Source organism: Priestia sp. YIM B13491 (assembly GCF_042787605.1).
Taxonomy (GTDB): domain Bacteria; phylum Bacillota; class Bacilli; order Bacillales; family Bacillaceae_H; genus Priestia; species Priestia megaterium_E.
This window is the reverse complement of record NZ_JBHZOR010000015.1, coordinates 1-54,601: the sequence shown is the minus strand read 5'-3', so window position 1 is coordinate 54,601 and position 54,601 is coordinate 1. Positions and strand designations below refer to the sequence as shown.

General features: G+C 34.7%; 60 protein-coding genes and 3 pseudogenes. 27 read left to right on the top strand and 36 right to left on the bottom strand.

Annotation, left to right across the window (positions count from 1 at the left end; all coding sequences use genetic code 11):
* Positions 1–932: 932 nt before the first annotated feature.
* Positions 933–1,130: pseudogene (locus ACFX4E_RS26100) on the top strand (MerR family transcriptional regulator); the annotation flags it as partial.
* Positions 1,131–1,760: 630 nt separating this feature from the next.
* On the opposite strand, the gene ACFX4E_RS26095 reads toward ACFX4E_RS26100, so the two are convergent.
* Positions 1,761–2,189: an ArsI/CadI family heavy metal resistance metalloenzyme gene (locus tag ACFX4E_RS26095; protein ID WP_028410073.1), complete on the bottom strand. Its 429-nt coding sequence runs from the start codon at positions 2,187–2,189 to the stop codon at positions 1,761–1,763.
* Between the two features lie 50 nt (positions 2,190–2,239).
* The gene (locus ACFX4E_RS26090; RefSeq protein ID WP_060745064.1) at positions 2,240–2,569 is read right to left on the bottom strand and encodes an ArsR/SmtB family transcription factor; all 330 of its coding nucleotides are present in this window, start codon (positions 2,567–2,569) and stop codon (positions 2,240–2,242) included.
* 406 nt (positions 2,570–2,975) lie between these two features.
* Between ACFX4E_RS26090 and ACFX4E_RS26085 the strand changes: the two genes are divergently transcribed.
* The 5 genes from ACFX4E_RS26085 to recA all read left to right on the top strand — a co-directional run bounded on the left by ACFX4E_RS26085 (position 2,976) and on the right by recA (position 6,573).
* Positions 2,976–3,323 (top strand): ArsR/SmtB family transcription factor, encoded by a 348-nt coding sequence (locus ACFX4E_RS26085; protein ID WP_028410070.1) that lies wholly within the window; start codon positions 2,976–2,978, stop codon positions 3,321–3,323.
* An 18-nt stretch (positions 3,324–3,341) separates the two neighbouring features.
* A complete protein-coding gene (locus tag ACFX4E_RS26080; RefSeq protein WP_028410069.1) occupies positions 3,342–4,640 on the top strand; it encodes an arsenical efflux pump membrane protein ArsB in 1,299 nt (432 codons plus the stop codon).
* A gap of 23 nt (positions 4,641–4,663) precedes the next feature.
* Complete coding sequence (gene arsC, locus ACFX4E_RS26075; RefSeq protein ID WP_028410068.1) at positions 4,664–5,086, top strand: arsenate reductase (thioredoxin); 423 nt, start codon at positions 4,664–4,666, stop codon at positions 5,084–5,086.
* 297 nt (positions 5,087–5,383) lie between these two features.
* Positions 5,384–5,533, top strand: a complete 150-nt coding sequence (locus ACFX4E_RS26070; RefSeq protein WP_195694785.1) for a hypothetical protein — start codon at positions 5,384–5,386, stop codon at positions 5,531–5,533.
* Entirely contained in the window at positions 5,530–6,573 is a 1,044-nt protein-coding gene (recA, locus tag ACFX4E_RS26065) for a recombinase RecA (RefSeq protein ID WP_060745061.1), read from the top strand. Before ACFX4E_RS26070 ends, recA begins: the two co-directional genes overlap by 4 nt.
* Before the next feature lie 302 nt (positions 6,574–6,875).
* Here recA and ACFX4E_RS26060 read toward each other — a convergent pair whose 3' ends face one another.
* Positions 6,876–8,198 carry a DUF1565 domain-containing protein gene (locus ACFX4E_RS26060; RefSeq protein ID WP_377259322.1) on the bottom strand — a complete coding sequence of 441 codons (1,323 nt, stop codon included), beginning with the start codon at positions 8,196–8,198 and terminating at the stop codon, positions 6,876–6,878.
* Between the two features lie 175 nt (positions 8,199–8,373).
* Between ACFX4E_RS26060 and speG the strand changes: the two genes are divergently transcribed.
* Positions 8,374–8,898 (top strand): spermidine N1-acetyltransferase, encoded by a 525-nt coding sequence (gene speG, locus ACFX4E_RS26055; RefSeq protein WP_013056444.1) that lies wholly within the window; start codon positions 8,374–8,376, stop codon positions 8,896–8,898.
* A 280-nt stretch (positions 8,899–9,178) separates the two neighbouring features.
* Here speG and ACFX4E_RS26050 read toward each other — a convergent pair whose 3' ends face one another.
* The 3 genes from ACFX4E_RS26050 to ACFX4E_RS26040 all read right to left on the bottom strand — a co-directional run bounded on the left by ACFX4E_RS26050 (position 9,179) and on the right by ACFX4E_RS26040 (position 11,664).
* Positions 9,179–9,772 (bottom strand): hypothetical protein, encoded by a 594-nt coding sequence (locus tag ACFX4E_RS26050; protein ID WP_098525875.1) that lies wholly within the window; start codon positions 9,770–9,772, stop codon positions 9,179–9,181.
* Between the two features lie 414 nt (positions 9,773–10,186).
* Positions 10,187–10,993, bottom strand: coding sequence for a carbon-nitrogen family hydrolase (locus ACFX4E_RS26045; protein WP_377259325.1), 807 nt, complete (start codon positions 10,991–10,993; stop codon positions 10,187–10,189).
* A gap of 11 nt (positions 10,994–11,004) precedes the next feature.
* Positions 11,005–11,664, bottom strand: a complete 660-nt coding sequence (locus ACFX4E_RS26040) for an MBL fold metallo-hydrolase (protein ID WP_097823753.1) — start codon at positions 11,662–11,664, stop codon at positions 11,005–11,007.
* 102 nt (positions 11,665–11,766) lie between these two features.
* Here ACFX4E_RS26040 and ACFX4E_RS26035 point away from each other — a divergent pair, with 102 nt between their 5' ends.
* Positions 11,767–12,141: a winged helix-turn-helix transcriptional regulator gene (locus tag ACFX4E_RS26035; RefSeq protein WP_098333441.1), complete on the top strand. Its 375-nt coding sequence runs from the start codon at positions 11,767–11,769 to the stop codon at positions 12,139–12,141.
* A 203-nt stretch (positions 12,142–12,344) separates the two neighbouring features.
* Here ACFX4E_RS26035 and ACFX4E_RS26030 read toward each other — a convergent pair whose 3' ends face one another.
* From ACFX4E_RS26030 to ACFX4E_RS26015, 4 genes and pseudogenes are all read right to left on the bottom strand, one after another.
* Positions 12,345–12,818 (bottom strand): hypothetical protein, encoded by a 474-nt coding sequence (locus tag ACFX4E_RS26030; RefSeq protein ID WP_060745054.1) that lies wholly within the window; start codon positions 12,816–12,818, stop codon positions 12,345–12,347.
* 138 nt (positions 12,819–12,956) lie between these two features.
* A pseudogene (locus tag ACFX4E_RS26025) lies at positions 12,957–13,079 on the bottom strand (TetR-like C-terminal domain-containing protein); the annotation flags it as partial.
* A 201-nt stretch (positions 13,080–13,280) separates the two neighbouring features.
* Positions 13,281–13,676: a cupin domain-containing protein gene (locus ACFX4E_RS26020; RefSeq protein ID WP_098525873.1), complete on the bottom strand. Its 396-nt coding sequence runs from the start codon at positions 13,674–13,676 to the stop codon at positions 13,281–13,283.
* Positions 13,677–13,693: 17 nt separating this feature from the next.
* Positions 13,694–14,014 (bottom strand): carboxymuconolactone decarboxylase family protein, encoded by a 321-nt coding sequence (locus tag ACFX4E_RS26015; RefSeq protein ID WP_098333442.1) that lies wholly within the window; start codon positions 14,012–14,014, stop codon positions 13,694–13,696.
* 244 nt (positions 14,015–14,258) lie between these two features.
* Here ACFX4E_RS26015 and ACFX4E_RS26010 point away from each other — a divergent pair, with 244 nt between their 5' ends.
* A complete protein-coding gene (locus ACFX4E_RS26010; protein ID WP_060745052.1) occupies positions 14,259–14,663 on the top strand; it encodes a MerR family transcriptional regulator in 405 nt (134 codons plus the stop codon).
* Between the two features lie 173 nt (positions 14,664–14,836).
* Here the strand turns inward: ACFX4E_RS26010 and ACFX4E_RS26005 are convergent, their stop codons facing one another.
* The 4 genes from ACFX4E_RS26005 to ACFX4E_RS25990 form a co-directional block, all read right to left on the bottom strand.
* A complete protein-coding gene (locus ACFX4E_RS26005; RefSeq protein WP_098333444.1) occupies positions 14,837–15,598 on the bottom strand; it encodes a class I SAM-dependent methyltransferase in 762 nt (253 codons plus the stop codon).
* A 226-nt stretch (positions 15,599–15,824) separates the two neighbouring features.
* Complete coding sequence (locus ACFX4E_RS26000; RefSeq protein WP_231504547.1) at positions 15,825–16,652, bottom strand: mechanosensitive ion channel family protein; 828 nt, start codon at positions 16,650–16,652, stop codon at positions 15,825–15,827.
* Positions 16,653–16,872: 220 nt separating this feature from the next.
* Positions 16,873–17,901 carry a serine hydrolase domain-containing protein gene (locus ACFX4E_RS25995; RefSeq protein ID WP_098333445.1) on the bottom strand — a complete coding sequence of 343 codons (1,029 nt, stop codon included), beginning with the start codon at positions 17,899–17,901 and terminating at the stop codon, positions 16,873–16,875.
* A gap of 87 nt (positions 17,902–17,988) precedes the next feature.
* On the bottom strand, positions 17,989–18,558 hold the full coding sequence (locus tag ACFX4E_RS25990; RefSeq protein ID WP_098333446.1) for a MarR family winged helix-turn-helix transcriptional regulator: 570 nt from the start codon (positions 18,556–18,558) through the stop codon (positions 17,989–17,991).
* A gap of 260 nt (positions 18,559–18,818) precedes the next feature.
* On the opposite strand from ACFX4E_RS25990, the gene lgt reads away from it, so the two are divergent.
* From lgt to ACFX4E_RS25975, 3 genes are all read left to right on the top strand, one after another.
* Positions 18,819–19,634, top strand: coding sequence for a prolipoprotein diacylglyceryl transferase (gene lgt / locus ACFX4E_RS25985; protein WP_377259330.1), 816 nt, complete (start codon positions 18,819–18,821; stop codon positions 19,632–19,634).
* A 280-nt stretch (positions 19,635–19,914) separates the two neighbouring features.
* Positions 19,915–20,961, top strand: coding sequence for a YeiH family protein (locus ACFX4E_RS25980; protein WP_060745046.1), 1,047 nt, complete (start codon positions 19,915–19,917; stop codon positions 20,959–20,961).
* A 476-nt stretch (positions 20,962–21,437) separates the two neighbouring features.
* A complete protein-coding gene (locus tag ACFX4E_RS25975; protein WP_098333449.1) occupies positions 21,438–22,397 on the top strand; it encodes an aldolase catalytic domain-containing protein in 960 nt (319 codons plus the stop codon).
* A gap of 147 nt (positions 22,398–22,544) precedes the next feature.
* On the opposite strand, the gene ACFX4E_RS25970 is transcribed toward ACFX4E_RS25975, so the two are convergent.
* From ACFX4E_RS25970 to ACFX4E_RS25945, 6 genes are all read right to left on the bottom strand, one after another.
* Positions 22,545–22,880 (bottom strand): L,D-transpeptidase, encoded by a 336-nt coding sequence (locus tag ACFX4E_RS25970; protein ID WP_013056432.1) that lies wholly within the window; start codon positions 22,878–22,880, stop codon positions 22,545–22,547.
* Between the two features lie 119 nt (positions 22,881–22,999).
* Complete coding sequence (locus ACFX4E_RS25965; RefSeq protein ID WP_323600000.1) at positions 23,000–24,262, bottom strand: glycoside hydrolase family 18 protein; 1,263 nt, start codon at positions 24,260–24,262, stop codon at positions 23,000–23,002.
* 548 nt (positions 24,263–24,810) lie between these two features.
* Complete coding sequence (locus tag ACFX4E_RS25960) at positions 24,811–25,239, bottom strand: anti-sigma regulatory factor (protein WP_028410056.1); 429 nt, start codon at positions 25,237–25,239, stop codon at positions 24,811–24,813.
* Between the two features lie 117 nt (positions 25,240–25,356).
* Positions 25,357–26,046, bottom strand: coding sequence for a Na-translocating system protein MpsC family protein (locus ACFX4E_RS25955; protein WP_028410055.1), 690 nt, complete (start codon positions 26,044–26,046; stop codon positions 25,357–25,359).
* Positions 26,047–26,185: 139 nt separating this feature from the next.
* Positions 26,186–26,401, bottom strand: a complete 216-nt coding sequence (locus ACFX4E_RS25950) for a hypothetical protein (RefSeq protein WP_060745041.1) — start codon at positions 26,399–26,401, stop codon at positions 26,186–26,188.
* A 177-nt stretch (positions 26,402–26,578) separates the two neighbouring features.
* Complete coding sequence (locus tag ACFX4E_RS25945) at positions 26,579–27,274, bottom strand: Na-translocating system protein MpsC family protein (protein WP_014460656.1); 696 nt, start codon at positions 27,272–27,274, stop codon at positions 26,579–26,581.
* Between the two features lie 369 nt (positions 27,275–27,643).
* Between ACFX4E_RS25945 and ACFX4E_RS25940 the strand changes: the two genes are divergently transcribed.
* A complete protein-coding gene (locus tag ACFX4E_RS25940) occupies positions 27,644–28,945 on the top strand; it encodes an MFS transporter (RefSeq protein ID WP_323599999.1) in 1,302 nt (433 codons plus the stop codon).
* A 145-nt stretch (positions 28,946–29,090) separates the two neighbouring features.
* Here the strand turns inward: ACFX4E_RS25940 and ACFX4E_RS25935 are convergent, their stop codons facing one another.
* The gene (locus ACFX4E_RS25935) at positions 29,091–29,465 is read right to left on the bottom strand and encodes a cupredoxin domain-containing protein (protein WP_098333454.1); all 375 of its coding nucleotides are present in this window, start codon (positions 29,463–29,465) and stop codon (positions 29,091–29,093) included.
* 316 nt (positions 29,466–29,781) lie between these two features.
* On the opposite strand from ACFX4E_RS25935, the gene ACFX4E_RS25930 reads away from it, so the two are divergent.
* Together ACFX4E_RS25930 and ACFX4E_RS25925 are read left to right on the top strand one after the other, a co-directional pair.
* Positions 29,782–31,212, top strand: coding sequence for a PQQ-dependent sugar dehydrogenase (locus tag ACFX4E_RS25930; RefSeq protein ID WP_377580014.1), 1,431 nt, complete (start codon positions 29,782–29,784; stop codon positions 31,210–31,212).
* Positions 31,213–31,546: 334 nt separating this feature from the next.
* A complete protein-coding gene (locus ACFX4E_RS25925; RefSeq protein WP_323599998.1) occupies positions 31,547–32,107 on the top strand; it encodes a hypothetical protein in 561 nt (186 codons plus the stop codon).
* A gap of 60 nt (positions 32,108–32,167) precedes the next feature.
* Here ACFX4E_RS25925 and ACFX4E_RS25920 read toward each other — a convergent pair whose 3' ends face one another.
* Positions 32,168–33,763: an acetolactate synthase large subunit gene (locus tag ACFX4E_RS25920; protein WP_377259333.1), complete on the bottom strand. Its 1,596-nt coding sequence runs from the start codon at positions 33,761–33,763 to the stop codon at positions 32,168–32,170.
* A 457-nt stretch (positions 33,764–34,220) separates the two neighbouring features.
* On the opposite strand from ACFX4E_RS25920, the gene ACFX4E_RS25915 reads away from it, so the two are divergent.
* Together ACFX4E_RS25915 and ACFX4E_RS25910 are read left to right on the top strand one after the other, a co-directional pair.
* The gene (locus ACFX4E_RS25915; protein WP_377259336.1) at positions 34,221–34,865 is read left to right on the top strand and encodes a glycosyltransferase; all 645 of its coding nucleotides are present in this window, start codon (positions 34,221–34,223) and stop codon (positions 34,863–34,865) included.
* A gap of 714 nt (positions 34,866–35,579) precedes the next feature.
* Positions 35,580–35,780, top strand: a complete 201-nt coding sequence (locus ACFX4E_RS25910) for a cold-shock protein (protein WP_016766383.1) — start codon at positions 35,580–35,582, stop codon at positions 35,778–35,780.
* Between the two features lie 295 nt (positions 35,781–36,075).
* On the opposite strand, the gene cshA is transcribed toward ACFX4E_RS25910, so the two are convergent.
* Positions 36,076–37,476 carry a degradosome RNA helicase CshA gene (gene cshA / locus ACFX4E_RS25905; RefSeq protein WP_330533382.1) on the bottom strand — a complete coding sequence of 467 codons (1,401 nt, stop codon included), beginning with the start codon at positions 37,474–37,476 and terminating at the stop codon, positions 36,076–36,078.
* 284 nt (positions 37,477–37,760) lie between these two features.
* Between cshA and ACFX4E_RS25900 the strand changes: the two genes are divergently transcribed.
* A complete protein-coding gene (locus ACFX4E_RS25900; protein WP_043981801.1) occupies positions 37,761–37,964 on the top strand; it encodes a cold-shock protein in 204 nt (67 codons plus the stop codon).
* Between the two features lie 282 nt (positions 37,965–38,246).
* Here ACFX4E_RS25900 and ACFX4E_RS25895 read toward each other — a convergent pair whose 3' ends face one another.
* The gene (locus tag ACFX4E_RS25895; RefSeq protein WP_013056405.1) at positions 38,247–38,450 is read right to left on the bottom strand and encodes a cold-shock protein; all 204 of its coding nucleotides are present in this window, start codon (positions 38,448–38,450) and stop codon (positions 38,247–38,249) included.
* 400 nt (positions 38,451–38,850) lie between these two features.
* Here ACFX4E_RS25895 and ACFX4E_RS25890 point away from each other — a divergent pair, with 400 nt between their 5' ends.
* Positions 38,851–39,042 carry a hypothetical protein gene (locus tag ACFX4E_RS25890; RefSeq protein WP_028410030.1) on the top strand — a complete coding sequence of 64 codons (192 nt, stop codon included), beginning with the start codon at positions 38,851–38,853 and terminating at the stop codon, positions 39,040–39,042.
* 354 nt (positions 39,043–39,396) lie between these two features.
* Complete coding sequence (locus ACFX4E_RS25885) at positions 39,397–39,543, top strand: BH0509 family protein (protein WP_013056404.1); 147 nt, start codon at positions 39,397–39,399, stop codon at positions 39,541–39,543.
* A gap of 298 nt (positions 39,544–39,841) precedes the next feature.
* On the opposite strand, the gene ACFX4E_RS25880 is transcribed toward ACFX4E_RS25885, so the two are convergent.
* Positions 39,842–40,735 carry a LysR family transcriptional regulator gene (locus tag ACFX4E_RS25880; protein ID WP_098333460.1) on the bottom strand — a complete coding sequence of 298 codons (894 nt, stop codon included), beginning with the start codon at positions 40,733–40,735 and terminating at the stop codon, positions 39,842–39,844.
* A gap of 184 nt (positions 40,736–40,919) precedes the next feature.
* On the opposite strand from ACFX4E_RS25880, the gene ACFX4E_RS25875 reads away from it, so the two are divergent.
* Positions 40,920–41,258, top strand: coding sequence for a DMT family transporter (locus ACFX4E_RS25875; RefSeq protein ID WP_377259339.1), 339 nt, complete (start codon positions 40,920–40,922; stop codon positions 41,256–41,258).
* Positions 41,258–41,569, top strand: coding sequence for a DMT family transporter (locus ACFX4E_RS25870; RefSeq protein WP_028410020.1), 312 nt, complete (start codon positions 41,258–41,260; stop codon positions 41,567–41,569). Before ACFX4E_RS25875 ends, ACFX4E_RS25870 begins: the two co-directional genes overlap by 1 nt.
* A gap of 237 nt (positions 41,570–41,806) precedes the next feature.
* On the opposite strand, the gene ACFX4E_RS25865 is transcribed toward ACFX4E_RS25870, so the two are convergent.
* Together ACFX4E_RS25865 and ACFX4E_RS25860 are read right to left on the bottom strand one after the other, a co-directional pair.
* On the bottom strand, positions 41,807–42,319 hold the full coding sequence (locus tag ACFX4E_RS25865; RefSeq protein WP_016766374.1) for a DIP1984 family protein: 513 nt from the start codon (positions 42,317–42,319) through the stop codon (positions 41,807–41,809).
* 41 nt (positions 42,320–42,360) lie between these two features.
* Positions 42,361–43,155 carry a hypothetical protein gene (locus ACFX4E_RS25860; RefSeq protein WP_377259342.1) on the bottom strand — a complete coding sequence of 265 codons (795 nt, stop codon included), beginning with the start codon at positions 43,153–43,155 and terminating at the stop codon, positions 42,361–42,363.
* 214 nt (positions 43,156–43,369) lie between these two features.
* Here ACFX4E_RS25860 and ACFX4E_RS25855 point away from each other — a divergent pair, with 214 nt between their 5' ends.
* Positions 43,370–43,867: a DinB family protein gene (locus ACFX4E_RS25855; protein ID WP_098333462.1), complete on the top strand. Its 498-nt coding sequence runs from the start codon at positions 43,370–43,372 to the stop codon at positions 43,865–43,867.
* A 175-nt stretch (positions 43,868–44,042) separates the two neighbouring features.
* Here the strand turns inward: ACFX4E_RS25855 and ACFX4E_RS25850 are convergent.
* Together ACFX4E_RS25850 and ACFX4E_RS25845 are read right to left on the bottom strand one after the other, a co-directional pair.
* A pseudogene (locus ACFX4E_RS25850) lies at positions 44,043–44,246 on the bottom strand (cysteine hydrolase); the annotation flags it as partial.
* Between the two features lie 9 nt (positions 44,247–44,255).
* Positions 44,256–44,462: a DUF1272 domain-containing protein gene (locus tag ACFX4E_RS25845; protein ID WP_081085204.1), complete on the bottom strand. Its 207-nt coding sequence runs from the start codon at positions 44,460–44,462 to the stop codon at positions 44,256–44,258.
* A gap of 144 nt (positions 44,463–44,606) precedes the next feature.
* Here ACFX4E_RS25845 and ACFX4E_RS25840 point away from each other — a divergent pair, with 144 nt between their 5' ends.
* Together ACFX4E_RS25840 and ACFX4E_RS25835 are read left to right on the top strand one after the other, a co-directional pair.
* On the top strand, positions 44,607–45,029 hold the full coding sequence (locus ACFX4E_RS25840) for an Lrp/AsnC family transcriptional regulator (RefSeq protein ID WP_377259345.1): 423 nt from the start codon (positions 44,607–44,609) through the stop codon (positions 45,027–45,029).
* 265 nt (positions 45,030–45,294) lie between these two features.
* On the top strand, positions 45,295–45,507 hold the full coding sequence (locus tag ACFX4E_RS25835) for a hypothetical protein (RefSeq protein ID WP_016766369.1): 213 nt from the start codon (positions 45,295–45,297) through the stop codon (positions 45,505–45,507).
* A 310-nt stretch (positions 45,508–45,817) separates the two neighbouring features.
* On the opposite strand, the gene ACFX4E_RS25830 is transcribed toward ACFX4E_RS25835, so the two are convergent.
* The 6 genes from ACFX4E_RS25830 to ACFX4E_RS25805 form a co-directional block, all read right to left on the bottom strand.
* A complete protein-coding gene (locus ACFX4E_RS25830) occupies positions 45,818–46,579 on the bottom strand; it encodes a PAS domain S-box protein (RefSeq protein WP_098248853.1) in 762 nt (253 codons plus the stop codon).
* A 727-nt stretch (positions 46,580–47,306) separates the two neighbouring features.
* On the bottom strand, positions 47,307–47,633 hold the full coding sequence (locus ACFX4E_RS25825; RefSeq protein WP_028410015.1) for a YflT domain-containing protein: 327 nt from the start codon (positions 47,631–47,633) through the stop codon (positions 47,307–47,309).
* Between the two features lie 259 nt (positions 47,634–47,892).
* A complete protein-coding gene (locus ACFX4E_RS25820; protein ID WP_013056394.1) occupies positions 47,893–48,183 on the bottom strand; it encodes a spore coat protein in 291 nt (96 codons plus the stop codon).
* Positions 48,184–48,200: 17 nt separating this feature from the next.
* Positions 48,201–48,398: a hypothetical protein gene (locus ACFX4E_RS25815; RefSeq protein WP_016766364.1), complete on the bottom strand. Its 198-nt coding sequence runs from the start codon at positions 48,396–48,398 to the stop codon at positions 48,201–48,203.
* Between the two features lie 701 nt (positions 48,399–49,099).
* On the bottom strand, positions 49,100–49,873 hold the full coding sequence (locus ACFX4E_RS25810; RefSeq protein ID WP_016766363.1) for a TerC family protein: 774 nt from the start codon (positions 49,871–49,873) through the stop codon (positions 49,100–49,102).
* A 329-nt stretch (positions 49,874–50,202) separates the two neighbouring features.
* A complete protein-coding gene (locus ACFX4E_RS25805) occupies positions 50,203–50,823 on the bottom strand; it encodes a TetR/AcrR family transcriptional regulator (protein WP_028410014.1) in 621 nt (206 codons plus the stop codon).
* A 135-nt stretch (positions 50,824–50,958) separates the two neighbouring features.
* Here ACFX4E_RS25805 and ACFX4E_RS25800 point away from each other — a divergent pair, with 135 nt between their 5' ends.
* Complete coding sequence (locus ACFX4E_RS25800; protein ID WP_377259348.1) at positions 50,959–53,181, top strand: MMPL family transporter; 2,223 nt, start codon at positions 50,959–50,961, stop codon at positions 53,179–53,181.
* Positions 53,182–53,657: 476 nt separating this feature from the next.
* Here the strand turns inward: ACFX4E_RS25800 and ACFX4E_RS25795 are convergent, their stop codons facing one another.
* Positions 53,658–54,038 carry an immunity 22 family protein gene (locus tag ACFX4E_RS25795; RefSeq protein ID WP_098332615.1) on the bottom strand — a complete coding sequence of 127 codons (381 nt, stop codon included), beginning with the start codon at positions 54,036–54,038 and terminating at the stop codon, positions 53,658–53,660.
* Positions 54,039–54,244: 206 nt separating this feature from the next.
* Between ACFX4E_RS25795 and ACFX4E_RS25790 the strand changes: the two genes are divergently transcribed.
* Positions 54,245–54,466 (top strand): hypothetical protein, encoded by a 222-nt coding sequence (locus ACFX4E_RS25790; protein WP_028410011.1) that lies wholly within the window; start codon positions 54,245–54,247, stop codon positions 54,464–54,466.
* The last annotated feature ends 135 nt before the right edge of the window (positions 54,467–54,601 follow it).

Sequence of the window (54,601 nt, the reverse complement as noted above, 5' to 3'; positions counted from 1 at the left end):
ATGAAACCGAAACCTTTGTCTGCATTAAACCATTTTACTGTACCTTGTGTCATAATGTTGCCTCCTGCTGTGGAATATTCCACAAATGTATTACCTCTCTTGCCCAATCATACTATTTCAAGATAAAAACTTCTGTTTAAGGTTTTTTCTTCTCTCAATCTTATACCGAACAAAAACAAGTTAAACATAGTGTAACACATAGAGATATTGATAGCAAATAATTGCTTTTTTCCATTCTTCACTAAAAAGCTATCCCATTCGAAAAAGTATACTTTTAAGGACTCCTAATTTTTAACTTTATTCAACCACTAAAGGAATAAAGTTAAAAAATTTATTGGAATTAATAAAATTGCTTTAACGAAACTTAAATAAAAGGTTAATTAATACTTTTAATGAATTAATTTACTTTTAATTTATTTTTAACCACATTTTAATGATTCCCTATAATCATTGAATTATAATGGAATCACCAAAGTGATTATCCTTCTTTAAACTTGCTTTCTATCTAAAGCAAGTCTTTTTATTTATAGGAATGAAAATGACTAGAATGATATAGGTTGCACCGTATCCATATATTTTATTAGTAATCAGATTAAAATATATTTCAAATATACAGAGAAACGCTCTCTGAGGGAATGAACTTTGGTTTTACATATAATAAAATAAATAGTTCGACGTAAATTTGAGCAATTTAGAAGCTCTTATTTTCTTCTTATTATTGATTTTGAAACACTTGTTTTGAACTTAGTTAACCTAATGTCACTCTCAATAACTACAAACGCCTTTCATCAAGAAGTGTTTATAACGTGCTATTTTTAATAAACTTCATTTCTATATACAAACCAAAAGTTAATAACATATATACTGATAAAGAATGGAAATAGGAGAGGATAATCTTGACTAAAAATCATCCATATTTAGATGAGAAAGTTATGACTATAAAAATCGTTACTGAAATGACAGGTTTATCAGAAAGACAAGTTCGTTATTATGAAGAGCGAGAGCTTATTTTTCCAAAACGAAACTCTTCAGGTACCCGAATGTATTCCTTTTCCGACATTGAAAGGTTAATGGACATTGCAGAAAAAATTGAAGATGGTGTTAGAACACGGGAAATGCGTAAGGATTTATTTTAAAGTAGGTAAATTTGATTTGTTCTTTTAGTCTTTGTTCATGCTTACTCAATCTCTATATTCAATATTTACTGGGTTATTTTTATTCGGATTTTTTATAAATGTATATAAGATAAGACTTTTATGCACTCCATTATTATTTAGCCTAGAGAGAAACATTGATACATAAGGGACGTATAAAGATGTCTATATTTTATAAAAATGACTCTGTTAGAACCCTTATTCCCATAAAGGTTCTCTTTTTTATATGTTCCTGAAAGAGTGATTATGGTAACTAGCATATTAAGTAAACCCCTTTGTGTTAAACTGTACACAGAAACATGTATGGGTCTGAAGGAAATATAATGAAATGTGCAATAGGGATAGTTCTTATTGCTCAAGCTTTATCAACGTACTTAACTATTAAGACAGCATATACTCCTTATACTGTTAGAATATTAGATAGAAATACTGGAGTTATGAAAGTTTCCTATAGTTTCCCTTTAACGTACTGGTTAATGTTTATAGGCTTGGACATCATGTTTTTAGTGGGAACATATTTAGTTTTTGCTAAAGAAAAGAAGCAGATCTTTAATTAAAGGTCTGCTTTTTATTTTTACCGATAAATGGTTTTATGTTAACTAATGATTAACAACAAGCATTAGTTACAGGTAGCTTTTCATTTGGCCCATCGCTGTTCTTGTGAACTTCACTATCAGATTTCGTATAAAAGAATTCCCATTCGTTTCCGTCCGGATCTGTTACCCAAAACTTATCTTGCACAGCATAGCAGCAAGTCGTATCCATCTCTTCACGAGCAAAGAAGCCCTCTTTTTCTAATCGTGATTTATGGGAATGGATTTCTTCAGGCGTCTCTATTTGGAATCCGAAATGATTTACTTGATTACCCTTTACTTCGTCTCGTACGTTTAAAGTGAAATTTAATCCTGGCTCATCTAATAAGAATTTAGCGTAATCTACTTTCGTTTTTACAGGTTGAACGCCAAATACCTTTTGATAAAATTCAATGGACGCCTCTAGATTTGTTACATTAATTCCTACATGAACATATTTCATTTATACTTCCTCCTCCACATGATAAACAATATTATTTTGAATGTAGTAAATTACGAGCATGAGCCGCTTTTACTTGTATCTTTTCTAAACAAGCAGCAAAGCTCCTCAGATAACAGGTGATTTACCTCTTTATCATTTAAATCATAATAGCTCCATGTCCCTTTCGTTTCTTTTGTGATAAGGTTTGCTTCTAATAAAATCTTTAAATGATAGGAAAGTTTAGATTGAGACATTCCAAAGCATTCAGTTAGATCACATACGCATGTCTGTCCTCGCTGGCAGAGCTCATACATAATTTCTAATCTCTTTTGATCAGCAAGTGCTTTAAATTTTTGTTCGTACTGTTTAAATGGGTGCTTTCCTTCCTTAACTGTTTCCATTGTCATTCTCCTTTATCAACTTTTTTTGATTTAATGATCGAAGCTTTCGGCAGCTTTTTTAAAGTTACTATATGTAGTTTCCCCTCTTAGCATAGGATCTTGATGAAAAAAACGCTGAAAGATTAGGTTTTGTGCTTCCTTCTGGTCCATCCCTTGGGTGTTAATAACTAAATGAAAATAGGCTCGAAAGTACGTAACAGATAAGTTTCCAGAGTTGTTGACTCTCACTGCTTTCATCCTCACTTTCATAAATCAATTTTTTTGATGTATTCATCATATCTGGAAAATTTAGATAAATCAAGGCATTAATCAACTTTTTTTGATTAATTTTTAAAATGTATATTTCTGTTGAATATATAATAAAATACTTATATAATTATATTTGAAAATAAGGAGGCGAGTCATAATGGATGTAAAAGCGCAGGTAGAAGTGGAAAAAGCAGTACAGATACTGAAGCTGCTTGGAGATAAGACAAGATTGTCAATGATGAAGCTGCTCCAAAATAACGAGTGCTGTGTTTGTGAGCTAGTTGAAATTTATAAAGCAAGTCAACCGGCTATTAGCCAACACTTGCGGAAGTTAAGAGCTATCGAACTCGTAAGTGAAAGACGAAAAGGACATTGGATCTTCTATTCCTTAAATAAAGAAAACAGCTATTATCAGTTTGTCCTTGATATACTCGATTCTTTACCAAGCGAAGATGAACGATTAAAAGAACTAGAAAAGCAAGGTTTACGTATTAATTGTTGCTAATAATAGGAGGTCTGTAAAGTGATATCAGTTATAGTAGCCTCCCTCATCTTCTTAGTGACATTGATTTTTGTCATTTGGCAGCCAAAGAACTTGTCTATTGGTTGGTCAGCATGCGGAGGCGCAGTATTAGCTCTTTTAGCAGGTGTGGTTGATTTCCATGACGTGCTGGATGTAACTCAAATTGTATGGAATGCAACATTAACGTTTATTGCAGTTATTATTATTTCCTTAATTTTAGATGAAATTGGATTTTTCGAGTGGGCAGCTTTACATATGGCGCGTACTGCAGGAGGCAATGGCGTTCGCATGTTCGTTTATGTATCCCTCCTTGGAGCTGTAGTAGCAGCATTATTCGCAAACGATGGAGCAGCCTTAATTCTAACACCTATTGTACTTGCCATGGTACGAGCACTTAAATTTGAAGATAAAATGGTCTTCCCTTTTATTATCGCCAGTGGATTCATTGCAGATACAACATCGTTACCTCTTGTAGTAAGTAACTTGGTCAACATTGTATCAGCTGATTTCTTTGGTATTCGCTTTTCTGAATTTGCATCACGTATGATTGTGCCAGATCTGTTCTCACTTTTGGCAAGTATTGTTGTCTTATATTTGTACTTTCGTAAAAGCATCCCTAAGAAATACAATCTAGATGATTTACAGAAACCGGTTGAAGCCATTAAAGATAAGAAAATGTTCCGTTTATCAGGAATCGTTTTATTCATTTTAGTTCTTGGTTACTTTATTGGTGAGTTTTTCGATATTCCTGTTTCTATTATCGCAGGTATTATTGCGGTTTTATTCCTAGGAATAGCAAGAAAGAGTCCCGCTGTTCACACTAAAAAAGTGTTAGCAGGAGCTCCGTGGGCGATTGTTTTCTTTTCGATTGGTATGTATGTTGTTGTCTATGGATTACGTAATGTAGGGCTAACTAAAGTATTAGCAAGCCTCATCCAAGCAACCGCTGACCATGGATTGTTTGCCGCAACCATTGGCATGGGATTCATTGCAGCCATACTTTCATCGATTATGAACAACATGCCAACCGTGATGATTGATGCTTTGGCCATTGATGCAACTTCTGCAACAGGTACAATTAAAGAAGCCTTGATTTATGCAAATGTCATTGGTTCAGACTTAGGACCAAAAATTACACCTATTGGCTCTCTAGCCACTCTCTTATGGCTCCACGTTCTTTCGGCAAAAGGAGTTAAGATTTCTTGGGGAACCTATTTTAAAACAGGTATTATCTTAACCATCCCAACATTGTTTATTACGCTTGTTGGTTTATATATTTGGTTATCAATTATTTCATAACACATTTAAAGGAGATTTTACACATGTCTAAAAAAACACTTTATTTCTTATGTACAGGTAACTCTTGCCGTAGCCAAATGGCTGAAGGATGGGCAAAAAAATATCTAAGTAATGATGAATGGGATGTACGCAGTGCAGGGTTAGAAGCTCATGGATTAAATCCTAACGCCGTAAAAGCAATGAAAGAAGCTGGCGTCGATATCTCAAACCAAACATCTGATGTCATTGACCCTGAAATTTTAAATAATGCGGATTTAGTCGTTACATTATGTGGCCATGCAGCAGATCACTGCCCAGTAACGCCTCCCCATGTGAAACGTGAACACTGGGGATTTGATGATCCAGCAAAGGCTGAAGGAACAGAAGAAGAAAAATGGGCGTTTTTCCAGCGTGTACGTGATGAAATTGCTGAACGTATTCAACGTTTTGCTGAAACAGGTAAATAATTAATCAAGAAGCAGTCTATTTGTATAGACTGCTTTATTTCTTCCTAAAATCTGTTTTATAGTAACTAGGAATATGAGGAATACGTCATTAGTCTAATCAGATTGGTAGATTCATGTACATAAAAATTTAAAAATAATTCTTATTTAATTTAACTTATATGAAAGTATAAACTTGCTTTTTATAAATATAAGATATTCTTTTAGCTAGTTTGCAGAAAAACTTTCGCCTTTACAATTAGATGCATTTATTGTATGATTACACAACAGGAACATTTGTTCGATACTAAGGGTTTAGAGATGAATAAAGGAACACCAGAACAAACTAAGACAGTTAAACACAAAATTTTCTCGCACGGAGCAAAAACATTTGAGCCAACTCTTATTCTTTATCGAAATACCTTGGCGTTTATTGTAAACGTAATAACAATCGGAGGTTTCAAATTATGAATGATAAAAAAGCAGCACTAGATATGGCTCTAAAACAAATTGAAAAACAATTCGGTACAGGATCAATTATTAAAATGGGAGAAGGCACACATACAAAAGTTGAGGCATCTAGCTCAGGCTCATTAGCTTTAGATATAGCTCTTGGAATTAATGGTTATCCCAAAGGAAGAATTATGGAAGTTTACGGGCCGGAAAGTTCAGGTAAAACAACCGTTTCCTTACACGCAATTGCAGAAGTACAAAAAAATGGAGGCCGAGCTGCCTTTATTGATGCTGAACACGCACTGGATCCAGTTTATGCAAGAAAACTAGGTGTAGATATTGATGAGTTACTGTTATCTCAACCAGATACTGGTGAACAGGCACTTGAAATTGCTGAAGCATTAGTTAGAAGTGGCGCTGTAGATATTATTGTTGTTGACTCAGTAGCTGCATTAGTTCCCCAAAAAGAAATTGAAGGAGAAATGGGAGATTCTCACGTAGGTCTACAAGCTCGTTTGATGTCTCAAGCTCTTCGTAAACTATCTGGAGCAATCAATAAGTCCAAAACCATTGCCATCTTCATCAACCAAATCAGGGAGAAAGTAGGCGTTATGTTTGGAAATCCGGAAACAACGCCAGGTGGAAGAGCACTAAAATTCTATTCTTCCGTTCGTCTTGAGGTTCGCCGTGCTGAACAACTTAAACTAGGAAATGACATAGTTGGTAACAAAACAAGAATTAAAGTAGTCAAAAATAAAATGGCGCCTCCTTTCCGCATTGCTGAAGTAGATATTATGTATGGAGAAGGTATCTCAAGAGAAGGAGAAATCTTAGATATCGGTTCTGAAGTAGATATTGTTCAAAAGTCTGGATCTTGGTTTTCATATAATGAGGAGCGTTTAGGACAGGGACGAGAAAACGCTAAGATTTTCTTAAAAGAAAACCCTGAAATTAGAGAAGAAATTAGAAAAAGAATTATTGATTTCAAATATGGTGATAATATTAATAACGATAATGTTATAGATAATGATAGCGAAAACGAAAACGAAAATCAATAAAGGCATAAAACACCTTTCCCACGGCTTGAACTGCACCCCATTATTAGATAAAAAAACTCTAATGATGGGGGTGTTTTTATGTCAAGGCTATTGATTTGCACCTAAATAAACACTACTCATATAGAGAAACAGCATGAATCTTCTTGCAATCCATTTGTATATTTACAATGAACGCACCTTTCTCTTTGTTTCAATGAAATAAAAAGTATAACCAGCAGATAGTGAAGTGAATAATTTTTCGGCCTTAAATAGAATCCCAGCGAGCAACTAAATAAATAATATCTTCCAAAAAGAAATTTTCATTAAAAAAGCCTAGGTGATACGATAGTAGAACTTTCTATTTCTTTCCCCTTCCATATCCATCGATTCGCTTTATCTCTACTTTTATTTAGGTACACATTATGATTAAGTTGATTATATTTATTTGAGTAATGAAGATTGGCCAGAAGCAAATTAGATTTTACTGAAACCATAACATTATTGTTAATAGCGTTATGAGTTGCATGATATTGCATCAGTAATTGGCCACCATCCATGTTCATCGTATCATTTCCATATAAAATATTATGTTCAATAAGAGTATTTATCGTCCCTCCACGTTTTTTATCATAGCCTCCAATTGAAATTCCTGTAAAACGATTCTTATAAATCATATTCCTTATAACTTGAACATTGCTAGTTTGTTTACCATAGTGTTCACTTGCGATTTCTATTCCTAGATCGTTATGACTGGAAACGTTATGCTCAATAATAACATCTTTTCCTCCGTCTACGTAGATTCCCCCAGCGGAGTATTCATGTTTGTAAGCAGGATTTGAATAACTGCTGACGTTGTAAATATGGTTTTCACTAATGAGTCCTTTACGAGCTCGGTCATATTTCTCAATAGGAGCTACTTTTTCAAAGCCAATTACGTCAATCCCAATATTATCAACGTTTCGAATTGTATTGGCATTGACGATAAAATCTTTAACATTTCCATTTAGAGTTAGTGCTTCACTAAAACCTAAGGTCAGGTTTTCAAGTAGGTTTCGCGATATTTCAATGTTTTCTAACGAACGCGGCGCTTTGGATCCATAAAAAGCTATTCCATGAGCGTTTCCATTTTTATGTGCAGTCTTAATATCGAAAATATGATTATTAATAATTCGAAGGTTCTTTCCACTTCCTTCTACTAAAATACCACATGGTGTATTTTGTTCCTTAGAAGTAGACGAATGACCTATATTCAAACCTTGAATTGTTATGTAGCTCTTATTTTTTATGCTAACTAGCCCTCCATCTGTAGAACGACTTTTTATTTTTTCTCCACTAATAAGAGGCTTTTCACTTTTATAGTTCCTGAAGATAATAGGCTTTTGTTGAGTACCTGAACGGCTAATAATTAATTGTTCATAGTAGATACCGCCTCTGATGTAAACGGTAGTTCCGGGCTGAGCTACTTCACTTGCCTTTCTTAATGTTCTAAAAGGTTTGCTTTTAGTACCCAGGTTTTTGTCATCCCCTGTAGGAGAAACATAAATTTCATGATGTATTGTAGGAGCTGCTGAAGGTTGATTAGCTGCCTCAACCCTTTGGTTTATACAGCATAGTAAAATAAGAAGAATACCAACTGCTTTTTTCATAAGATCCTCCTTAAAGTTAATGAATTTCACTTGCGAGATTTTTAAATTATACTATGGTTCTTTTCATAAGGATGTAAATAATCGCACTATATCTTATTATTTTTTAAAACTACAGCAATTTTTACATTTAAAAAGGAAAGTGCTAAAGTAATGCTAGAATGTGGAGGTTTGAGAAATGAATAAGGAACTTAAGTTACGTCCTTTGGAAAGAGAAGACTTAAAATTTGTCCATGAACTCAATAATGATGCAAATATTATGTCTTATTGGTTTGAAGAGCCTTATGAAGCTTTTGTAGAGCTACAGGATTTATATGATAAACATATTCACGATCAAGGTGAGCGTCGTTTCATACTTGAAAAGGACGGGGATATGCTTGGATTAGTGGAATTAGTCGAAATTGATTATATTCATCGTAGAGCAGAGTTTCAAATTATCATTGACCCTACGTATCAAGGTCATGGTTACGCCATGGTTGCCACAAACCTAGCAATGAATTATGCCTTTTCGGTATTGAATATGCATAAACTTTACTTAATTGTAGACAAGGAAAATGAAAAAGCAATTCATATCTATAAGAAGGTTGGTTTCTCTATTGAAGGTGAGTTAAAAGATGAATTTTTTGTTGATGGAAGCTATCATAATGCTATAAGAATGTGTATGTTTCAAAAAGAATATTTACAAACCAAAAATAAAAACTAAGGTTGAACTAGTATAAGAGTCCTGGTCACCTAAAAAAGAAGAAAGAATGAAATTGGGCTTCTAGTATAGGAGTAAAAAATCCTGAAGGAGAAACGTGCAAACCATTTAAATATGATAACATTGTAAATTATAGAAACCATAAGGATGGTATTATGAGTACATTTAATCCAACAGGATTGCTATTATTGGTTTAATAGGATTCCTAGCTTTTAAAGTTGTTAAAAGGTTAAAAAAGAAATAAGTAACAAGAAGGACCTGCTATCAAAACAGCAGGTTCTTTTTAATAAGAAGATACATAATACCAGTTTTTATGTACTTTTTTAATTTGTTTAAAATCCCCGTTAAAATCGCTTTTTGAAGGTTTGTTATCGTTTGGGTTATATACAAATCCCGAAAAATTGTCTAGCATCCCACGATATGTAAAGAAAAGAATTGATTTAGCCTTTCCTTTTGTTTCTACTGCGATGTCGCCCCCACCTTTAGACAATTGAGTATACTTTTTAGGTAATTGAATAAGTGATGGACTATCAGATACATTAGGTTTAATAACACCATTTTCTATTTTAGTTGCAACCTCTTCTCTCTTATCTTGATGGATTTTAAAGTTGAGATCTAAGTTGACTTGATTGAATGGAAATGAAAACCATAATGAGATAGTAATGAGCTGAATAAGAAACGGCTGCCACTTTCTCTTTTTAAAAAGATGAATTAATGTCCATATAGTCATTATGATAAAGAAAGCATATACAAATAACCAAATAGGTAACATTAAAAATTCCGTTATAATATCAACCAGATCCCACTGGAACAAGGACACTAAAATAACGAACAAACTACTAATTAGCGATAAAAGCAACAATCGACTGCGTTTCACACATTTTCCTCTTCCTAAAATAATTCTTTTTTACCTTAATTATATATTAAAACCCTTATAAAAGCGTATGTATAATTCATACATAATTTGTTAACACAATCACTCTTCCAGAAAACATTATAAAAAAGGACCCTTGACGAAGGATAGTTCTTCCAAGGATCCTTTTTCCGGAGTATGCAGCTTTTTATACATTGTTGACTGATCAACGTTTTCTCAGTAGGTGGATGAGAAACTAATGTATAAGAAGTGCACCTTTTATACATATGTTAATTTTAAAAAATATAGTATTTTCAGGTGAAACTGCCTCTTTTTTTTAGTAAAACTTCATAAGATATTCTGATAACATTCAAAGATATTCTGATAACATTCAAAGATATTCTGATAACATCCAAATTTAAGATGATATACAAATTTCTATTCTGCATGCTTATAAATATCCGGTCTCAGGCTTTCAAATATTGGAATGTATGTTTGTTGTTCTGTAACTTTCTGTATATGAATTTCCGCTGTTATAATCTCTTCTTGATCTCCCCCCTCTTCTACGATGTTTCCATTTGGATCAATGACCATTGAATGCCCTGCATATGTGTTGCCGACATGATTTTCATTACTCACTTTTCCCACGCTGTTACATGCAATGACATAAACACAATTTTCTATAGCTCTTGCCCTCAATAGTGTTCTCCAATGGTCTATATTTCTGGTAGTCCATTGTGCAACGTAGAATATGACTTTTGCACCTTGAGACGTTGGGTAGCGTGTGATTTCTGGAAAACGTAAATCATAGCATATAATTTGACTGGCTTTGATATTGTTAATCTCAAAGACATCTGGGACTTCATCTCCCCCTGTTAAATAATGATGTTCATCCAACATCGGCACGAGATGTATCTTATCTTTTTGATAGAGCAGCTTACCCGTTTTTGATACAGCAAAGGCTGTATTATAAATATTTTCATTTCTTTTATTTGAAACTGAACCTGCAATGATATTCACTTGATGGTTGATTGCTAAACGTTGAATAAAGGGAAAAGCTCTCTTTAAATCAATATCTGCTTTTTCTGCTACATTTTTTAAATCATAACCTGTATTCCACATTTCAGGTATCACAACAATCTCAGTATCTATATGTAGCTTTTCTTCAAATAAGGACTCAATGCGGTTTTCATTTTGCTTAACTTCACCTTCTATAATCTCTGTTTGAAATAATTGTATTTTCATTTTTCTCCCTCTTATTCATATATAAATTTATAAATAGGATATAAATCACAGTTGTATTTGACATCTTCGCCATGTGATGAAGAAATAATAGAAGGTTTAATTTCATCTATAATTCGCCCGCTATTAATATTTTCACCCATATCAACTGTAAACTTTCGAATCGGCGGATGTAAGGATTCAGCATTAGAAAAGAATAAGTCTCCAGTTAGCAGCACATTGTCATCTTTATGGTGGTATATCACATGTCCTGGTGTATGACCGGGTGTTAAATACACATCTAAAGGTAACTTTTTAATGATGTTGTTACTTAGACTTTCAACTTGATGTTCCACGCCTGTTGTTTCCTTTTCTGCCTTATTTGGATATGGTTTTTCGCCATTGATAAAAGGCGCTTCAACTTCGTGGGCGTAAATAGGAATATTTAAATTATCTCTTAAATACTTGGCGCCATTAATGTGATCTAAATGGCCATGTGTGAGTAAAATACTTTTGGGGATACCTAAAGATTTTGCTATATTTAACTGAGTATGTGCATAGTCTTTCATTCCTGTATCAATGATATGAACACTCTCACCATCTAGCACGTACCATGTATTAATTTTGACAGGAATTCCTACAACAGTTTTGTAAGTAAGTTTGTAAATATGTCTAGAAATTTGGACAAATTCCAATTGATGCACCTTCTTTTGTTTTATTTGATAATATAAGTTTAGTAAGAAAAAATAGACGTAACAAGAAGGCACAATTTTGTTACTAGCCATTGAGGTGAAAAAATGTCAGACTTTAAAAGTGATCAATACGGTCCTTGTACGTTAACTGTAAAGCGCGCTTGTCCAATTGAGTTAACGATGCATATGATGGGTGGTAAATGGAAAGGGATTATTTTATCTTTGTTATCAAAATCACCCATGTATTATAATGCAATGCGCCGTGAAATACCGGGTATTACCCAGCGTATCCTTACACTGCAGCTTAGGGATATGGAAAAAAACGGATTGATTGAAAGAGAAGAAACAAACGATAACCCTAAAAGGGTTTTATATTATTTAACAGATCTTGGAGAAAGTTTTGTTCCAATACTAAAATCTTTAGAGAAGTGGGGCAATGTTTATATAAGTCAGCAGGAAGAGGAATTAAAAAAATTGTAATGTTTTAAATAAACTCCTTAAATATATTTTACTTCTTTTTAATGACGCCTTGTTTTTTTATAATGTAAGTACTTAATTAAGTAGTATCCGCGAAACTATATTAACTTGAAAATGCAAACTCATTCAATGAGAAAAGCCTTTACCATGGCGGTAAAGGCTCTTCCCTAATGGGAATCTCTTGTTATCTTTATCTCTATTTTTAATTAAGGTCTATGAAAATTAACTGTTTTCTCGTCATCTCCTGTTCGTTCAAACCACCCTCTGAAAGCCCAGTTATCATAACCTCCATCGCCTTCATTAATAAATGTTCCTTCTTCAAATACCCAGACACCATAGGTAATACCATCATAATCTACGGTGTCAAAATATTGAACACCTTGTAATTGATCTGAATTATACCCTTGGCTCAAATTCATAACCACTACATTGTATTGTTGACCTGATTCAAAGAATGCTTTTTCCATTGCTCCCTTGACGAAACCACTTCGATTGTCGGCTGATTTAGCCGCATCTGCAATCGCTTGTCCTATAGCTACGGGATCAACTGTTACGTCTCCTCCAACTTCTGCAGCCTCTGCAGAGCCTGCAGAACCTCCTAAATTCGGTAGAGCTAATGGCGTCGCTAACACAGCTAAACCTACGGCAGAAGCTACAACAGCTTGTTTCGCTTTTCTCATTTGATCTCCTCCTATTTTTAGGTGATTCTTAGAACATTTACCCTTTGTTACCAAATTAAAACAAAAAAGGTATTATAATTAAGAATAGGAGATGGATAATTTTCTTCTTTTAAAGCTTTTGTCCAACCAAACCTAAGTTTATAAGTTTCTTTCTAAAAGCTCTCCTGCTTTTTCTGCCATTTCTCTCGGTGAATATGGCATTTCATTTTTGAGCCACCACTCAACTACGCTGACGTACGCATTAGCAACAAATTCAGCAAGTAATAATTCATTTAGTTTTACATACAGCTTTTCTCTTTATAAATCTTTTTTGATCTTTACTCACGGGTGTTACCAATCGATTTGTTTCTTATCTCTGAAAAGCTTTTCATTGGGTTCTTCAGAGCCAATTGCTGCTAGCCATAAAATGAAAAGCGAGTAATCATGTGATCAGTTTCTTAAAACGGCATATATACGTTATGCTTATAACTTATTAAACCATTCATCATCAACAGGTTCTAGCCATTCTGTTTCTCCTGGTGTCATTGCTAAGTGCACAAACCAGCTATCCTTTGTGGCGCCATGCCAATGTTTCACATTTGGTGGGATGTTCACGACATCACCTTTTTTTATTAACTGTGCTGCTTTACCTTCTTCTTGATACCAGCCTTCTCCAGCTGTTACTAATAATACTTGTCCAGCTTTATGAGAGTGCCAGTTATTACGAGATCCTGGAGCAAAAGTTACATTTCCAATAGATGTGTTAAGCGGCTTTTCGTCTGTAAATACCATTTTTAAATAGGCGTCTCCACTAAAGTTGGCTTCCACTTTTTGTCCTAATGGAAAGATTGTGCTATTACTTAATTTTTCATGCTTCATATTTATTCTCTCTCCTTTTAACCGATATAAATTTTTTCAGCAATATTAAAAGCAGACCATGCTTTGGGCCACCCTGCATAAAACGAAAGATGAGTAATCACTTCTACAATTTCGTCTTTGGTTACTCCGTTTTTCTTTGCTTTTTGAAGATGCGGCGTTAATTGCTCAAAGTTTCCACCCGCAATTAAGGCAGAAACTGTAATCATACTTCGATCACGCGGAGATAACTCTTTCTCGCGCGCCCATACTTCGCCAAACAAAACATCATCATTAAGCTCAGCAAACTTTGGAGCAAATTCCCCTAACAGTTCTCGTCCTGCGGTTTGTTTTTCCGGCATCTCTCTCTCATCCTTTCTTTCTATTTTGATCGTTACAACAGATGTAGTATAAGACTTAAACTTAGGTTTAAGTCAACAAGAGAATGTCGATGTTTTAAGAAGAAATTCATTATTGACTTAAAGTCGACTTTAAATGATAAGTTCAATAGATATAAGGAGACAATACTAAAGAAAAAACAATTATATATAACTGACTTTAAGCATTCAGTATTAGTCCAAATAAATGATAGAAAAGGTGAATACGATGGCTTATTCAATTGGAGAATTTGCAAAAATCCTTGGCGTAACAGCAAGTTCACTCAGATATTATGAAAGACAAGGTTTGCTTACACCTAATAGGGATGAGAATAATTTACGAAGATATACGGATGATGATATTGAATGGGCGAAGTTTCTCCTCCATTTAAAAAATTCAGGTATGTTAATAACAGAGTTAAAACAATACACTAAATGGCGTGCAATAGGTGATAAAACAATCCAAGAGAGATTACATCTACTTGAAAACCGCAAACACCTTGTACAACAGGAGATACAAACTTTACAACAGAGTCTAGACATTTTAAATCGTAAAATTGAATTTTATAACGATCGGTTAAGAGGCGAATTATATGATTTTGTTCTTTATCCAAATGAAGAATCAAACTCATAACATAAGACAATAGAAAAAGTTTTCTATTGTCTTATTTTTAGGTGGAAATCTCTTTTCTAAAATGTATTTTTTTAATCTATTCGGCTAGTATAGGAATGAACAAAATTGCTTGTCCCCCTTTGATCGTCTGTTAGAAAAAGTTGAGGTAACTCATTCAACATGATAACCAACTATTATTTAATGGATTTAGTTGCCAGATAACAAGGCATATATTCAGTGATTTTTCCTTTGTGGTGATGATCTTCATAAAGAGCTTGTAGAGTGAATCCAGCTTTTAGCTGTCCTCCAATTTGAGTTTCTAAAGAATGACTAAACTGTACACCGCCGTTCTTTATAAGTTCTTCATCATTTTCTATCGTACTTTTAGTTCCGTCATAAGGTAATTTATGAACCACTTGTAATTCTTTCTCATCTTCGCCAAATAAATAGAGAGCAGGGTTTGCAAAGCCAGATAGCAGAACGCCACCTTTTTTAAGAACTCTAAAACATTCTTGCCAAACGTGTTCAACATCTTGAATATAGCAGTTTGATACGGGATTAAAAATCATATCGAACGTCTCATCTTCAAAGGGAAATGTCTTACTCATATCGCCTTTAACTAAATCAATAGAATAGCCTTCTCTAGCGGACACCATTTTTTCTAATTCTAATTGTTTATCAGAGTAGTCAAACACTGTAACTTCTGCATGCTGCGCTGCAAAGACCGGGCACTGCTGTCCTCCTCCGCTAGCAAGTCCCAATATTTTTGCTTTTTCAAATGGAATAAACCAGTGATGTGGAACAGGCTTACAAGGTGTTAAGTAAATATCAAAATTACCTTGAGTTGCATCTACAAAATCTTGATGGTTAATAGCTAATGACCATTCTCCTCCAGATGAAGCCCATTCATCCCACATTTTTGAGTTGATTTTTGTATAATTAGATTTTTGCGACATAGTTAATCCCCCTTTACCTTTTGAGTGTTTTGTTTAATTTTACCATGTTGTTAGAAGAATAATTTAGATGTACTAAATAATTTTTTCGGTTTCGGATAATTAATCTGTATTGGAGAAGTACTTAATAGATATTTTTTAAAATAAAAAACACCCTTTTAAAAAATTAAAAGGGTGTTTTTTTCTTAAATATAAAATCTTGTATATAAATAGGGGACGAGTTTTATTTTTAATGGCTTGTCTCGAAGCTTTCAGCCATCATAAGGTCATTTTTGTAGGCAGCCATTGCGAGTTCATATCTCACCTTTTGGCCCGCTTCTACAAAATCAGCTTCTTTTACAAGGCCTGATAATGAATATTGGTGACCTTTAAAATCTACGTTCAGTTCAGTAATTTGATTGAATTGAAAGCTCTCTATAGGAATTCCATTCACATCTTTCAACAAATATTGACCATATTTCTCGTTACATGTTTGTGCTACTTGCTCCATTACTTTGAAGGCATCGTCAGGGTTTTGTCTATAGTTGAGAATAAGACTTTCATTTACCCGGCGCCTTCCTCGGGTTCCGTTCTGAAGTTCCGTAATGTTGCTATATGAGACGGTATAGAGGTAGCCGTCATACTGACGAATCTTTAAGTAGCGCATCGTAATTTCCTCTATTTTCCCTTGGCGGTTTCCGTTGAGAATAACATAATCTCCGTGATGGATCTGACGTTCAAACAAGTAAGTCAGTCCCATTATATAATCACGAATGATATGCTGGAGGATTATTGCCAGGGCACTGGCCAACACTACTGAACTAGTGAGAATCTTTCCGAAGTCAAAGAAATGGCTAAGCACATAAATAAAGAAAAAAGCCAGGCCTACTACTCTTGTCACCTGATTAGAAAAATGCATCAAGGTCTCTTCTCGTTTTTCATCTAAAAAGCTCGTTTTGTCAAAGAAAAGCTTAATAAATTTACGAATAAAATAAACGATAAGTATAATCAGCAGCGCTACCGTTAAAACCTTTACGGGAAACTGCTGGAAAAATTCAGTAAAAACCAACTTACCCACTCCTTATTTCTAACACTATACCAAAAGAATGTATGCAAAGACAAAAATCTTCTGTTCTTCACAAACCTTAATGATAATAGCACGGTTTTATCAAAAAAAGAAGCGGTATCTACGCTTCTTGAGGGTCGGTATATCGATGATAATCTCTCAATTAATTGAAATTAAAGGGGTAAGGTGAACTGTAATAGACTAATTTTCTTCGTTTTTTTGCAGACTATTCTTATATATCTTTTGACTTCCGTAGACTTTCCAATAAAGCTATTCCTATATTCTCGTCATCATTTCTGCCTAGTCTATAATTAGCTAAAACGACGGACGCAACTTTCTTTTCTTTATCAATCCCTAAAAAGGAGCTGAAGCATCCTGTTCCACCGCCGTGCAACACTACATTATTGTTTTTCTTTAAAAGCAGCCATCCAAGACCCATATCAAACTTCTTTGTTCCATTGCCGTGTTTTTTATGACATAAAGACAGATATGGTTTATCTTCGTACATATTTATTTTTGCGTATTTAAGTAAATCGTCAGCGGTTGAGGATACCGCCCCTGAAGGTGATATAAAATTTCCCTTGTCCCAATGCCAGTTACCGCAATCATTATTTTTGCGGTCATAACCCTGTAAATTATTATTTGAGCTGCCTAAACAAGTATCCTTTAGTCCAAGCTCATCATGGAGAAAGTCATTCATAGTGTCCCAATATCCCTTTCCCGATACCATTCCCAACGCATACCCAATAAGTGAGATGCCGAAATTGGAATATTTCCATGAATAATCTACTTCTTTCAATTTAGTTCTTTCGATTAGCATCTTCATTTTGTTAAAATCCATATGCAACGGATTATTTTTGCTCAAATCACTTCCGCCAAAAATCAAACCTAAAATTATTTTAAAATATTCCCTTTTATTTAAAGGTAAGCTTCCTGAATATCCAGAAGAGTGAGTAGCGAGGCGGAGCAATGTAGGATAATACATGTCTTCTTTAAGTTCTTTTATGTATTTTTGTATAGAGTCGTTTAACGACACCTTGTTTTCAAATATGTATTTTGATAACAGCGATACCGTAAAAGTTTTCGTAATAGAACCAATTTCATAATGATATTTTTTTGACGAGTCAATTTCACCGCTTTCATTATAGACTTTTATAATAGACTGATTGTCCGTTAAGTAGCCAACGGTTAGTTTCAAGTGCTTTTTTTCTTTACAGGTTTTATTAATTAATCGTAATGTTTCATCGCTGATTTCAAACATAATGATTGCTCTCCCTTATCCTTTATTTTTAAAATTTTAAAAGGATTAATCGATATGCTTTAAGTTAGATTAGCCTCTCGAGTTTTTTTATATATTCTTTCTCATATTATCAATTGCTTGAACTCTTCGACTTTCAAACTCTCTTATTACTCTCAACTGTAATTCAGTGTGATCTTCATCCATTTTGATGTTGCCTTCTTCTTCAAATCCATCGTGTTCTTCACCATCAAAGCTATAAAGTTTCTTTAAAAGTTTCCACATTATTTCTAACTCTTCAGTTGAGAACTTGTTAAAAAGTTCTTCTAAAAAGAAGATTCCTTTTTCAGAAACAACAAGCAGTGCCTCTTTTCCCGCTTTTGTAATTTTTACGTTAACTGCACGCTTGTCTTTACTGCTAGGAATTACGTCCACATAACCTTTCTTTTCCATAATGGTAATTAACTGTTTGACGCTTTGTTTTGTAGTTCCTAATTTTCTAGCAATATTATTCAATGTTGTTTCATCTTTAGGTAAATGAGCAATTGCCACCATCGCCATATGCTGTCTTGATGTTAAAAGTTCAAGAGATTTATCACCCTTTACTTGGATTTTATTTGCCAGAGAAAATAAAGTAGCGTAAGTTTGCTGCATTAGAAAAAGCTCTTTATAAATATCCATATCCACCCTCCATTTTAGACAGTATATTGTCCAAAATAAGAATAGTATATTTTGGTAATTAAGTCAATGTACTGTCTATTTTAATTTTGACTATTCTAAGGAGACTATTCTGTTACACTAAAGTAGACAAAGAAATATTGATCGTTCGTAAGCAAAAATTGTCCTTTTTTTATCTAATTAGATATACTAAAAAGGCACTCTAATTTAATACTACTCTCAAAAAATGTAAGACAACCGATATGAAGTAAAGGAGAAAAATCATGAACCAGCACACACAACCTTTAAAACCTATCGCTTTCCACCTTGGTCCACTTGAAGTCCATTGGTATGGAATCATTATAGGGTTAGGAGCTTTCTTAGGCTTCTTGTTAGCCTCGAAAGAAGGAAAGAAACGTGGGATCTCTTCAGAAACCATCTCTGATTTACTTCTGCTAGCACTACCGATTGCTATCATTACAGCTCGAATTTATTACGTGCTTTTTGAATGGAGTTATTATAAAGAACATCCGAGTGAAATTATCGCAATTTGGCATGGAGGCATAGCCATTCACGGTGGAATTATTGGATCTGTATTAACAGCTATATGGTTTTGCAGAAAAAAGAATCTTTCTTTTTGGAAAATGGCTGATGTTTTAGCTCCCAGCTTATTATTAGGACAAGCTATTGGCCGGTGGGGAAACTTTATGAATCAAGAAGCACATGGCGGACCTGTTACACGTCAGTTTTTAGAAACTTTACATTTACCTGATTTTATTATTAACCAAATGTATATCGATGGAACCTACTATCATCCTACGTTTCTCTATGAATCACTTTGGAACATAATAGGTGTTCTTGTCCTAATCGTACTAAGAAAATCCTTGTTAAAAAGAGGCGAAGTCTTTCTTACTTACCTGCTATGGTATTCGATAGGAAGATTTTTTATAGAGGGATTGCGTACAGATAGCTTAATGCTAACTTCTCATATCAGAATAGCTCAATTAGTGTCTTTCCTTTGCGTATTAGGCAGTTTGATATTGCTATGGTATAGACGTAAAAAAGGCTTAGCAACTAGCAAGGCTGTCTTTCTCTCATAAGAACCTATATTTTTATGCAGTTTTGTAAAATTAGTAGTTTATGGACTATATTTCAGATATCAAAACGTGTAATTAGGGATAAAAACCAATAAAAGCAGCAAGTTGATCTTCAGAGTCACTGAAAATCAATTTGCTGTTTTTTTGCATCATTCATTAATATTTTTAATTATAATTATGATTTATCTATATTTTACTAATAATAAACTGTCTTTTATAGTTAAAGTACATATTTCTTATGTGAAGCTTTACTTGATAAGAATCTATATTGGAGATGAAATGCATGATAAATATAAATAAAGCTCAAAAGCAAAATCTATTCTCACGAATAAATATCCGGACGTCACCTACTGTTTCTGTATCGGCTGGAGGAGTCGCTTTTACTTTTCTTTTTGCTTTACTTGCTTATGGCTTAGCAAAAGTCCCGGGGTTTAATCATATCGGTCCACTAGCCTGTTCAATTATAATGGCAGTCATTTATCGTCAAATTTTGGGGTACCCTGAAAAAATAAGATCTGGAATTGAATTTTCTTCTAAAAAGCTGTTACGCTATGCCATCATTTTATATGGCCTAAAGCTTAATATTGATGTTGTTATTCATCAAGGGTTAGGATTGTTGCTTCGGGATGTGGGAACGGCTGTATTTGCGATTGTTTTAACGGTTTTTCTAGCCAAATGGATGAAGGCTGATAGCGGTTTATCCCTTCTTTTAGGGATAGGAACAGGAATATGCGGTGCTGCAGCTATTGCAGCTGTTTCTCCGATTGTAAAAGCAAAAGAAGAAGACACAGCTATCGGAGCTGGTGTTATTGCTTTAGTGGGAACCCTATTTGCGATTGGATATACCATTTTAAGGCCTTACATCCATTTAACGAATATTCAATATGGAATTTGGTCAGGCGTAGGCCTCCATGAAATTGCCCATGTAGCTCTAGCTGCAGCACCGTCTGGACGCGATGCTCTAGCTATTGGACTGTTGGCTAAGTTAGGCAGAGTGCTCTTACTTGTGCCATTAAGCTTTATCTTAATGTACTGGATGAAGCGAACAGGAAAAATTGAAAAGGATACCAAGATTGAATTCCCTTGGTTTTTAATAGGTTTTATAATCATGAGTATTTTTGGGAGTTATGTCGTTGGTAAGCACCTTATAATACCTAAAACGATCATGGATGATATTTCAACTCTAACTACCTTTCTTTTAACAATGGCTATGGTCGGGCTAGGGTTAAATGTAAGTTTGAAGGCTCTTCGAACAAAAGCATTAAAGCCGGTGATTGCGATGTTTATTACCTCTATACTCTTATCATTTCTTACGTTTTGGACGATGTAAAGACAAGTAAATTAAAATGATTAAGTAACAGCTACTACTTCCTATATAACTGTTAATGCGAAAAAAGTTTCTTATTTCTCAGGTTTTAAATCTCTTCCCAAATTTATGGATTAATTATAGAGCAATCTAAACCTATAACCTAGATACTAATGGCAGTTCCCTCCTTAATAAACGTTTTCACTTAAAAAACAATCTTTATTGCAGTAAGTAGTGATGTAATAAAGGTTGTATTTGTATATACTAGGGGTTGTAGTGCTGAACTTGGTGTTGTTTTAAGAGCATCAAGCGGATAAAAAGCCGAAGCATCTCCTACCATGAAATGCAGTAAAGCAGTGAAACATTTAGAAAATACATTGACGCCCCTGAATCAGTCATGGTATAAACACAATAGGAGAGTTTAGCACTTAAAAGCATAAAAGCGATAAAGTTTAAAACAATATTTATATAAATAGAATACATAGGAGGAAACAACTACCATGGGACATAATAGCAAAATTATAGACTGTACCATTCGTGACGGAGGTTTAATTAATAATTGGGATTTTAGCGTTGGATTTGTGCAAGACTTATATAATGGCCTAAGCGCAGCCGGCGTTGAATACATGGAGATCGGTTATAAAAATTCACCTAAGCTTCTTCAAGCAACTGAGCCCAATCCATGGAGATTTCTTGACGATAACTTTCTCAAAGAAATTATCCCTGAGAAAAAGTTCACGAAGCTATCTGCCTTAGTAGATATTGGGCGCGTAGATCCAAATGACATCCTGCCGCGTGAACAAAGTATGTTAGATATGATTCGAGTGGCATGCTATATTCGCGAAGTAGATAAAGGCTTAGAGCTTATAAAAATGTTTCACGATTTAGGCTATGAGACTTCACTTAACATTATGGCACTATCTAGCGTACCGGAAAATCAGCTTATTGAAGCATTTGAAATGGTAAAGAAAAGCCCCGTAGATGTTGTATATATCGTTGACTCCTTTGGAAGCCTAGACCCTGCGGATATTGAGCATCAAGTGAAAAAGTTCCAAGCCATGATTCCTAGCAAACAGCTTGGAATCCATACCCATAACAACATGCAGCTAGCTTTTGCTAATACATTAACTGCGATGCGCAGTGGCGTTACATTCCTTGATTCATCTGTTTATGGTATGGGCCGTGCAGCTGGTAACTGCAACACAGAGCTGCTTGTTAGCTACATACCAAAACCAAGCTATGAGATGAAGCCAATTCTTGGCGTAATTGAAAAGCATATGCTTGAAATGCGTCAAAAGTGGGAATGGGGCTATATCATTCCTTACATGATTTCTGGTGTGCTGAATGAACATCCACGTGTTGCTATGGCTTACCGTGATAGCGAGGATCGTGACAAATTCGTAGATTTTTATGACAAAGTAACGTCTCCAGAAGTTACTACGTCTCCAGCGTCAAAATAAGTTAAAATGCTAAAAGTACCTCTGTTAATCGGGGTACTTTTTTGTTTTCGTACAAAAAGCCCATGATTGTATAGCATATACTTAAACTTTGATACCCTCGATCTCGACAATTAACTAAATGTAAACAGTCATGCTCTTCTTAACCTATTATTTATGTATATAAACCGGCGTTCCAATGGGGACTGCAGAGGAAAGTTCTAGAATATCTTCATTGTCCATTCTGACACACCCATGTGACATATCTCTGCCAATAGAAGCTGGATCATTAGTCCCGTGTATTCCATATGTAGGTTTTGACAGTCCCATCCATAAGGGGCCAAATACAGCTGGAGGGGTAGTATCTTTATTAATAATTTTAAATTTTCCAGTTGGAGTTGGAGTGATCATTTTCCCTACAGCAATAGGATATGTCTTTACTAATTTAGCTCCATCATATAGTTTTAATTGATGCTGCTTTATTGAGACATCTATCCTTTTTGCCATAGCAGTACCTCCAATCTCTTATAAGTTACTATAAATAAAATTTTTATATTGTTAACCACGTATATCGAATAACTGTTAACTGAAAAATATCGAAATTGATCCATAAAAACTAATGCTATTTATACCGTTCTAATAGTGAAAAATTTCTTTAAAAGCCAAGGCCCTGGCGTAAATCCAAGTGTTAATTGCCAAGCTCCTATTGCTTGCAAACCAAATTTACGAACTAACACCATTTTTTCACTCATGCTTCTTACATCTTCAAACCATACTTCATGCATTTGCCCCGCTTGATCTCTATACTGAAAAAATGGGGATTTATACTCGTTAGAATATTGGATGGGCGACTGATATCTCATCGCTGTTTTAATCGCATTTTGATTGGATATAGCAGATGCTACTGTGTCAGGCTTGTAAGGAATTGACCAGTTATATCCATACAAAGGGACTCCAATGATAAGTTTTCTTCGCGGAACACTTTTTATCGCAAATTCTATTGTTCTTTTTACTTCAGTAATAGGTGCAACAGGCCCTGGTTCGCTGCCTGCATGATGCCAATCATATGCCATAATGAACATATAGTTAACAACGGCACCTATTCCCCCGTAATCATACCCTTTTAACCAAGGAATATCTTCGCTTGTCTTCGCTGGAACCGCTATGGTCAACACGTACCCTGCAGGTTTTAAACGTTCACCAAGCTGACGTAAAAATCCTGTAAAAAGATCTCTATCCTCGGCCTTTACACGTTCAAAATCAATATTCACCCCCCCGTAGCCTTTTCTAGATACTAAATAAAAAATATTATTAACAAGATTGTTTCTTGCCTGAGGATTATTTAAAACTTGATGGGCAAGATCAGAACTAAATCCTTCAGAAGTTAAATTAGTAATCGTAACTAACGGTGTAACTCGGTTTTTCCAAGTCGTTTCAATCGCTACTAAATCGTTTAAATCATTCATAATATCTCCATTGCTGCCAAAATGATATTCAAAGATAGAAATGGACGAGGAATAAGTTGCAAAATCAGTAATTAAATCGCGATCTAATTCTGGATTTCGAACGGCATAATACTCCAGTGTACCTGCAATATAGTCGGATATATTAGGAATTTTCATTTTCATTCCCACCTGCAAATAATCATAATGGACTGAAGGATTGGCCCTTTTTAATTGTTCTAAAGACACATAAGCCTTTTTAGCAATTCTCCTCATCGTATCACCAGGTTGAACTGTGTATACATAAGAAGCTATAAGTAAGGCTTGACCTGGAACAATAGTTGTTTCTTCTAACCCATTTACCTTCCTAAGCTGCGCAATGGGATAATCATATCTACTGCTTATTGAAGACAGGGTATCACCAGGTTGAACTATATGAACAAACATGTTTTCTCCTCCTATGTACTCTTTATCGAATTATGTTTTATTTCGTGACAAGTTTAAAAAAGCCATTCAATAAATGTATATGAGTATTGTTTGTTTATATAACTGAGTTAAGTGATGGTAAGTATCAGTACATACTCCATCTCCTCTATTGCTCTCCTAAAGCTTTTGATGAACTACGAATAGAGAACTGTTTCAGAAATTATGGTGATGAGAATGCCTATAAATAATTAGTTTTTACTGAATTATTACATTCAACTGTCTGTAATCAGCGACTGTAATACATACCTTATATAAAAACCAAGGGAGTTTGTAGGATAAAGCGTAAAACTGAGAATAAAGTTACTAGTTTAATCTCAGTTTTTTAGAACATAGGCCAAAGTAAACCAAGGGGATTATATTCTTCAGGAGATACCTGTTATTTAGTGGAGGGTTCTTTCGTGAAGAGGGAATGCAGTCTTCCTTCGGCTTCTTTATCTAGATATTTCTTCTTTTAGCTGCTAATAAGTCCATACATCTTCCTACATAATCTAGATAAACGTGTGTTTTATTTATTTCTTTTTTTTCCATTTTATAACCTGGATGTTAACGCCATGGTCTTCTTGAGATGATATGGTGAATTCGTCCATTAATTTTTTCACCCCTGATAAACCAACGCCTAATCCTCCTGACGTTGTATAGCCACTTTCCAGCGCTTTTTGAATATTTTTAATGCCTGGCCCTTTATCTATAGCTATTATTTTGAGTCCTATTTCAGGTTGTTTCTCTATTATTTCCATTGTAATTTTTCCGGTAGTGGCATATTTATATATATTTCTGGATAATTCTGAAATAGTCGTAATAATTCGGGCTTGATCAAGTGTGCTGAAGCCTAAGCAGTTAGAAAACATTCGCCCTTTCTGACGTGCTTCTACTATATCCACTTCAGTGTGTATCTCAACAGTTAAAGGTTCCTTTCCTTCATCCGATTGAAATAACATAAGTATCACCACTTTCTTTATTTTAATAGTAGTAAAATAACAATAGGCCAAAAAGAAAGGTTAGATAACCTTTCTTTTTGGCCTACATCTAGTTCAGTGCCTAGCTTATCAGTGCCGTTATGAAGTTGGGTTTAAGATCAGAAGAATTGTACTTTTATCTTTATGAAAGTCCCATGCGACTAGTATATCTGTTACCTTTGAATCTAAAATTACTTCTAATGATTGACTATGTTCATGAAGTAGTCTTTTTTCGAGATTTCTTTTAGCCAATGTAAGGTTTTCTTCAAATCCTAATTGAACTAATTCTTTCTCTATACTTACCATAATACCTTCCCTGATTATAAGAAGTGTTCGCTGATCTAATAAATAAGAAGAAACATCGTGAGGGAATTTTTCTGCTTTTTGAGTTACTTCCTCAACTTCTTTATGCAGCAATTTCTGATTTTTATAGGAATGATTAGCTATGTTTTCTTTATCAGAATGGATCATAATAAACGTACCAGACTGCAGCTCTAAATTCCAATCATAATAAAACTCTTCAATATCTAAATGTATATTTAATTGTATATATCCTTTTATCTCTTCAATTAAAGTCTCCATTAACAAATCACGTGTTTTTTGAACATAAATAACTTGTCCCTTGTCTAACAAAGCCTTTTCTAAAGGTAATAAAAAGGCTTTAAAATAAACGGTTATAAAAGGAGGAGAAATGACGGTGAATACACCTCCAGGACCTCTTCCAAAGTTTTCACGAAGTAACCTTCCCATATAGCTACTTAATTCTTTTTCCAGTTTCGTTTTATCCATAGATGGTGCACCTAGTTTCTAGTTTCATAAGGTATACTATTCGTGATGTTTTATGAAAAATCCTTCTTCATCATAAGATCATTTTTGGTAATAAGAATTAACTTTTCACAAAGTGTAAACGAGGCATACTAGTATATCTTTAATAGATTGGTTTCTGTTTACCTTTGTATTTTCTGTGTTTCAAGATTCTTCTTTTATTTGAAATTCCAATTTTACTTCCATAGATAATGGTACTTAAAAGGATTATATCCTTGCTAATTTCTTCTTTGTATAATTCATTGTCATACTTTTGATAATCCTGCAACAATCGACGAAGCTCTTTTATAAACAATACAATCTCATGATTATCAGCCATCCCGACCAAATCCTTTCTGTTGGCACATCCTATTTTTAGGTGCTGTTTTAGGGAATTATTCCGTTACAAAAGGACTTACTCTTTTTAGACAACAAAAATAAGCCGAAAAAGAAAAGGTATGTCCTTTGCTTCCTCGGCTTATGTTTGGCACAGTGTGTCCAATTCATTACTGCCTCATTAATTTTTTGGTTTTAGGATAAGCGTAATAATACTATTATCCTTTTCAAAATCCCAATCTACAAAAATATCAAGAATGTCTGCATTTAATATCTCATCATAGTCATCGTTTTGCCGTAAGATTCCTTTTTCCAAAGGACGTTTAGAGATGCGTAAGGTGTCATCAAAACCCAACGAAATTAGCTGCTTTTCAATAGCCACCAGTATTCCCTCCCGTACGATGACCAATGTACGATCGCTTAATTTATATGAAGAAATTTTTTCAGGTCCTTTTTGTGCAATCTCACTCATCTTTATAATTCGATCATGAATTGCTTGTTTTCCTGGGTAAGGGTCGCCCTCAGTCAAATCGGCTTTCAAATCGTCCAGACACACTCCCACAAAAATTCCGGAGTGATGATCTAAATTCCAATCATAATATAAGTGCTGAATGTCAAGGTCTGTAATCCCTTTAATTTGCCCAGTGATTTGAGGTTCAAGAGTCTTTACCAAAAGCTCTCTTGTAGTCATCACTTGAAGTTCTTCATTTTGGTTTAACAGTACTTGTTCCATAGGTGATACGAAGCCACTGACATAAATAACAACATAAGGTTCATATATCGTAACATGAACAGCCTCGGGACCTTTTCCAAAGTTATCTCGTAACAATTTGCCCAAATTATTCGCCAGCTTTGTTTGCTGAGCCTTAATATCCATATTTCTTCATCCTTTATTAAGAAAGAAGCATCATATCCTCTTTCCATCATTTTATTGTACCATTACGAACGAATAATTTAAATATGCAGAATAAATAAAAAATAATTGTTACAATATGTTTAACCTAATTATAAACGTTCAAAACCTCTTCCTTGTGAAAAAGACACTCACGTATTTGGCTGCTTTTTTTATTTATCATAGTAATACCTATTGAGTTCATTACAAACGCTCCAATAATAAAAGCTAGGAGAATTCTTTACCTTATATAAAATTTAAAGGAGGGGATTTTATCCAGGGTTCCACAGAATAATTGAATATATATAAATAGAACCAATTTATTAACAATTAAAATGTAAGTAGGTGTTTAACATGACAAGGTATACGAATGATTTAATTCAAAGTTATATTGACTCTCCTGAAAAGAAGAACAGGTTATACAAACGTACATTATTTATCGTTGGCCTTTCACAAATCTTTGGAGGGGCCGGTCTTGCTGCTGGAATAACTGTAGGAGCAATTCTTGCTCAGCAAATGCTTGGTACAGATGCAGTTTCAGGATTACCAACTGCTATGTTTACTTTAGGTTCAGCAGGAGCTGCTTTAGCAGTTGGAAGGCTTTCGCAACGATATGGACGTCGCTTTGGTCTAACAACAGGTTTTATAGTAGGGGGAATTGGCGCAATTGGAGTTATCTTTTCAGCCATTATAAATAGTATTTTTCTCTTATTTGCTTCTCTGCTTATTTATGGAGCAGGAACAGCAACTAATTTGCAAGCTCGTTACGCAGGTACAGACTTAGCAAGTGTAAAACAACGGGCAACTGCAGTTAGCATGGCCATGGTTTTCACCACATTTGGAGCTGTTGCAGGACCAAATTTAGTTAATGTCATGGGACATTTTGCACTTTCAATTGGGGTTCCGGCACTTGCAGGACCTTTCATATTAGCAGCAGCTGCATATATATTAGCTGGTCTTGTCTTTTTTATTATGCTTCGTCCAGATCCATTACTAATAGCAAGAGCAATAGAAATGAATAAACAAGAACGTGACACTCAACAGAGTTTAACAAATGCTGAGCAGTCAACAAACAAAAAAGGAGTGGCTGTTGGTGCAACGGTTATGGTACTTACTCAAATTGTAATGGTTTCTATTATGACTATGACACCTGTACATATGGGCCATCATGGTCATGGTTTACGTGAAGTAGGAATTGTGATTGGTGCTCATATAGGCTCAATGTATCTTCCTTCACTAGTTACGGGAATTTTAATTGATAAAATTGGCCGAACTGCCATGACCATTGCTTCTGGAGTTACCTTACTTTTGGCAGGCCTCGTAGCAGCTATGGCGCCAAGTGATTCAATGGGTTTTCTAGTCCTTGCCCTTTCTTTACTTGGATTGGGATGGAACTTAGGATTAATAAGTGGAACTGCACAAATTGTTGATGCTACAGAACCATCAACACGAGCTAAAACTCAAGGAACTATAGACGTTTTAATTGCATTAGCAGGAGCTTCTGGTGGGGCTTTATCTGGAATGGTCGTCGCTCATTCAAGCTATGCGACCTTATCGTTAAGTGGAGGAATTTTATCTTTAATCTTGATTCCAGTCGTAATATGGGCGCATAAAGGAAAAAAAGAGCGCATGCTTAACATAAATAAAGAATTTTAACTCCAATATAAAATGAATGAATTAGTTTTTTCAATTAAATCAACGAAACATAAAAAGGCCTTTAAATTTAAAGGCCTTTTTTTATTTCTATGGAAAAATAATGCTATATTCACTTCAAAAAGCAGAGACCGATTGGCCCTGCTTGTTATTTGACTATCACTTTCCCCACCATTCCACTATTAAAATGATACCTACATATCAGTTCATATGTACCAGGGCTTTGTGGTTTTACAGTAATGGTTTTTTCTTTTCCAGGCTGGACTTCAGCGTCAATTCCGAGCTTTTCTACTGTGAAGGTATGCTCTTTCTGACCTTCATTTTTTAATATCAACGTTGTCGTTTTTCCACTCGGGATAGTGATGGTTTCTGGATTGAAGTAATCATCGTTCAACTGAACCTCCACGGCTTTCTGTCTTACCACGTCAGATTCAGCCAAAACGCTGGGTGAACCTGGAGTTATCACAACCATCATCATCGCAAACAAAACGACGAATCCCGTTAACCAGTTTTTCATAAACATTTGCATTCACTCCTTTCATAAGCCATATTCTTTTCCAATTCATAAAATAATATCACTATTTTTTGTGAATGAAGTATTACTTTTCCTTAATCTCAGTTTCTGAAAAGCGCAAATAGTTATGAACGCTGAGAGAAGCGTGAGGGCTAAAAGAAGAAAATAGCAGGCGTAATCAGGAGTGGATAATTTTTATGAAAAGAGCCTCTCAATTAGGTCTCTTAGTTAAGTTACCTAACTTTATAAAATAGTATTGATACTAATAGAACGGTTACAATCATATTCTTATAAAAGAAAACAATAAAAAGGAGTGTCAAGTTAGTTGATAAAAGCTAAGGTTAGTTTACGGCCTATTGTTAGTAAAATAAATTTACCTACCGTGTTGAAAACAGCTATACTTCCTGGTGACTCATTTGAAAGCTTATTTATTGCAACCCAAGTAGGAGAGATCTTTTACATAAGAGATGAAGCTATACAGACTTTTTTAGATATTCGCTCACGAATCATAAAATTAGGTACGTCTGAACCAGGTGTTTCCCGGGGAGGATATGATGAACGAGGATTGCTAGGGCTAGCGTTTCATCCAGAATTTTATTATAACGGTCTGTTTTATCTTCATTACTCAGTAGCTGGAACACAAGGACCAGGTGCCCTTTCCGAACATTATAGGCCTAACCCGTGTGATCCTAAAACTTCAAACTTAAGGTGGATAAATAGAGAAACTAAATATGATCATATTGATACAGTGGAAGAATGGGTTTTCCAACCAAATGCTCAGCCTCAAAAAAGACGGACGTTACTTAACTTAAGAAGACCATTTTTTAATCATAATGGTGTCAACAGCTTAAACTTTTCACCTGAAACTGGAAAACTTATCTTTACAACTGGAGATGGTGGATCAGGCTATGACCCCTTTAACTTAAGTCAGGATGATATAGAAATTTACGGGAAAATAATTGAAATTGATGTAGGTAAGAATACATTTATCCATAATCCACCCGTAGTCACACGCTTTAGTGAACTCTCCTCACCTATTCAGGAAACTCTTACGCTCATTGCTAAGGGTGTTCGCAATATAACGGGTATTTCATTTCAAAAATTTTATAATCAGTACATCAAATATGTGGGAAATGTTGGACAAGATGTAGTAGAGTCGATTTTTTCATTTGTTCATTATAAGCCAATACCTGTTCCTCAACTTGTTCAAGCTTCTTTAATGAGAGCTAAACCCAGCCAAGAAGGATTTATTAACCTTGGCTGGCGGGGATGGGAAGGAGATTTTCCGACTTCGTTTATAAAAAGGTGTTCTGAAAATCCGGCCTTGGATGAGAAAATAATTGCTTATTACAATGAAGCGGTAAAAACTTCAGTGAGACGTCTTCAGCCTTTAACAAGTTATTTTCACAAAGATCCCCGCCCCAATAAATTTGGAGGGACCTCCCTTACAGGAGTTCAGCCATATATGGGGAATAAAATCCCTAGCTTAACAGGAAGCGTTATGTTTACGGATATTGCACAGTTTAAAGAATCTCAATCCCCAGTTAGAGGAGTTTTAGCTTATACCAGAGCAGGTACAGATTGTAAGTTAAATGATTTTAGTGTTGTGGAGATTGATTATAATTTTGGTTCTCAAGCAGCTTACTACGTTAGTTTGGGAACGAACCTGGATCAAACCAGGCTTTATTTAGGAGTGTATGGCTCTATGAAAGTGTCTGACTTTAATCAAGGTACTGTTTTTGAAATTGTTCCATGATTTATATTTATAAAATTCGACTGGATATCGATTTTCTTCCAAAAATCATAGCTTAATTTTTTCACCAGCTATTTTATAAGAATGAACAAATGAACTTTCTAGAAAATAAAAAAGCCTTTAATCAATAAAGCCCATAAAAGATTCATTTTATGGGCTACAGTACATACCTTTAGAAAGATAAAGAAATTTATCTTAACGGATATAACCTATTCCTGTAAAAGTAAATGCGACTTATTAGTCCTCTCTCTTAATTTCTTCATATATTCCATGTAAGAGTTGATATATCAGACAATGATCTAAAATAATGTAAAAACAGTTAACGGAGGTGAAATTCATGTACTTTTTAAAGTCTCTTTCAAATGAAGTAAAATCTGCGCAGCTTTTTTTTCATAGACTATCTAAAACTAAGCAGCTTGTATCAGGCGCTCTTTTCGCCAGCTTAGCAGCCCTTTTTCAATCAGCAGGAGGTTTCTTACCGGGAATAGGAATTTTTATTAGTCCCTTCTCTACTGCACCCATTCTTTTTTGTTTTACACTTTCGCTCCCTCTAGGATTTATTACCTATATACTAACAAATCTGCTTCTTCTGATTATCCAGCCAAGTGAACTTATTATTTTTCCTTTTACAACAGGAATGTTGGGAATGGGCATAGGAGCTTCTTTTTACTTTTTTAAAAAGAGATTATACATTGTTGTAAGTGGTGCCACTCTATTAACTGTTGGGATTATTACCTTATTGTACGGTTTCAAATTCCCCGTACTAGGTCCCGTGATTTCTAAAAATTTTTCTCTTTCTACTACTGGTTTAATTTTTGTATTTACTTTCCTTTATAGTTGGATTTGGGTTGAACTCAGCTTAGCTTATTTTAAAAAATTAAAAACATTTATTTCCTAGTGAATCTACAAATTAATCCCGTAACAGAGATAACTCGTTAAAATAATGGAGAAATCGCAATCAGCTTTTTAGAAGAACGTCAATTAGGACAATCTCATCTAAATTTTGTAAGGCTCTTTTCATTATATTTTCAAATTCAACTAAATTATTTGCCTGTTCTCCTTTAATTCCAAAGCTTTTTGCCAGTTGAACAAAATCTGGGTTTGTAAAAGTTACTCCATAGCTCTTACCAAACTTTTTATTCATCATTTCCTGCTCTATTCTTAATGTAGAGTCGTTTAAAACAATAATGATGAATGAAAGCCCTAAGCGTTTTGCCGTCTCTATTTCAGCAAAATTCATTAAAACTCCTCCATCTCCAGTAATACAAATAGCTGGATCATTAGGGCAGGCTAGCTTAGCTCCAATTGAGCCTGGTAGAGCAATACCCATGGAAGCTAGACCATTTGATATAATGAACCTGTTAGGGTTTTTAGGTTGATAAGTTCGGGCTATAGATACTTTATGAGCTCCCACATCTGAAATCACAATTGTTTTCTCTGAAGAGAGCTTGTCAATAATATGCAAGATATTCTCGATTGTTAAAGGCAGTAAATTACTATCTATCTTTTTCTCTTCAATGTGATAAGATTGCTTAATTTGTTTCTGGAGATTACCAGAGGGAATCCATGGTTTAGAAGGAATATCAAGCTGATTGAATACTCGTAAAGTCTGCTTTATATCTCCAACCAATTCGACCTCTATAGGGTAATATTCATCTATTTCTGCCGGTAAAGTATCTATATGTAAAATTGGTTTTTTTTCCGTGTTCCATTCTTTGGGTAACTTTTCGACAAAATCAAATCCAATTGCAATAAGTAGGTCAGCTTCCTTTAAGCCTGCGAGCACCTCATCTTTTTCATTAAATCCAAACGCAAAGAAATTTTGCGGATGATTTTTAGCCAATACACCTTTAGCCATATAACTATGGGTAACCGGTGATTGAAGGCGTTCAATAAATGGCTGAAGCTCATCCACGGCTCCCTGTCTAACAGCGCCGTTACCGATAATCACAAAAGGTCTCTCATACTGTTTAATAAGAGTATTGGCAGCCTGAATGGACTCCAATATAGGTATGCTTACGGGTATAGATGTAGGTAAAATAGGTTTAATGGGAACGATTTGAGTTGCTAAGTCTTCTGGCAATTCTACTACTACGGGTCCTGGCTTTTCCATTTGTGCAATTTTAAATGCTTTTCGAATAATCTCAGGAAGCGTTTGTGCATCTTTTATCTGAACACCCCACTTCGTTGCCGGTTCCACCATTTTGATAATGTCCATATACTGGTGCGAATCTTTATGCTGCCTTCCCAAAGCAACCTGTCCTGTTAAAGCAACAACAGGAGAATGGTCTAGCTTTGCACTAGATATACCTGTCAATAAATTAGTAGCTCCAGGGCCTAATGTTGATAAACATACCCCTACTTTGTTTGTTAACCTTCCGTATACATCTGCCATAAAAGCAGCTCCTTGCTCATGCCTCACATTCACGAATTGAATCTGTTTAGAGTTGGATAAGGAATCAATAAAATCCAAGGTCTCTTTACCGGGTATTCCGAAAATATATTCAACTCCCTCATTTTCTAAACATTGAACAAGTGTATCCGTCACTTTCATATTGTTCGACCTCTCTCTAGATAGTATTCTGACAAGCTTATGTGAAAGGAATAGCTCATTAATCTTTATCGTATTTTTTGAGTTTCAGCTCGAAAAAACCCCAAACATATGCAAGAAAATCCTATTCACTAACTATTGTTTATAGTGTTGCCATTAGGTTCTTATGTTAAAGACATTTTTTAGAGAATGTATAAATAATTGAATGAGTCAAAAAAATCGAAATGAAATTAGACCTCAATAACGGTTTCTTTGTTAGCGAACAAAAAAAGGCTTTATTTTCTCTACTATAACCTTACAGAAAGGTATCTTCTGTAACCCTTCCTCTATGTTGGCTGATTGAAAGTGTAGAGATACCCTATAAAAAATTACTATTAGAATGTAACATTTTGAGGAATGTAAAAAATCCCATATACAAATAATAAGGCGCATACTCGTTTAAATTGAAGGGAGCGTTTTTATGAAAAGATTATTAATGGTGGGATTTATGTTGTTATTCTCACTAAACATGCTGGTTGAATCAAGTAGTGCTCGTGCTGAAACACAAGAACATCGTATTAGTCAATCTCAGGTAAAGTTTGAAAATGAATTCAGAAGACTTTGGATGGATCATGTACTGTGGACAAGCAATTATATTACAAGTGCAACAACAGCAGGGTCAGAAGACCAAAAACAGGTGTTGACAAGATTATTAAAAAATCAAGAAGATATCGGGAATGCTGTTAAGCCGATATACGGAGAGAAAGCTGGGAATAGACTTACGGATTTGCTTAAGGAACATATTGTGATTGCTGGCAAGATTGTAGATGCAGCTAAAGCGGGAAAGAACGTCTTAGTGAATCAATTAAACAAAGAATGGTATAGAAATGCTGATGATATAGCAGCGTTCCTTAGCCAGGCCAACCCTTACTTAAAAAATGAAGACTTGAAAAAATTACTGTATATGCATCTAAAATTAGTGACAAATGATTTATCTGCAAGCTTAGAAAAAGATTGGGAGGCAAGAATCGTTGCAATTGATGAAGGAGTATCACATATTATCTTAATGGCAGATACTATATCTGCGGGAGTTGTGAAGCAGTTTCCAAAGAAATTTAATAAATAATTTTGATAATATCCAGTATTATTTGAAATTTCTTCATAAAACACTGCATCTGTAAGGGCTCTTTTGCTCGATGACTCTAAGAAACCTTAGGTTCACTAAAAAGGTACACGTAGATATTTTGCATAAAGCATCATAACCAAAGGTTTATTAAATTTAAACACTGGGTATTATCAAATCAAGACGATGTGTTAAGAGTACCGCCCGTGCATAGGGTGTGTCCTTCTCTATTCTATAAAAAATGGCGCCTAAAACGGCGTCATTTTTTATGTGGAAACAAGTTTACGGATTCTAGTGCGAAGGTTGTATTTATATGAAAAAGGTATATAGATTTCTATCTAATCGAATGTATTTTTACGCCACTATTCAAAATTTTTTTGAGTGAACTTCCCTTTCTTTTGGACAGACAGCTCCCATTATGCTCTCGCATCTAATTTAGGTTCATATTTATGAATTCAATACCTTTAATGATTGTGTGAACAGTGGCTAATACTCAACTTCTATCATTTCCATGTTTATTTGAAGTTTTTGCACGAGAACCTCACTATGATGTTATAGTCATACACTTGTTACATTTTAATGGAATGAGTGATGATAAAGAAAGTTAAAAAGATCAAATTAATTTAAGTTTAAGATGTCTCCATTGGGATAATATATAAATAAGCTAGATTTAATGATAATCTGGTTTATTTTCTACATTTTAGGAGGCAACAAAAAATGGAACACGGTAAAGTGAAATGGTTTAATGCTGACAAAGGTTTTGGATTTATTGAGCGCGAAGGTGGAGAAGATGTATTTGTTCACTTCTCAGCTATTCAAGGTGAAGGCTTTAAATCCTTGGATGAAGGGCAAGAAGTGACTTTTGATATCGAAGAGGGACAACGTGGACCACAAGCGACAAACGTAAATAAAGCATAAGAAACCATACTAAAAAACAGACTCTATTTTCAGAGTCTGTTTTTACTTAAAAAGATTTTTATATCAACACTTATTCATCAATAATTATAGTTCGTGTTTTTTTAACTCTTCTTCAAAGAAAAAGGTACTTGGGTATTTATCGACTGTATAAGAGTATCTTTTCATGTTTTTTACATAATGACTTTTTAAGATTGTCACTAATTCATTCGATACTCTTATCGTTACTACTTCTCCATTACTAAATATTTTCTCACTCATAGCCATTATCCTTTCTCGCATCAAAAATAATCAGGGATTATTTTCTATATGTTTTTTTACGGCCTACTGTTTCTTTTCTCCCTCTATTTCTCTTACGTTCTGTTTTTGCCTTTTTATTACGAAGTGGTGCCACTTCAGACAATTGGACAGAGGTCATATTTGATTCTTTTGTTAAGAGCTTTAAAGTGGCTGACAGTAAAGAAACAGAATCCACTTCTTCTAATAACTTTTCCGCCATTGGCTTGTATTCCACAAACTCCCCCTTGTCGATAGCGGCCAAAACCTGGTGAATGATTGCTTCCTGATGCCCTGCCATTACCTCACTAGAAGTAGGAGGTGATTGTCTAGACATTTTGGTTTTCGTGACATCTTCGATCACTTTTAAGTGATTACGTTCTCTTGGAGTTATAAAGGTAACTGCCAATCCCTTAGTACCTGCCCGTCCTGTTCGGCCAATACGATGAACATAGCTTTCAGGGTCCTGAGGAATATCAAAATTGTAGACATGGCTAACACCTGTAATATCAAGTCCTCTTGCTGCAACGTCGGTTGCAACCATAATCTCAATCGTATGATTCTTGAAGTGACGAATTACATCGGCACGTTTGGATTGCGTAAGATCTCCATGAATGCCTTCTGCTGCATACCCACGCTTTTTTAGCCCTTCAGCAAGTTCATCCACACGTTTTTTTGTGCGTCCAAACACAATAGCAAGGTCTGGTGATTGAAGGTCTACGAGATTACAAAGAACATCAAATTTTCGATTCTCTGAAATTTCCATATATTGCTGCTCGATGTTCTTTACCGTTAACTCCTTCGCTTTTACTTTTACGAGTTCAGGATCGTTCATAAATTTCTGGGCTAGACTTTGTACTTGCTTCGACATGGTTGCTGAAAATAGTAAGGTTTGATGGGGAGAAGAGATGCCGCCAAGAATCGTTTGGATATCTTCAATAAAGCCCATATTTAACATCTCATCTGCTTCATCCAGAACAGCTGTACGAATATGATTTAAACGAATGGTTCTTCGCTTCATATGGTCCTTAAGGCGCCCTGGGGTTGCCGAGATAATATGCGGTCTGTTTTTAAGGGCTTTGATCTGACGATTAATATCCTGACCTCCATAAATGGGCAGCGTTTTAACTCCTTTTACCTGTCCAATTCGGTTTAACTCCTCTGCTACTTGTATAGCCAGTTCACGTGTCGGTGCTAAGACTATTCCCTGAATCCCTTCTTCACCAAGCTCAACCCGCTCTATAAGAGGAATGCCAAAAGCTGTTGTCTTTCCAGTACCGGTTTGAGCTTGTCCAATTAGATCTTTACCCGTCATAGCTATCGGAATGGATTCAGCCTGAATCGGCGTAGCCTCTTCAAAACCCAAGTTATGAACTGCCTTTTCAATGGCCTTGCTTAAATTAAAATCAGAAAATTTTTTCATTTTTTTGTGCTCCTTCTCTTACTTAAATTCAGAAATGAAAAAAGTACTCTTTAACCAGAGATATTATTTATTCATTTCTGCGTATTGGAAATCAGAGTTATTATTCACGAACATCTTATTTTAGCGTATCTATACAAGGCGAATTCATGCCTTATTTTATCCGCGCTTACGTGTATTTATAAATTTTTATAGGGTCTATAAAGTGTGGTTTAATTTAGAAAGATATGGTTCTCACTATTTCTTTTTTAAAAGGTATACTATTTAGGAGGAGGGATGATGTAGTTATGTATTATAACCATAGGAAGAAAAATCAAGAGCCCTTACCTAAAGAACAAATAGAGATTTGGGAATGTGAATCAGAAGAATGTAATGGTTGGATGAGAAAAAATTTCTCTTATCAAAAACACCAAAAGTGTCCTTTATGTGGCCATAAAATGAGAACAGGAGAACGGCTTTTAGATGCGTCTCCTAATCCCCATCAAAAATAATTTATATCCGTCTGTTGTAAAAATCTATAAAAAACTTACGGCACTTCTTTAACTGAAAGTAAACTTCTTACCAAACAAACATGCCATATTTGCTTTGTATTTCTAGTGTATGGTTAACTAGTCCATACCTTGTACCTTCGTATTATCCAAAAATCAGCCTTAAAACGCTGGTTTTTCTATTATAACGAGATTTTAAAATAAGATATAATATATCTTTTGCGAGCTACTGAAATCAAAAGTAAAAAAAAGACTCCTAGGTGGAGTCTTTTTTACTCATTTTAATTATGCTACTTTATGAACGTTAGCAGCTTGTGCTCCACGTTGGCCTTGTTCGATGTCAAACGTTACTTTTTGACCTTCTTCTAATGATTTAAAGCCTTCACCTTGAATAGAGCTGAAATGTACGAATACATCGTCTCCGCCTTCAATTTCGATAAAACCGAAGCCTTTGTCTGCATTAAACCATTTTACTGTACCTTGTTCCATAATATTGCCTCCTGGTGTGGAATCTCCACACTTGTATTACTACCCTTGTCCAACCATACTATCTTAAGATGAAAATTTCTGTGGAAGAGATTTCTCTTCTCTCAATCCTACACCGAACAAAAATAATTAACCTAAGCGTAACACACAGAACGGAAGATAGCAAATACAGAAAAATAGATAAAATTCAAGGTGGAAATATATGTATCTTATTAAGAGCTAATTTAAGGTTTACTAGCAGTACGTAAATTCAATGGACTTTCACCATTTTTGCACCTCTGTAGATTACTTACAAAATAATAAGCGCATTAAGAAACCTGCTGTTTTTGGGTATATGAAATTTTTCATAAAATTGATATCTTGGGCATAATACAGGATAGACACTTGGTAGAGGGGGGATTGTGTGAGACTGAAGGATGGAAACTTTTATACAGACAGTAGAACGAATAAGGTATATAGATTAAATGAAGATAACAAAGGAAGCTGGTACCTGAGTACTCATGATGATGAAGATAATAATCAAATGTCAAGAACTTCAGGGCGTAACATGATGAAAATGTTAAAGAGCTTTTATAACAAAGTGAACGACAGTTGAAAATGTACAGCTCTGGAAAACAGCATAAAAAATATAAAGCTAGCTGTGTTAAGCTAGCTTTATTTCTAATTTATAGAGCTAGTTATCATAATGTTTTTTAGGGATTAAGCAACAATACTAACAAAAAATTTTTAGCCTTGTCATTGGGAATCACCCATTATTTAATTTCGATTGCAGAAGCCTTGTTGTCCCAATCCGACGCCATAATACCATTTCTATATTGTTTTTTGAAAAATCATCTATAATTGATATTGTTTTAATCTCATATTGAGATATATAATAAAAACAAGAAAAAGAAAACGCTTTCTATATTTAAATACATTGTTACTTCTCAAACTATAAGGAGGATTTAAAATGAGCCAAGTGGAAAGAAATTCTAAAGTGCAGAAATTAGTTGAGTATCAAAAATTCAATGAAGAAGAAGTTTCGAAGATGACAGATCCGCAGGTTGAATATTATCACTGGCTCTATTTTGATGATTCCGCTTATGATTATATGTAACTCAATTATAAAATAAGAAAAAAGCACAAAAACGTTTGGTTCCAACGGGTTTGTGCTTTTTTCGTTTCTTTAATTATGCGATCACTGGTTTTTAGTCCCATTTCCTGTGACAACAAAGTGAGGGCTGTCTTCCTTCCGGTTGAAAAGTCTCCAGAACTCACTATATTCATCGTCTTCTGACGTATCCGGAAATACCTCCAATAAATAACCTTGAGATAAAAAGATCTTTAGCCCTCCTACTTCGTCCGATTCAACTCTTTCTACAATCGTGTGTTCGTTTATATCTTTTATAATCGATTCAATTCGTTCTCTGCTTTTTCCCTTCTCTTACTTCGCTGATTGTCTTTATAAATTCACGCTCAGTTACTCCTAGATAGGAGTCGGAGCGACGAACATACACAATTCTGAGGTTTCTGTAAGGCTCGGGTATTGAAAAGAGTTGTACTAATCCTTCCCTCTCATATCTTTCCGCTAATGACCGGGCTATAAGTGTCACACCAAGACCAGAAACTACTGTCCCCATAATCGTTTCAAGTGTAGCAAATTCCATGATTTTTGGTGATACTATTTGTTCGTCTTGTAACCACTGCTGTAGTCTTTCTCTATATTGGCAGCCTTCATTAAATAAAATGAATGGTAAGTGCAGTAACTCTTTGGCAGACTGAATCTGCTTCTTACCTTTTTCATTTGCACTGCATACAAGTACAATTTCTTCATCAAAAGCCGGAATTTGATCAAGCGTTGACACATTTACTGGTTCTGCTACAAATGCCCCGTCTAACTGGAACTTAAGAACTTTCTCTATTAATTGTGTACTTACTCCTGATACTAGAGAAATATCCACATTTTTGTGCTTATTATGATAGGAAGAAATGATTTCAGGAAACCCTACTACCGTTTCAACTAATCCAATACATAATGATCCAACAAGGTTATGCTCATCTTGAAATGCTTTCTGTATTTCATCCATCAGCCGCATCATTTGTTCTCCATACGTTAAAAGTTTTCGACCTTCTACATTTAATGTCATTCCGCGTCTGTGACGATGAAATAATGGGTGTCCAATTTTTCGTTCAAGAGACCGAATGCGTGCTGTTACATTTGGTTGGACATAACCTAGCTTATCAGCGGCAAGGCTTACACTGCCGTATTCTGCTACAGCCATGAATATGCGTATATCTTCTACTTCCATAAACATCCTCCTTTCCACTTACATTTATTTAGGTATTAATAATAGTGATATCTATAATCATTTATCATTATTTTACAAGATATCAAGCTCTAGATAAAATAATGACATCCGAGTGCTACTGCAATTATTTAGTAGCAATTACGTAAAGTTCTTAAAATGAGGTGACTGAAAGGAGGAAATCTGATTGTTTTATTTACTATTGTTTCTTGCCATCATCTTGGAGGTAATCGCAGTATTTTTTCTTAATCTTACAAATGGATTCACAAACTTTGTTCCTACTGTTTTTGCCATATTATTTTATTGTTCTTCAATTGCTGCTTATATGCTCCTTAACGCCAAAGGTGAAGTAGGAGTAGCAAGTGCTTTGTATGCTGGAGGAGCAACCGTAATTGTTGTGGTCACAGGTATTATCTTTTTTGATGAAACTATTTCCTTATCTAAAATTTTAGGTGTTTCTCTTATTATAATTGGTGCAGTTTCTCTTAAAATTAAAGAGAGCTCTAAAGAAAGGATGACAGCGTAATGGGATACGTATTTTTAACGGTTGGCTTAATTTTAGGCATTGGAGGGCAAATGTGCGTAAAACTATCCAAAGGTTTTAGACAAACTGTTCCCACAATAGGGGCATTTCTACTCTTCATTGCTTGTATTTATTTTATTTCTCTAACGACACACTATTTTGAAATGGGCGTCGTTTTTGCTATATGGGCAGGGCTGACGATTGTTAGTACAACGCTGTTAGGTATTTATATATTTAGGGAATCAAAAAACAAAAGAAAGATTATCTCGGTTACTCTTATTATTACAGGTGTTATTATACTGAAAGCTTTCTAATAAAAATAAGATAAATAAGGCCCTTACTTAACTTACAAGTAAGGGCACCATAGAAGGAGTTAAAAACAAGGAGGTATTGGTCATCGACCGTCCATTGCTATAGTTGGTTATTGGTAAATAGTAACAGTGTAATGGGTCATTGGATTATTGGTTTTATCACTTGCCATCACAATAGTACTTTGAGTACACTAAACATTCTCCTTCTATGCCTTGAAGGGAGTCTCACCTCTTCAAGGGTTAAAAATATTTATCTCCATCAAACTCTAACTCTATTTGATAGTTTTTAGCGTTAATTAAATTTGATAATCTATTTGCTTTCTTTTCAACCTCTAGCCCTCTTAGACGATATTCTTCAGGATCAAATGTAGCCACTTTAATAATGGATACCCCTTCTCCGTAGTAAGGATATTCTTCTTTAGATGATGAACCAAACTCCTTATATTTTCTTGCTTTAGCACGTAATTGAGTGGCATATTCAATCGCTTCTACAATTGTTAGTTTGTGTTCATTATAAGTAATATTATTTTGAATATTGGCTTGATACATTAATTTATCAAGTAGACGCAAATCCTTTCGAATGTCCTCTAAATCCTGTTCAACATCAGATAGTGATCTAGCCTGAGGAGGAATCTTCTCCCCTTTTTCGATCTCTACAAATGCAACTCGGTCCATCTCTTCTTCTAATTCATGTATTCGTTTTGATAATACACTTTTCAATTTCACAGCCTCTGCTAGAGAAATCTTAGACATAGATCAAAGCTCCTTTATCCATAAACTTAATTTTTACTATTTTATTGTTCTAATACCTTTTCATAATAAGGAGGTGTTGTGCCACTTCCGCCATCCCCTGAGACACTGCTGCGATCTACTTTATAAGACATTACATAGCGTCCTTTTTGTTTACCTTTAGTCCAGTTTTCTTCAAACGTCACTAGATAAAACTCTTTATTTAATTTTTTAGCACGAGTTTTTCTTTCGATTTGATACCCTCCAAAAGCTCCTTTCCATGTTCCAACTTTAGCAGGAAATAAATCAATATCTGTTCCTTCACCACTTGTCGCAAACTCTATGGCATCTTCTTTCGTAAATGGCGGAAGGCTAGGTGATAGCGCTTCTAATATACTCCAACTGAGAAGTGAAAGAATAAGAGGTATAATTAGCAATACCTTTGTACTTTTTTCCCTGTCAATTCTTCTTTCTACCCACCAATCTATACATGCATATAACATAGCGGCTGCCATCCCGTAATAAGACAAATGTGTATCTTGAAAAAACAAACCGTTAATTAAGCCTAATATGCCGTGGAAGAAGACAAATAGCCACCTCATGTTGGGAAGCCATTTCTTTCGAATAGCGTCCAGTATAACTGAGACAAAATTTCCATATACAGCAATAACGGCCCCTACATAAAAAAGATATACAAGGAACCACCCTACCATGTCATTTCCAGTATGATACGATAGTTCTTCTCCGTCAGTTAGTTGTTGAATCAGACCTGTTATTGTCAAAAGGTAAGCTAAAATAAAGCTTGTAGAAAGAGTTGTTATCGTCTTTCTCAAAATCACATAATCTTTTTCACTTTCCATAAAGGGTACCTTTTTCTACTTATTTCTATATATTTTATATTAAACCATATTTCTTCATATAAAGGTGACTTACAAACAAAAAATTGTGATTGATACTAATTGTTTTAGTGGCTTTGTTGTAGTAAGTCGTTAATCACAGAAGTACATATATTAAACTGATTTGTGTTAGACTGTTACAAGCTTAATACTTTGAAAAAGAAAGGCTGAAAAAAACATGACACAAACGAATACAGCATTTCGTGATGCGCTTATCAAATCACTGCGAGGTGAAAGAGGCCATCTTCCGACGATTAACGCAATAACTGATATTAATATAGAGCTTGCTTCACATAAACAAAAGGAATTACCTTATTCTATTTATCAATTAGTGAAGCATATGAGCTATTGGCAAGACTTTTTACTTGCCCTTGCTAAAGGAGAAAACCCTGAAAGACCGAAAAGTGTAAGTGAAAGCTGGCCTGAACACCCTGCTCCGGTTGATGAGGAAGAATGGAAAAAGACAATCCAGCATTTTTGTAATGGAATTGACGAAGCATGTCACTTAGCTGATACATTAGCAATCGAAGAACCTCTGGATGCTTGGCCAAGTGAAACCCCAGGGGGATTACTGCGTAATATTGCTTCTCACAATAGCTATCATCTAGGTGAAATTGTCATTATGAGAAGGTTAAACGGAGCATGGCCACCGCCAACAGGAGGCTTTCCTGCTTAATAAAAAACGATTGAAACACAATGATTGGCAGAAACAAAGCCCTAAGAAGCGTCAATTAAACACTTTTAGGGCTTTATTTTAGTTATGTACTATTACCTTCTGTTTTATCTATAAATCAATCGATTACTGAATTCGATTTTCAGTACTCTAAAAATCTTTGTCTTCGTGCAATTAGTTACCTATAAGAATAATGTGTCGGACAAAACAAGTCTTCTTCTGCATTTCTGACAATTGAAAAGTGTCCAACATTGTAATGACCATGTAAACTTTCACTATGATGCTTTATAATTTGTTCCGTACTTAAACCTGTTATGGTTCGCTGTTGAATGCCCACTCCATTGATCGTAGCTGTTTTGACTGCACTATCTATACAGTGTTGTCTCTAAATTTATGACAAGCTCAGTGAGCAACTTAACGAATGTTCTTTGCCCCTTGGTCTTTTAACTAGTTCTCCTCCACAGTTAGGACAAATATACATCGCGTTTTCACTACATTTATCACAGAATGTACATTCATGAGTACAGATATAAGCGACAGAGCTATTATGGAGTTTCTTATTGCACTTTTCGCATGTATTTCTCATTTCTAAAGCCATTAAATCCCTCCTTTTGATATAATTAAATTGTATTGTATAAATTTCTATTTTCACATATCTATTTTATTGTATTACTAATTAATAGCTTTAATATTGACGGAAAATTCATTATTTTAATTTATAATTTAAAGCGGGGTATGTTTTATGGATGAAATTGATCAAAATATATTACTATATCTACAAGAGAATGCTCGTTTGTCCGTTACACAGTTGGGAAAGCTGGTTGGCTTATCTACCCCTGCTGTTAATGAAAGAGTAAAAAAACTTGAAGAAAAAAACATAATAGATGGATATAGAGCAACAATTAATCCTGAAAATTTTAATAAACCTGTAACAGCTTTTATTTTATATAGCAATACAAAATGTAAGCAATTCGTAGAATATTGTAAAGAACACCCTGAAGTTATCGAATGTCATCGTTTGGCAGGCCAATATAACTATCTAGTAAAAGTTTTAACTAATTCTGTTCAATCTCTTGAAGCATTTATTGATGAATCTATGGCTTTTGGAGAGCCGTCTACATTGATTAAACTTTCCTCACCAGTTGTTTATAAAGCAATAAAGTAGATTAATAATCTACTCTTTTTTATTACTGAATCTATTCAAGGTAATTCTATTATAAGAAGAACATGTTCTGTTGATAGTCACCTTTTTAACTGACCAGCTAGCAGAATTAGAAGTGTATAGAATTTACAATTGCAGTTACCATACTGTCTGTTCTCGACAGGTATTTTTCTATACGTTCATATGTTACAATAGAGTAAGAACATAAATTAAAATTATATGGTCTCTTTGTACCCTGGGTTTCCTTATAATGGAAAGAGGTACTTTTATGAATATACTTGAAATAAAAAAAACGCTTTATACTCTGATTCAATATGAGGATAGCGCTATTACTCATACCATTCCTCAAGTACTGGAACTGTCGTATTGTAAAACATCTAAGATTTTTCAAATCACTACACTTACGGATCAAAAAACCTTAAATTATAACGATTATGATATAGATAACGCTTCTGAAGCTTTATACAAGATCTTAAACTGAAGAAAGCGATTCAATGATTCTTCTATCTTTTATTTAACAAACGTGCAATTGCACAATATACTATTTTAAACAAAAGAAACTCCTGGTATATGTTCAGGAGTTTCTTTTTTGTTTTTCTAATGTATACAGGATACAAATCTAATTTAAAAAACTCACCTAAAGATATTTAAAACAGCACGAAAACGTACAGATGATGCCACTATTCCTTTAATTAAAAAATCCCTCTAAAAGGTTTAGCACCACCTAAAGATTCATATAATATGTATCTTTAAAATTGTAAAAGTTGCTTTGGTTATTTTCATTTTACAGGTTATTTACTAGAAGTGATTCCTAAAAAATGAAGTGCGTTTTTTACGGTAGCCATTGTCGGGGTAGAACCTAAATTAATACCTAGCTGTACAGCAGAGCGAGATAATTCTGGTCTTAATCCTGTTAAGATACATTGCACTCCAAGTAGTGACATAACGCTATTAATTTTAAAAAGATGCTCCGTTACAATTGAATTCAATGTATAAATACCAGAAAAGTCTATAATTAAACAATTTATATTTTGTGTCTGCACTTTTACTGGAACAGCCATTAAAAGTTGGTTTGCTCTTTCCTCATCTATGGATCCTACTAAGGGAAGTACAGCGATTCCCTCTAAAAGAGGAACAAGGGTTGTAGACAGTTCATTTATTTGCTTTATTATTTCTTTTTGTCTTGTTTCACTCTCTTTTTTTACCGTAATATCTCTCACATAGGTTTGGATTACTTTTTTATCTCCCAGCAGCAAGGGATGACAATATAATTCAACATTAACAGTTGTCCCGTCCAATCTAAATATGGTTTCCTCAATAAGCTCTGCTGGACGTTCATAAGCAGATTGGATTCTTTTCCTTATTGCTGCTTTAGATGTTTCTTGAAATATATCTAAAGGACTTGCACCTATGATATCTTCCCTTTTTCCTCTAAAAAAATGTTCAGCTGCGTGGTTAACATATATAATCTTATGATTTGAATGAATAATGAGTGGATCTAACGCATATTCAATGACTTCCTGATAATCAATACCTGAAATGTTTTCATTCATAATTTTCACTCCTTAATATGAAGGTTAGACTACTATTTCCAATTTATCAAGGGTTCAATTGCTTGTTTAAGATCTTAAAAAATGATAATAAAGTTTCCTTTGAAGTTATAAATAAGAAATAGTAAGAAAATAGAAGATTATAAGGTCGTCTGTCCTTTACAGAACAAAAATAAAAACAGCCCTTAGAAATGAATTCAAGGGCCCTCTCTGCATTTATTTAAATCATACTTTCTTACGAGTTAAATCATGGTGTAAGGCTGTATCAGGAACTGTAGGATTAGGATGATTTTTTTTCACTTCAAACGAGAATTCTTTTTGATGACCAAATATATTAATTCTTCTTTTAGATCATTTACAGAGTTTTGTCTTTTCCTCTTTTGCCCTTTACCCTATTCTCATTTGAATGAATCGTTTGATCTCTATTTCTTTTTCTTCTACTAAGAAAATAGATAATAAAACCTACTAAAACTAATAAAGTAATTAGAAGGATACTTGTAGGAAAGTATAACGTCCCTATGTGGATACCAAAAAATTGAATCATTACCCTTTCACCTCCATATGAGAGTAGTAAACGACTCAAGTAATATACTTTTCGTTCAGTATCTTTCCGATTCATAAACCCTTCGTACAGAAGAACAAATATTATATATAAAGCAACATGCTAGTATGATTTACTAATACTTCTCGATCACTTAGTTTCTTCGAAAGTTATTGCAAGGAAAAACCATTACACATCTTTTTTTGCAATAATGATTATACGTTCTTGTTTCATTTCACCGACACACTGTTTAGCTTCTTCTTGGGTTAAACCTAACGAGGCCATTTTAGAATGAAGTTCATCTTCACGAGAAAATAACTTATTAACTGCAGATTCAAAAACTCCTTGTTCAGAACCTCGATATTCTTTTGTATTTGTTGTATTTGTTAAATATTCCGAGCGCTCTTTATTATAAGTCAATAAATAAATTTCACTTTTACTAAACCCGTTAGCGAAAAGCTCTTCAATAAACTTATTTGCCTGACCACTATTTTCTGCTACTTTAATTTCCTTCACTATTTTCTCCTCCTCTATCCCCATAGAATATGTCGTTCTACTAATAGGTGTATCCTTCAGCAGCCAATTAAAACCAATTTATTCGGATATGGGATAAAAGACTATAAAAAATCATCTAAATATTGTATAAAATGGGGTAAATTATCTACTTCTAAGAGAATAAAATATAGACTTCTTTTCCTTTTTAGAAATATGGAAAGAGAACTTTTTATGTAACCTTGAAAAAATTCCCCCTCTGACAATAGAGGGGGAATTTTAGTTAACCTTTCGCTAAATCTAACGCTTTATCTGCCTTTTTTAAATCGTGATTTACTTGTTCTTCTACATCATAGGCATGATACATCTCATTATCAATCATATATTGAGCAATCTTTTCATGAAGCTCAATGGCTTTATCTAATTGCTTTTTTAATACCTTTCGTACTTCGGGTGTCGCTGTTTCCGTAAGCGCTACAGCATATGTTCGTACACCATTCTTAGCTGATAATAATAAATCGGTCGCAATAGCAAGATCGTCTAACGTTTTAGTAAGAGTACTTTTAGTGGCCATTTTTCTACCCCTCCTATTTATTGAGCTTTCTTTAAGATTTTTTTCAATTCTTTAATCGCTTCAGTAGATGTTTGAACATCTTCTTCAAGAATTTTTTTTAATTCCTCATCCTCTACCAATTCCAACATCGCTGTTCCTTTTGTTACACATGATGTTTTAAGCGTTAAGATTTCATGAACTTCTAGCGTTTCGTGCATAGCTAGTCCCTTTGCCATGTTTGCATCCTCCTTGTCATTTTTTTGACTTGTGAATTATATTCCCAAATCATTTCCATTTAAACAAGTATTCATTATTTTTTAAAAATTTTAGAAAAAGAAACAGGAATATTAAAACTAACAAAAATAATCACCTGTTTTTGCAATTGACCTTCCATTGTGTTGCAGAATAAATCCCTTTAGGTGTAATATGTAGCCCTTCAATGAACCTTAAATTGTAAGTCTTTCTTTCTAGACCTTTTTAATCGTTCAAAATTGGGTAATACATTTTGTAAAAAGGTGTGATTTTATTAATTTTTTACATATTACCATCAAGGCTGTTGTTCTCTCTTTTGTTGGTGTTATATTCAGGGTAATTTACGGTCAAATAATTAGAGAAAAAGATGTTCAAATAGAAAGTCTTATCGGTCTTTTCATCGGTTTTTTTATTGGGATTTTCTTAATTGCCTGCTTTACTGATTATCGTAAAAAGAACAAAAATAATAAATAAAATAACCAAGTTCGTTTGCGCCACCATTTCAATTAAAAAGTGCGTTAACCCGGCTTTGGATTAACGCACTTGATGGTTACGCTTGAAACCACAAAACTCAATTTTCTATAGAATCTAAACATCCTTTTAAATGCTGAAATGAGGATCCATTTGGACGGAAAGAGTAAGGGTGATTAGTAAATTCAGGGTGCGCATTACACTCAATTACCTTCTAGGCTGATGATTTTTCTGATGACTTATTGCCCGGTGCAAACCAACCCAATAGCGCGATACCAACTAAGACTCCATAGAAAATCAGGGTCCAAATGGTGCTATGAGGAAAATGAGGATCTAAGACACCAATATCTTTATGTGCAAAAGTAATAACAGCAAGTTTCACACCTACCCAGGCAACAATGGCATATGCTGTCGTTTCTAGGGCAGGTCGTTTTTCAAGGAGTTTTACAAACCAGCTTGCTGCAAACTTGATTAAGATAAGGCCTGCAACTCCTCCAAGAACTACAACTGCAAACTGCCCTCCGTCCATCCCACCGATTTCTCCAAACTGTGAATCAGGAAGTCCAAGAGCTATGGCCACTGCAGCTAAAATAGAATCGATGGCAAAAGCAAGGTCAGCTAACGCAATTTTCCCAACTGTCGGCCAGAACCCCTTTCCAGCAGACTCCTTCTCATCATCATCATGAATATTCTCATTATGTTTCCCAAACCGCGCCTGAATGACATGTTTCAAACCTAAATACAGAAGATAAACTGCTCCTACGGCCTGTATCCACCAGACGTTGGCGATAAATGAAATGGCAAAAAGAGCTCCAAATCGAAAAATAAATGCCATAAGAATTCCGTAATTAATCGCTCTTTTTTTCTGATCCTCGGGTAAATGTTTAGCTATAACTGCTAGTACGAGAGCATTATCAGCTGATAATAATCCTTCTAACCCGATTAGAATCAATAATGCCCATACGTATTCCAGCCAAATAGATTCCATCCGCTTTTCTCCTTTCCAAAATGTAAGCTGTTATGCTAAAAGTTTTGTTTACAATAGAATAACCATATATGCTGCAGTAAACTCTAAAAGATAAAATTTTCATTTTTTTAACACTAATCAACAATTGAACATCTCTTAAGATAAACATAAATACGAATTCCAGTATGTCAGTAAATAGTTTATGTCAACATACTTACATAGGTTAGAAAGTCACCTTATTATTGTTATGCCCTTTCCCTTTTCTCAAGAAGTACCTGTGAACAATAAAAAACCAGCTGTAACATATTGGTTAATATGTTACAGCTGGTTTTTATAGTGAAATAAGAAAATTAATTAGGACTAATCCCTACCCAAAAAAGATCCACTAGAGCCTGAGCCGTTTTTTCAGGGCCCCCTAATTCTGTAATTAATTCTTTTTTGTTCCGAATCATTGTTACCGTGGAAAATGTATGCGCAAGCAATCTAGGACTTGCTACGACGATTTCTCCGCTGTTTGCAGCTTGCTTGAATACATTCTCTAATGCCTCATGTATCGCTTTCTCCGCTTCACGAATTTCATGAATATGACCTTCTGTAAGCGAAGAAGTCGCTTCTTGCAATAATGTTTCAAAATCAATATGCGGTCTTTTTAAATGATCTAATGTTACCTCATATAATCTGTGTTTTAGACCATTGGAATTTTGTAATAATTTCTCCGTTTGTTTTGTAATACGTTGAAACATGCTTGATACCGAAACTGTAAACAAAGTTGCTTTATTTTTAAAATAGTAGTAAACGCTGGCCTTGGTCACATCGCTTGCTTCAGCCACTTGCTCCATTGAAACTTTTTCGTATCCATATGCCATAAAGAGATGGGCAGCTGTTTTTAAAATTTGCTCTCTTGTTATATTATTTTCAGTTGTTATTTTAGGTCTGCCAGGCTTTTTTTTCGGTGTCTGATTCGTATTCATAAGGGCCCTCCTTCTAGTTCAAGAAATTGGCACATTTAAACTAGTTGATTAATTAACCTTCTGGTATATATAATTATTGAAGGTTCTATATATATTGTAATAGAAACAAACAGATTTGGAAATGAGGGAGAATTAATGAAAGAATCACCTTTAGCAACATTCAGTCGATTGATGACTGGAAAAGTGAGTCGTTGGGTTGTTATTGCCGTATGGATTCTGGCAACTGCAGTTCTAACGATTGCTTGGCCTGCCGTTAATAAAACGGAAGTGAACAATGCACCAAACTTAAGTGAGAATTCACCTTCCGTAGAGGCTGAAAATCTCATAAAGAAAGAATTCCCTAACTCTTCAGGGGTTCCTGCCCTGCTTACATGGCATAAAGAATCGGGTTTGAATACCGATGACTTAAAATCTATTCAGCAAGTGGCGGCAGATTTAGAAAAGAAACCATTAGAAGAACAAACGTCTACTCCACCTTTGCACAAATTACCGTTAGCAGCTTTACAAAAAATGATTTCGAAGGACGGTACAACGCTTGTACAGCCCATTTTCTTTAAAGAAAACGTTGAAACGGATGTACTAGAAAAAAATCTAGACGCGATTAAAAAACAAGTAAAAGAACAGGTTTCATATGATTCTTTTGCTACAGATATCGATGCAAAAGATAAGCTAAGCACGCGTGTTACAGGACCTGTAGGAATTCAAGTAGATGCAACCAGCTTATTTGAAGGAGCAGACGTTTCCTTACTAATCGCGACAGTTTTATTAGTCTTAATTTTACTTCTTGTCATTTATCGTTCCCCAATTTTAGCGATTATTCCTTTAATCGGTGTAGGTTTTGCCTATGGGGTGCTGAGTCCGATTCTCGGTATTTTGGCAGATAAAGAATGGATTACGGTTGACTCGCAGTCCATATCCATTATGACGGTCTTGCTATTTGGAGCAGGAACAGACTATTGTTTATTTTTAATTTCTCATTATCGCGATGAGCTTCGCAAAGTAAAAGATAAGAGACAAGCACTTATTAACGCCTTTAAAGGTGCTTCAGGTGCTATAGCTATGAGTGGATTTACAGTTGTCATCTCTCTTCTGGCCTTGATTGTAGCAAAATACGGTGCTTACCACCGTTTTGCAATCCCTTTTAGCTTATCTATTCTAGTTATGGGATTAGCAAGTTTAACACTTATCCCTGCCCTGCTTTCGGTTATGGGAAGAGGTTCTTTTTATCCTTTCGTCCCTCGTACTCCTGAAATGGAAGAAGAATTGGCGAAAAAGAAAGGAAAACCGGTGCGTGACCGAAAAGAGAAAAAACGTTTCGGGAATTGGATTGGTAATGTGGTTACGACTAAACCATGGACAATCATTGTAGCTTGTCTAGTCTTTTTTGGAGCTTTATCCATTTATTCTAGTCAAATCAAGTACACGTATGATATATTGTCTTCTTTCCCTGAAGATATGCCTTCTCGTGAAGGGTTTGCGGTTATCTCTGACGCATACTCTCCTGGCGAACTGGCGCCAGCACAAGTAGTTATTGATACGGAAGGAAAATCAATAGATCTAGAAAAAGCATTAAAGAAAAATGATCTTATTAGTACCGTTTCTGCACCTCAAAGTGGTAAAAGTAATAAGAATTTAAAAGTATATGACGTCACGTTTAATATAAATCCATATAGTATAGAAGCAATGGAAGCTATTCCAGACTTGAAAGATGCAGCAGAAAAGGCACTATCGCAGTCAGGAGTTTCCAAAGTGGAATCCAAAGTATGGATTGGCGGTCAAACAGCGACGCAATATGATACGATGACGGTTAGTGATAAAGACAACAGTATCATTGTCCCGCTAATCATTATTTTTATATCGTTGCTGCTATTGGCTTACTTACGTTCTATTGTAGCTATGCTTTACTTGGTTGGAACGGTCATCTTGTCTTACAGTGCAGCTTTAGGGTTAGGCTGGCTCATCATTCACAACATCATGGGGGCAGATGCTATTCAAGGAGCGATCCCTTTATACGCGTTTGTATTCTTAGTGGCGCTTGGTGAGGATTATAATATCTTTATGATCTCAAGCATCTGGCAGAAAAAGAAGCACATGCCGTTAAAACAAGCCATTAAAGAAGGCGTAAGCGAAACAAGCGGTGTGATCACATCCGCTGGAATTATTTTAGCTGCTACCTTCGCGGTTCTAGCAACACTGCCGATTCAAGTTCTCGTTCAGTTCGGAATTATCACGGCTTTAGGTGTTCTGTTAGATACATTTATTGTGCGACCATTCCTTGTACCTGCGATCACGACGGTTTTAGGAAGGTTTGCTTTTTGGCCAAGCAAAGTGGAAATGGTATCAGAAAAAGAGAAATAAGTATTTAAACAAAGATGTTTTATAGGTAATTTTCCATATAGCTTCACGGATGTAGAAATAAGAAACTGGAAAATATCACAAAAAAAGAAACCATAATTGTCTTTCAAGCAATTATGGTTTCACATAAAGCTCCATCTAGTGGACGTAATCTTTCCTCTAGGAACTAAATAATTCAACCAGTTCATGGCTAATACTAGGGCTGGTTGAATTTATAAATTTCTCGTATGTAAAGTTATTTATCCAGTGTTTTTTATCAACATGTTGAGTTGTTACGATTCTTATAAGCTAACGTTGATTATTCCCAGTAGATATAAAATACCAAATGCCGCTCCACATATTGCATTGGCAACCACTCCCCATTTTACAGACTTCATAATGACTAAATGTGCTATTTCCAAGCTCGTCACCTCCTCATAATATAACCTTTATAAGTGAACGCATTTATTGTGTAAACAAGCTACAAACATTTTACTAAATTATTCATATTGAACACTTCCTACATATTTAACGCGGTTAATCTCGTCGTCATCCCTGCTTTTTGTATGTTCAAAATCGTAAAGTAAAATCAAACTGTTAGCATTAGTAGGTAAGGCATCTCCGTATTTTTCAACAAAGTTAGGAATAACTACATCATCGTACGAACAACCTTCTAGTAATTGTGAAAGTTTATGAACCTCAACATCCTCATAGTGAGCTTCACTGAAATCTTCGTCAAAGTACTCAATATTAAAGTCCTTTTCGAATTGTGAAGGTATAGCGTCTCCGTCTTCTGTGTAAGCAATCAAAAGATAATTTTCTAGCTCTTCAATAGACGAAAATTTACCAACCCATAAAGATACGTAACTTATCTTCTCCATACAATCAACCTTTCTAACAAACATTTTTTTCAATCATTTATCTCTACACTAACTTTATACGAATTGCCCATCAATTAGGTAACTTAGTCTGTTCAATCTCCCACTACGATAACTTCTCAAACAAAATCCCCTGGTTTTTATTGGTTATCATTACTATAATAAGAAGAATAACAAATAGTGTATATTGCGAGGGTGACGGAGAATTTATGATTAAAGCTTTTAGCGCATTTTTACTGACTACTATCATTTCTTTTGTTGTAATGGTTGGCGCTCTACTCATTTGGGTGACCATGCAAGGAAATCATATAACCAATCCTTCAGATGGAGATGGATTAGGATTTGCAGTGGCATATGGCGGAATAGCAGCTATCCCCATTTCGCTTGCGATAGGAGTCTTTGGTGGAATTATTGGTTATTTAAGAGATTAAAAATCTAGAGTGAAATTTCAAATGCAATTTGTGAAACTAACTAGGTAAATACAATTATTGGATTTGAGTCAATAATTTGGACACAAAAAAGTTAAGTCTTAAGCTGTTTTTTTTATTTGATCCTCAATTGCTTGA

Coding starts and splice junctions, on each gene's coding strand:
- arsC (WP_028410068.1), top strand. CDS start 4,664: ATGTCTAAAAAAACACTTTATTTCTTATGTACAGGTAACTCTTGCCGT.
- ACFX4E_RS25865 (WP_016766374.1), bottom strand. CDS start 42,319: ATGTCTAAGATTTCTCTAGCAGAGGCTGTGAAATTGAAAAGTGTATTA.
- ACFX4E_RS25950 (WP_060745041.1), bottom strand. CDS start 26,401: ATGGCTGATAATCATGAGATTGTATTGTTTATAAAAGAGCTTCGTCGA.
- ACFX4E_RS25885 (WP_013056404.1), top strand. CDS start 39,397: ATGAGCCAAGTGGAAAGAAATTCTAAAGTGCAGAAATTAGTTGAGTAT.
- ACFX4E_RS25895 (WP_013056405.1), bottom strand. CDS start 38,450: ATGGAACAAGGTACAGTAAAATGGTTTAATGCAGACAAAGGCTTCGGT.
- ACFX4E_RS26060 (WP_377259322.1), bottom strand. CDS start 8,198: ATGAAAAAAGCAGTTGGTATTCTTCTTATTTTACTATGCTGTATAAAC.
- ACFX4E_RS25810 (WP_016766363.1), bottom strand. CDS start 49,873: ATGGAATCTATTTGGCTGGAATACGTATGGGCATTATTGATTCTAATC.
- ACFX4E_RS25900 (WP_043981801.1), top strand. CDS start 37,761: ATGTATTATAACCATAGGAAGAAAAATCAAGAGCCCTTACCTAAAGAA.
- ACFX4E_RS25840 (WP_377259345.1), top strand. CDS start 44,607: ATGGATGAAATTGATCAAAATATATTACTATATCTACAAGAGAATGCT.
- ACFX4E_RS25980 (WP_060745046.1), top strand. CDS start 19,915: ATGATAAATATAAATAAAGCTCAAAAGCAAAATCTATTCTCACGAATA.
- ACFX4E_RS25910 (WP_016766383.1), top strand. CDS start 35,580: ATGGAACACGGTAAAGTGAAATGGTTTAATGCTGACAAAGGTTTTGGA.
- ACFX4E_RS26005 (WP_098333444.1), bottom strand. CDS start 15,598: ATGTCGCAAAAATCTAATTATACAAAAATCAACTCAAAAATGTGGGAT.
- ACFX4E_RS25870 (WP_028410020.1), top strand. CDS start 41,258: ATGGGATACGTATTTTTAACGGTTGGCTTAATTTTAGGCATTGGAGGG.
- ACFX4E_RS26010 (WP_060745052.1), top strand. CDS start 14,259: ATGGCTTATTCAATTGGAGAATTTGCAAAAATCCTTGGCGTAACAGCA.
- ACFX4E_RS26030 (WP_060745054.1), bottom strand. CDS start 12,818: ATGAGAAAAGCGAAACAAGCTGTTGTAGCTTCTGCCGTAGGTTTAGCT.
- ACFX4E_RS25820 (WP_013056394.1), bottom strand. CDS start 48,183: ATGGCCACTAAAAGTACTCTTACTAAAACGTTAGACGATCTTGCTATT.
- ACFX4E_RS25970 (WP_013056432.1), bottom strand. CDS start 22,880: ATGGCAAAAAGGATAGATGTCTCAATAAAGCAGCATCAATTAAAACTA.
- ACFX4E_RS26045 (WP_377259325.1), bottom strand. CDS start 10,993: ATGAAAATACAATTATTTCAAACAGAGATTATAGAAGGTGAAGTTAAG.
- ACFX4E_RS26095 (WP_028410073.1), bottom strand. CDS start 2,189: ATGAAATATGTTCATGTAGGAATTAATGTAACAAATCTAGAGGCGTCC.
- recA (WP_060745061.1), top strand. CDS start 5,530: ATGAATGATAAAAAAGCAGCACTAGATATGGCTCTAAAACAAATTGAA.
- ACFX4E_RS25835 (WP_016766369.1), top strand. CDS start 45,295: ATGAATATACTTGAAATAAAAAAAACGCTTTATACTCTGATTCAATAT.
- ACFX4E_RS25855 (WP_098333462.1), top strand. CDS start 43,370: ATGACACAAACGAATACAGCATTTCGTGATGCGCTTATCAAATCACTG.
- ACFX4E_RS26020 (WP_098525873.1), bottom strand. CDS start 13,676: ATGAAGCATGAAAAATTAAGTAATAGCACAATCTTTCCATTAGGACAA.
- ACFX4E_RS25990 (WP_098333446.1), bottom strand. CDS start 18,558: ATGGATATTTATAAAGAGCTTTTTCTAATGCAGCAAACTTACGCTACT.
- ACFX4E_RS26035 (WP_098333441.1), top strand. CDS start 11,767: ATGTCAGACTTTAAAAGTGATCAATACGGTCCTTGTACGTTAACTGTA.
- ACFX4E_RS26090 (WP_060745064.1), bottom strand. CDS start 2,569: ATGGAAACAGTTAAGGAAGGAAAGCACCCATTTAAACAGTACGAACAA.
- ACFX4E_RS25795 (WP_098332615.1), bottom strand. CDS start 54,038: ATGGAGAAGATAAGTTACGTATCTTTATGGGTTGGTAAATTTTCGTCT.
- speG (WP_013056444.1), top strand. CDS start 8,374: ATGAATAAGGAACTTAAGTTACGTCCTTTGGAAAGAGAAGACTTAAAA.
- ACFX4E_RS25880 (WP_098333460.1), bottom strand. CDS start 40,735: ATGGAAGTAGAAGATATACGCATATTCATGGCTGTAGCAGAATACGGC.
- ACFX4E_RS25915 (WP_377259336.1), top strand. CDS start 34,221: ATGAAAAGATTATTAATGGTGGGATTTATGTTGTTATTCTCACTAAAC.
- lgt (WP_377259330.1), top strand. CDS start 18,819: ATGAACCAGCACACACAACCTTTAAAACCTATCGCTTTCCACCTTGGT.
- ACFX4E_RS25935 (WP_098333454.1), bottom strand. CDS start 29,465: ATGTTTATGAAAAACTGGTTAACGGGATTCGTCGTTTTGTTTGCGATG.
- ACFX4E_RS25830 (WP_098248853.1), bottom strand. CDS start 46,579: ATGAATGAAAACATTTCAGGTATTGATTATCAGGAAGTCATTGAATAT.
- ACFX4E_RS26070 (WP_195694785.1), top strand. CDS start 5,384: ATGAATAAAGGAACACCAGAACAAACTAAGACAGTTAAACACAAAATT.
- ACFX4E_RS26085 (WP_028410070.1), top strand. CDS start 2,976: ATGGATGTAAAAGCGCAGGTAGAAGTGGAAAAAGCAGTACAGATACTG.
- ACFX4E_RS25965 (WP_323600000.1), bottom strand. CDS start 24,262: ATGTTTGTTCATATAGTTCAACCTGGTGATACCCTGTCTTCAATAAGC.
- ACFX4E_RS25860 (WP_377259342.1), bottom strand. CDS start 43,155: ATGGAAAGTGAAAAAGATTATGTGATTTTGAGAAAGACGATAACAACT.
- ACFX4E_RS25925 (WP_323599998.1), top strand. CDS start 31,547: ATGTACTTTTTAAAGTCTCTTTCAAATGAAGTAAAATCTGCGCAGCTT.
- ACFX4E_RS25955 (WP_028410055.1), bottom strand. CDS start 26,046: ATGGATAAAACGAAACTGGAAAAAGAATTAAGTAGCTATATGGGAAGG.
- ACFX4E_RS25920 (WP_377259333.1), bottom strand. CDS start 33,763: ATGAAAGTGACGGATACACTTGTTCAATGTTTAGAAAATGAGGGAGTT.
- ACFX4E_RS26015 (WP_098333442.1), bottom strand. CDS start 14,014: ATGCCGGAAAAACAAACCGCAGGACGAGAACTGTTAGGGGAATTTGCT.
- ACFX4E_RS25975 (WP_098333449.1), top strand. CDS start 21,438: ATGGGACATAATAGCAAAATTATAGACTGTACCATTCGTGACGGAGGT.
- ACFX4E_RS25960 (WP_028410056.1), bottom strand. CDS start 25,239: ATGTTATTTCAATCGGATGAAGGAAAGGAACCTTTAACTGTTGAGATA.
- ACFX4E_RS25815 (WP_016766364.1), bottom strand. CDS start 48,398: ATGGCAAAGGGACTAGCTATGCACGAAACGCTAGAAGTTCATGAAATC.
- cshA (WP_330533382.1), bottom strand. CDS start 37,476: ATGAAAAAATTTTCTGATTTTAATTTAAGCAAGGCCATTGAAAAGGCA.
- ACFX4E_RS25995 (WP_098333445.1), bottom strand. CDS start 17,901: ATGTTTGAAATCAGCGATGAAACATTACGATTAATTAATAAAACCTGT.
- ACFX4E_RS25845 (WP_081085204.1), bottom strand. CDS start 44,462: ATGGCTTTAGAAATGAGAAATACATGCGAAAAGTGCAATAAGAAACTC.
- ACFX4E_RS25940 (WP_323599999.1), top strand. CDS start 27,644: ATGACAAGGTATACGAATGATTTAATTCAAAGTTATATTGACTCTCCT.
- ACFX4E_RS25800 (WP_377259348.1), top strand. CDS start 50,959: ATGAAAGAATCACCTTTAGCAACATTCAGTCGATTGATGACTGGAAAA.
- ACFX4E_RS25790 (WP_028410011.1), top strand. CDS start 54,245: ATGATTAAAGCTTTTAGCGCATTTTTACTGACTACTATCATTTCTTTT.
- ACFX4E_RS25945 (WP_014460656.1), bottom strand. CDS start 27,274: ATGGATATTAAGGCTCAGCAAACAAAGCTGGCGAATAATTTGGGCAAA.
- ACFX4E_RS25805 (WP_028410014.1), bottom strand. CDS start 50,823: ATGAATACGAATCAGACACCGAAAAAAAAGCCTGGCAGACCTAAAATA.